General features: G+C 43.4%; 56 protein-coding genes and 2 riboswitches (1 of these 58 cut by a window edge). Of the genes, 37 read left to right on the top strand and 19 right to left on the bottom strand.

Going from position 1 to position 57671, the window contains the following annotated elements; genetic code table 11:
* The 12 genes from BLS49_RS01060 to BLS49_RS01010 form a co-directional block, all read left to right on the top strand.
* Positions 1–8: the 3' end of a Rossmann-fold NAD(P)-binding domain-containing protein gene (locus tag BLS49_RS01060; protein WP_342707155.1), read on the top strand. The gene continues 874 nt to the left of window position 1, outside the view; only the last 8 of its 882 coding nucleotides appear in the window; its start codon lies beyond the left edge, outside the window; the stop codon is at positions 6–8.
* 17 nt (positions 9–25) lie between these two features.
* A complete protein-coding gene (locus tag BLS49_RS01055) occupies positions 26–781 on the top strand; it encodes an SDR family NAD(P)-dependent oxidoreductase (protein WP_091225970.1) in 756 nt (251 codons plus the stop codon).
* Positions 781–1005 carry a hypothetical protein gene (locus BLS49_RS24675; protein ID WP_175471262.1) on the top strand — a complete coding sequence of 75 codons (225 nt, stop codon included), beginning with the start codon at positions 781–783 and terminating at the stop codon, positions 1003–1005. The genes BLS49_RS01055 and BLS49_RS24675 overlap by 1 nt, the downstream gene beginning before the upstream one ends.
* A gap of 16 nt (positions 1006–1021) precedes the next feature.
* Entirely contained in the window at positions 1022–1810 is a 789-nt protein-coding gene (locus tag BLS49_RS01050) for a DUF4261 domain-containing protein (protein ID WP_175471261.1), read from the top strand.
* A 176-nt stretch (positions 1811–1986) separates the two neighbouring features.
* Complete coding sequence (locus BLS49_RS01045; RefSeq protein WP_091226434.1) at positions 1987–2298, top strand: ArsR/SmtB family transcription factor; 312 nt, start codon at positions 1987–1989, stop codon at positions 2296–2298.
* 19 nt (positions 2299–2317) lie between these two features.
* A complete protein-coding gene (locus BLS49_RS01040; protein ID WP_091225967.1) occupies positions 2318–3610 on the top strand; it encodes an arsenic transporter in 1293 nt (430 codons plus the stop codon).
* Positions 3611–3628: 18 nt separating this feature from the next.
* The gene (gene arsC, locus BLS49_RS01035; RefSeq protein WP_091225966.1) at positions 3629–4051 is read left to right on the top strand and encodes an arsenate reductase (thioredoxin); all 423 of its coding nucleotides are present in this window, start codon (positions 3629–3631) and stop codon (positions 4049–4051) included.
* Positions 4052–4525: 474 nt separating this feature from the next.
* A riboswitch (TPP riboswitch) is annotated at positions 4526–4626 on the top strand.
* A gap of 109 nt (positions 4627–4735) precedes the next feature.
* Positions 4736–5341 carry a thiamine phosphate synthase gene (locus BLS49_RS01030; protein ID WP_091225964.1) on the top strand — a complete coding sequence of 202 codons (606 nt, stop codon included), beginning with the start codon at positions 4736–4738 and terminating at the stop codon, positions 5339–5341.
* Between the two features lie 4 nt (positions 5342–5345).
* A complete protein-coding gene (thiO, locus tag BLS49_RS01025) occupies positions 5346–6503 on the top strand; it encodes a glycine oxidase ThiO (RefSeq protein WP_091225962.1) in 1158 nt (385 codons plus the stop codon).
* Entirely contained in the window at positions 6500–6703 is a 204-nt protein-coding gene (gene thiS, locus BLS49_RS01020; protein WP_091225961.1) for a sulfur carrier protein ThiS, read from the top strand. Before thiO ends, thiS begins: the two co-directional genes overlap by 4 nt.
* Positions 6704–6719: 16 nt before the next feature.
* Positions 6720–7487 carry a thiazole synthase gene (locus BLS49_RS01015; RefSeq protein ID WP_091226432.1) on the top strand — a complete coding sequence of 256 codons (768 nt, stop codon included), beginning with the start codon at positions 6720–6722 and terminating at the stop codon, positions 7485–7487.
* Positions 7484–8554 (top strand): ThiF family adenylyltransferase, encoded by a 1071-nt coding sequence (locus tag BLS49_RS01010; protein WP_091225959.1) that lies wholly within the window; start codon positions 7484–7486, stop codon positions 8552–8554. The genes BLS49_RS01015 and BLS49_RS01010 overlap by 4 nt, the downstream gene beginning before the upstream one ends.
* On the opposite strand, the gene BLS49_RS01005 is transcribed toward BLS49_RS01010, so the two are convergent.
* Entirely contained in the window at positions 8542–9447 is a 906-nt protein-coding gene (locus BLS49_RS01005) for a helix-turn-helix transcriptional regulator (protein WP_091225958.1), read from the bottom strand. The two genes, BLS49_RS01010 and BLS49_RS01005, sit on opposite strands and share 13 nt — an antisense overlap.
* A 192-nt stretch (positions 9448–9639) precedes the next feature.
* Between BLS49_RS01005 and BLS49_RS01000 the strand changes: the two genes are divergently transcribed.
* The 4 genes from BLS49_RS01000 (at position 9640) to BLS49_RS00985 (ending at position 13632) form a co-directional block, all read left to right on the top strand.
* Positions 9640–11418, top strand: a complete 1779-nt coding sequence (locus BLS49_RS01000; RefSeq protein ID WP_091225956.1) for an ABC transporter ATP-binding protein — start codon at positions 9640–9642, stop codon at positions 11416–11418.
* 477 nt (positions 11419–11895) lie between these two features.
* Positions 11896–12075, top strand: a complete 180-nt coding sequence (locus BLS49_RS00995; protein ID WP_091225954.1) for a CopG family transcriptional regulator — start codon at positions 11896–11898, stop codon at positions 12073–12075.
* A 259-nt stretch (positions 12076–12334) separates the two neighbouring features.
* Entirely contained in the window at positions 12335–12487 is a 153-nt protein-coding gene (locus tag BLS49_RS25110) for a DUF6809 family protein (protein ID WP_245742223.1), read from the top strand.
* Positions 12488–12696: 209 nt separating this feature from the next.
* On the top strand, positions 12697–13632 hold the full coding sequence (locus BLS49_RS00985) for a Gfo/Idh/MocA family protein (RefSeq protein WP_091225952.1): 936 nt from the start codon (positions 12697–12699) through the stop codon (positions 13630–13632).
* On the opposite strand, the gene BLS49_RS00980 is transcribed toward BLS49_RS00985, so the two are convergent.
* From BLS49_RS00980 to BLS49_RS00950, 7 genes are all read right to left on the bottom strand, one after another.
* Positions 13612–14343 (bottom strand): MerR family transcriptional regulator, encoded by a 732-nt coding sequence (locus BLS49_RS00980; RefSeq protein WP_091225951.1) that lies wholly within the window; start codon positions 14341–14343, stop codon positions 13612–13614. The two genes, BLS49_RS00985 and BLS49_RS00980, sit on opposite strands and share 21 nt — an antisense overlap.
* 12 nt (positions 14344–14355) lie before the next feature.
* A complete protein-coding gene (locus tag BLS49_RS00975; protein WP_091225949.1) occupies positions 14356–15093 on the bottom strand; it encodes an ABC transporter permease in 738 nt (245 codons plus the stop codon).
* Complete coding sequence (locus BLS49_RS00970) at positions 15090–15806, bottom strand: ABC transporter ATP-binding protein (RefSeq protein ID WP_091225947.1); 717 nt, start codon at positions 15804–15806, stop codon at positions 15090–15092. Before BLS49_RS00970 ends, BLS49_RS00975 begins: the two co-directional genes overlap by 4 nt.
* A 152-nt stretch (positions 15807–15958) precedes the next feature.
* Positions 15959–17152, bottom strand: coding sequence for an outer membrane protein assembly factor BamB family protein (locus BLS49_RS00965; protein ID WP_175471260.1), 1194 nt, complete (start codon positions 17150–17152; stop codon positions 15959–15961).
* 88 nt (positions 17153–17240) lie between these two features.
* Positions 17241–18920 (bottom strand): RNA polymerase sigma factor, encoded by a 1680-nt coding sequence (locus BLS49_RS00960; protein ID WP_091225944.1) that lies wholly within the window; start codon positions 18918–18920, stop codon positions 17241–17243.
* Positions 18907–19146: a hypothetical protein gene (locus tag BLS49_RS00955; protein ID WP_091225943.1), complete on the bottom strand. Its 240-nt coding sequence runs from the start codon at positions 19144–19146 to the stop codon at positions 18907–18909. The genes BLS49_RS00960 and BLS49_RS00955 overlap by 14 nt, the downstream gene beginning before the upstream one ends.
* 24 nt (positions 19147–19170) lie before the next feature.
* Positions 19171–20394, bottom strand: a complete 1224-nt coding sequence (locus BLS49_RS00950; protein ID WP_091225941.1) for a multidrug effflux MFS transporter — start codon at positions 20392–20394, stop codon at positions 19171–19173.
* 118 nt (positions 20395–20512) lie between these two features.
* Here BLS49_RS00950 and BLS49_RS00945 point away from each other — a divergent pair, with 118 nt between their 5' ends.
* The 7 genes from BLS49_RS00945 (at position 20513) to BLS49_RS00915 (ending at position 28091) form a co-directional block, all read left to right on the top strand.
* Positions 20513–22216 (top strand): glycoside hydrolase family 13 protein, encoded by a 1704-nt coding sequence (locus BLS49_RS00945; RefSeq protein WP_091225940.1) that lies wholly within the window; start codon positions 20513–20515, stop codon positions 22214–22216.
* A 620-nt stretch (positions 22217–22836) separates the two neighbouring features.
* Positions 22837–23889 carry an ABC transporter substrate-binding protein gene (locus BLS49_RS00940; RefSeq protein ID WP_091225938.1) on the top strand — a complete coding sequence of 351 codons (1053 nt, stop codon included), beginning with the start codon at positions 22837–22839 and terminating at the stop codon, positions 23887–23889.
* Between the two features lie 30 nt (positions 23890–23919).
* Entirely contained in the window at positions 23920–24834 is a 915-nt protein-coding gene (locus BLS49_RS00935; protein ID WP_091225936.1) for an ABC transporter permease, read from the top strand.
* The gene (locus BLS49_RS00930; protein ID WP_091225935.1) at positions 24834–25628 is read left to right on the top strand and encodes an ABC transporter ATP-binding protein; all 795 of its coding nucleotides are present in this window, start codon (positions 24834–24836) and stop codon (positions 25626–25628) included. The genes BLS49_RS00935 and BLS49_RS00930 overlap by 1 nt, the downstream gene beginning before the upstream one ends.
* Positions 25629–25774: 146 nt before the next feature.
* Complete coding sequence (locus BLS49_RS00925; RefSeq protein WP_091225933.1) at positions 25775–26080, top strand: antibiotic biosynthesis monooxygenase family protein; 306 nt, start codon at positions 25775–25777, stop codon at positions 26078–26080.
* A gap of 17 nt (positions 26081–26097) precedes the next feature.
* Positions 26098–26628 carry a GNAT family N-acetyltransferase gene (locus BLS49_RS00920; protein ID WP_091225931.1) on the top strand — a complete coding sequence of 177 codons (531 nt, stop codon included), beginning with the start codon at positions 26098–26100 and terminating at the stop codon, positions 26626–26628.
* A gap of 227 nt (positions 26629–26855) precedes the next feature.
* Complete coding sequence (locus BLS49_RS00915) at positions 26856–28091, top strand: MFS transporter (RefSeq protein ID WP_091225930.1); 1236 nt, start codon at positions 26856–26858, stop codon at positions 28089–28091.
* A gap of 187 nt (positions 28092–28278) precedes the next feature.
* Here the strand turns inward: BLS49_RS00915 and BLS49_RS00910 are convergent, their stop codons facing one another.
* Complete coding sequence (locus tag BLS49_RS00910; RefSeq protein ID WP_091225928.1) at positions 28279–28977, bottom strand: metal-dependent hydrolase; 699 nt, start codon at positions 28975–28977, stop codon at positions 28279–28281.
* Between the two features lie 131 nt (positions 28978–29108).
* Between BLS49_RS00910 and BLS49_RS00905 the strand changes: the two genes are divergently transcribed.
* Positions 29109–29765 (top strand): bifunctional 4-hydroxy-2-oxoglutarate aldolase/2-dehydro-3-deoxy-phosphogluconate aldolase, encoded by a 657-nt coding sequence (locus tag BLS49_RS00905; protein WP_091225927.1) that lies wholly within the window; start codon positions 29109–29111, stop codon positions 29763–29765.
* On the opposite strand, the gene BLS49_RS00900 is transcribed toward BLS49_RS00905, so the two are convergent.
* Both BLS49_RS00900 and BLS49_RS00895 read right to left on the bottom strand, forming a co-directional pair.
* Positions 29754–32042, bottom strand: a complete 2289-nt coding sequence (locus tag BLS49_RS00900) for an Ig-like domain-containing protein (protein WP_175471259.1) — start codon at positions 32040–32042, stop codon at positions 29754–29756. The genes BLS49_RS00905 and BLS49_RS00900 overlap by 12 nt on opposite strands.
* 101 nt (positions 32043–32143) lie before the next feature.
* Positions 32144–33073: a hypothetical protein gene (locus BLS49_RS00895; RefSeq protein WP_091225925.1), complete on the bottom strand. Its 930-nt coding sequence runs from the start codon at positions 33071–33073 to the stop codon at positions 32144–32146.
* A 442-nt stretch (positions 33074–33515) separates the two neighbouring features.
* Between BLS49_RS00895 and rpoD the strand changes: the two genes are divergently transcribed.
* Positions 33516–34418 carry an RNA polymerase sigma factor RpoD gene (gene rpoD / locus BLS49_RS00890; RefSeq protein WP_091225924.1) on the top strand — a complete coding sequence of 301 codons (903 nt, stop codon included), beginning with the start codon at positions 33516–33518 and terminating at the stop codon, positions 34416–34418.
* Positions 34419–34495: 77 nt separating this feature from the next.
* Here the strand turns inward: rpoD and BLS49_RS00885 are convergent, their stop codons facing one another.
* Positions 34496–35644: a chymotrypsin family serine protease gene (locus tag BLS49_RS00885; protein ID WP_091225922.1), complete on the bottom strand. Its 1149-nt coding sequence runs from the start codon at positions 35642–35644 to the stop codon at positions 34496–34498.
* Between the two features lie 128 nt (positions 35645–35772).
* A riboswitch (Fluoride riboswitch) is annotated at positions 35773–35833 on the top strand.
* A 54-nt stretch (positions 35834–35887) separates the two neighbouring features.
* Here BLS49_RS00885 and BLS49_RS00880 point away from each other — a divergent pair.
* From BLS49_RS00880 to BLS49_RS00870, 3 genes are all read left to right on the top strand, one after another.
* On the top strand, positions 35888–37231 hold the full coding sequence (locus BLS49_RS00880; RefSeq protein ID WP_091225921.1) for a voltage-gated chloride channel family protein: 1344 nt from the start codon (positions 35888–35890) through the stop codon (positions 37229–37231).
* A gap of 143 nt (positions 37232–37374) precedes the next feature.
* Positions 37375–37866 carry a PCYCGC motif-containing (lipo)protein gene (locus BLS49_RS00875; RefSeq protein WP_091225919.1) on the top strand — a complete coding sequence of 164 codons (492 nt, stop codon included), beginning with the start codon at positions 37375–37377 and terminating at the stop codon, positions 37864–37866.
* Between the two features lie 100 nt (positions 37867–37966).
* Complete coding sequence (locus BLS49_RS00870) at positions 37967–38851, top strand: radical SAM/SPASM domain-containing protein (protein WP_091225918.1); 885 nt, start codon at positions 37967–37969, stop codon at positions 38849–38851.
* Positions 38852–39106: 255 nt separating this feature from the next.
* Here the strand turns inward: BLS49_RS00870 and BLS49_RS00865 are convergent, their stop codons facing one another.
* From BLS49_RS00865 to namA, 3 genes are read right to left on the bottom strand one after another with little or no spacing between them, the layout of a single operon-like run.
* On the bottom strand, positions 39107–39937 hold the full coding sequence (locus tag BLS49_RS00865) for a 1,4-dihydroxy-6-naphtoate synthase (RefSeq protein ID WP_091225916.1): 831 nt from the start codon (positions 39935–39937) through the stop codon (positions 39107–39109).
* Positions 39934–40623, bottom strand: a complete 690-nt coding sequence (locus tag BLS49_RS00860) for a futalosine hydrolase (RefSeq protein ID WP_091225914.1) — start codon at positions 40621–40623, stop codon at positions 39934–39936. Before BLS49_RS00860 ends, BLS49_RS00865 begins: the two co-directional genes overlap by 4 nt.
* Before the next feature lie 60 nt (positions 40624–40683).
* A complete protein-coding gene (gene namA / locus BLS49_RS00855) occupies positions 40684–41694 on the bottom strand; it encodes an NADPH dehydrogenase NamA (RefSeq protein ID WP_091225912.1) in 1011 nt (336 codons plus the stop codon).
* A gap of 371 nt (positions 41695–42065) precedes the next feature.
* Here namA and BLS49_RS00850 point away from each other — a divergent pair, with 371 nt between their 5' ends.
* Positions 42066–42662 carry a nitroreductase family protein gene (locus BLS49_RS00850; RefSeq protein WP_091225911.1) on the top strand — a complete coding sequence of 199 codons (597 nt, stop codon included), beginning with the start codon at positions 42066–42068 and terminating at the stop codon, positions 42660–42662.
* Between the two features lie 414 nt (positions 42663–43076).
* Here the strand turns inward: BLS49_RS00850 and BLS49_RS00845 are convergent, their stop codons facing one another.
* Positions 43077–44891, bottom strand: a complete 1815-nt coding sequence (locus BLS49_RS00845; RefSeq protein ID WP_091225909.1) for an ABC transporter substrate-binding protein — start codon at positions 44889–44891, stop codon at positions 43077–43079.
* A gap of 316 nt (positions 44892–45207) precedes the next feature.
* Here BLS49_RS00845 and BLS49_RS00840 point away from each other — a divergent pair, with 316 nt between their 5' ends.
* The 6 genes from BLS49_RS00840 (at position 45208) to BLS49_RS25100 (ending at position 49861) form a co-directional block, all read left to right on the top strand.
* On the top strand, positions 45208–46722 hold the full coding sequence (locus BLS49_RS00840) for a spore germination protein (protein WP_091225908.1): 1515 nt from the start codon (positions 45208–45210) through the stop codon (positions 46720–46722).
* A complete protein-coding gene (locus BLS49_RS00835) occupies positions 46719–47930 on the top strand; it encodes a Ger(x)C family spore germination protein (protein WP_091225906.1) in 1212 nt (403 codons plus the stop codon). The genes BLS49_RS00840 and BLS49_RS00835 overlap by 4 nt, the downstream gene beginning before the upstream one ends.
* A gap of 12 nt (positions 47931–47942) precedes the next feature.
* Complete coding sequence (locus BLS49_RS00830; protein ID WP_091225905.1) at positions 47943–48173, top strand: hypothetical protein; 231 nt, start codon at positions 47943–47945, stop codon at positions 48171–48173.
* Between the two features lie 41 nt (positions 48174–48214).
* Positions 48215–49321, top strand: coding sequence for a GerAB/ArcD/ProY family transporter (locus BLS49_RS00825; RefSeq protein WP_091225903.1), 1107 nt, complete (start codon positions 48215–48217; stop codon positions 49319–49321).
* Between the two features lie 73 nt (positions 49322–49394).
* Positions 49395–49667, top strand: a complete 273-nt coding sequence (locus tag BLS49_RS25105) for a hypothetical protein (protein ID WP_245742222.1) — start codon at positions 49395–49397, stop codon at positions 49665–49667.
* Between the two features lie 5 nt (positions 49668–49672).
* A complete protein-coding gene (locus BLS49_RS25100) occupies positions 49673–49861 on the top strand; it encodes a hypothetical protein (RefSeq protein ID WP_245742221.1) in 189 nt (62 codons plus the stop codon).
* Between the two features lie 80 nt (positions 49862–49941).
* Here the strand turns inward: BLS49_RS25100 and BLS49_RS00815 are convergent, their stop codons facing one another.
* Positions 49942–50121 carry a hypothetical protein gene (locus tag BLS49_RS00815; protein WP_091225901.1) on the bottom strand — a complete coding sequence of 60 codons (180 nt, stop codon included), beginning with the start codon at positions 50119–50121 and terminating at the stop codon, positions 49942–49944.
* Between the two features lie 76 nt (positions 50122–50197).
* Positions 50198–53557, bottom strand: coding sequence for a DEAD/DEAH box helicase (locus BLS49_RS00810; RefSeq protein WP_091225900.1), 3360 nt, complete (start codon positions 53555–53557; stop codon positions 50198–50200).
* Between the two features lie 145 nt (positions 53558–53702).
* Here BLS49_RS00810 and BLS49_RS00805 point away from each other — a divergent pair, with 145 nt between their 5' ends.
* Positions 53703–54467 (top strand): MerR family transcriptional regulator, encoded by a 765-nt coding sequence (locus BLS49_RS00805; RefSeq protein WP_091225898.1) that lies wholly within the window; start codon positions 53703–53705, stop codon positions 54465–54467.
* A gap of 96 nt (positions 54468–54563) precedes the next feature.
* The gene (gene hemG / locus BLS49_RS00800; protein WP_091225897.1) at positions 54564–55967 is read left to right on the top strand and encodes a protoporphyrinogen oxidase; all 1404 of its coding nucleotides are present in this window, start codon (positions 54564–54566) and stop codon (positions 55965–55967) included.
* A gap of 140 nt (positions 55968–56107) precedes the next feature.
* Here hemG and BLS49_RS00795 read toward each other — a convergent pair whose 3' ends face one another.
* Positions 56108–57343, bottom strand: a complete 1236-nt coding sequence (locus BLS49_RS00795) for an aminopeptidase (RefSeq protein ID WP_091225895.1) — start codon at positions 57341–57343, stop codon at positions 56108–56110.
* Between the last annotated feature and the right edge of the window lie 328 nt (positions 57344–57671).

Raw genomic sequence — 57671 nt, 5'->3', positions numbered from 1 at the left:
AAGGATAAGTTAAGGAGGAGACAGAATGAGCTTAGCTTTTGAGGGATTGACTGTAATTGTTACTGGTGCGGGTCAAGGAATTGGCAAAGGTGTAGCAACGGCTTATGCAAGAGAAGGTGCTGCGGTAGTTGTGGCTGATATCTCTGAGGAGGCTGGACAGTTGACCGTTCAAGAGATTGTTCAAACTGGAGGTCAAGCGATTAACGTACCGTGTGATGTTCGTAAGGAAGAGGATATCAAGAAGCTGATAGCTCAGGCTGAACGTGAATTCGGCAAAATTGATATTTTGATTAATAATGCTGGGGTATCTCGATTTAAGTCGCTTTTTGAATTAACTGTAGATGATTGGGATGATGTGCTGAATACGAATGTACGGGGCTGCTTCTTAGCTTCTAAAGAGGCTGCTAAATTCATGAGACTAAATGACCATGGCGGAGCCGTTGTGAATATAGCATCTACTCGTTCCATGATGTCTGAGCCTAATACAGAGGCGTATTCAGCATCAAAAGGGGCTATTGTCGCTCTCAGTCATGCTCTGGCTATTACCTTAGGTGAGGAAGGGATTCGCGTGAACTGCATTAGTCCGGGTTGGATTGAGACGGGGGATTACGGTGCTTTACGTGACATCGATCATCAGCAGCATCCAGCTGGGCGGGTTGGAACACCAGAGGATATTGCTCGTGCATGTCTGTACTTGACTCATCCGAATAATGACTTCGTGACGGGAACTCACCTGGTTGTTGACGGCGGGATGACGCGGAAAATGATCTATGAGGAATAATGCAAAAGTGGTGGGAACAGGTGATTAAGCTGGCGTTTTGGAAAAAGAAAGCTACTGGCTTCAGTAAAAATAGCAACGTTAGGGATATCAAGAGCCAAAAATGCTCACGCTGCGGTAAATTTAAGCTTATTGCCTTTTATGCAGATGAGTATGGAGGGGTTAAGGGGCTTTGCAAAGAATGCAGGAAAGAGATCGAGAAGATGCGAGAGCTCTTTCCTATATAAGAAAAGGAGAATGTTTGTGGGCTTGTTTGATAAATTGAGAAGAAAAAAAGAAGCTGAAGCTCCAGTTGCCGCGGAGGAGCGTACTGAGCCGGTGTTAGGATTTGTCCTTCTGAATCGGCCGCAGTATGATTGGAAATTGTTTATTGCAACGATGGCAAGCGATTGGGGCTTGGAAATTACGGAAGGGTCTGAAGAAGAAAATCTAGTGTTTCAGGTTGACGGAATGATGGTGGCATGTGCATATATGCCTATGCCAATTCCGGAGCGTGAAGTAGAGGATTGCTGCAAATACAACCTGATTTGGCCTGAAGCTGAGCAGGTGGTGTCTGAACAGCAGGCCCATGTTATCGTAACCGTTATGAATGCTGCAGATCCGCTAGCAGCACATGTGCTGTTTACTCAAGTGACGGCAAGCTTATTAAAATGGGATCATGCCATTGCTTATTATTCCGCTCCTCTAGTCGTTAGCGCGAGCAACTATATTAGAGGTTCAGAGGCGCTTAAGGAACAGGATTTTCCTGTACAGCAATGGGTGTTTATCGGGCTGTATACGCAGGAGCAGAAGGCTTGCGCTTATACAGTAGGCTTGAATAAATTTGGCAAAGACGAGATAGAAATCCTGAATTCTGAAAATGATCTTAGCGAAGTATTTGGATTTATGATTTCGATTATTAGTTATGTCATTGGTTACAATGTCATTTTGCAGGATGGGCAGACTATTGGTTTTACAGCGGAACAAAAGCTGCCAATGACACGTTCCAAAGGAGTATCTGTGCAGGGGGACAGTATTAAAATTGAGTTTTAATATTTTACATAAGATTAAGAATCATTCATAAATCGCGTGCATTCGGAAGGAGGTATTCCGAGTGGCGCGATTTTCTTTATATAATCCATTGATTATATAATCTATCACTTATATAATGATCTATGATCCTATCTGCTAGTTACTGAGAGAGAAAGGAGGCATCTTTATTGGATGAAATGATTACTATACTGAAGCTTCTTGCTGATCGGACACGACTTACTATTTTGACACTATTAAAAGATGGAGAACGTTGTGTTTGCGATCTGGTAGATATTTTGCAAACGACTCAACCAAACATCAGTCAACATCTGCGCAAGTTAAAGGACGCCGGGCTTGTTCAGGAATCAAGAAGGGGGCAATGGGCTTATTATTCACTAAGCGTGGATAACCAGTCATATGTTCAGGCTGTAATGAGTGAAGTTACGCTACCTGACAATATTTTAGAAAATATGAAGAAAAAATGCACATCGAACGATTGCTGCAATTAAGGAAGAGGCGAATGAAGTTTTGGTTTATGCTGCGATAGCTATTTTTTTACTTACTTTATTTTTTGTGATTTGGCAGCCAAAGGGACTTGGGATTGGATGGTCAGCAATGGGCGGTGCTGCTCTCGCTCTATTAACCGGAGTAGTTAGTTTTACGGATGTGGCTGATGTGACCAAAATCGTATGGAACGCCACATTTGCTTTTGTTGCCATTATCATTATTTCTTTATTGCTGGACGAGATCGGCTTTTTTGAATGGGCTGCGCTGCATATGGCTTCTCTGGCCCGGGGTAACGGCAGGCTGATGTTTGTGTATGTTATTTTGCTGGGAGCTCTGGTATCTGCGTTGTTTGCTAATGATGGGGGAGCGCTCATATTAACTCCGATCGTATTAGCTATGGTTCGCGCCTTGAAATTTGATGAACGTATGGTGCTTCCATTCATTATGGCGAGTGGATTTATAGCGGATACTACGTCTTTACCGCTCGTTGTTAGCAATTTGGTGAACATCGTGTCAGCGGACTTTTTTGGGATTACTTTTCTGGACTATGCTGTGAAAATGATCGTTCCGAACTTTGTCTCTCTGGGAGCGAGCTTGCTCGTGTTGTATTTGTTTTATCGCAAGCAAATTCCGCAAAGCTATCAAATGGAACAGCTAAAAAAACCGGAGGATGCCATCAAGGACCCTCGTTTATTCCGGCTTTCATGGATCATTCTTGGGCTTCTCCTCATCGCCTATCTATCCGCTGAATTTATTAAGGTTCCTGTATCGATTGCTGCTGGTGTAGTGGCCTTAATATTTATCGTATTCACTCGAAGTAATCCGGCGATAGAAACTCGAAGAGTGATTAAGGAAGCTCCTTGGTCGATCGTTGTTTTTTCAATAGGTATGTACGTGGTAGTGTATGGTCTTCGAAATGTCGGCTTGACGGATTCACTTGGTGCGATCATTCAGTGGTTCTCTGATCATGGTGTGTATGCGGCTACGATAGGAATGGGATTTCTTGCGGCTATTCTGTCGTCCGTTATGAACAATTTGCCTACAGTGATGATCGATGCGCTGGCGATTCATAGTACACAAACCGAGGGATTGGTGCGTGAAGCTCTGATCTATGCTAACGTCATTGGCTCGGACTTGGGTCCGAAAATAACGCCAATCGGTTCGCTAGCAACGCTGCTGTGGCTTCATGTTTTATCAAGAAAAGGCATCAAAATTACATGGGGGCGCTATTTTAAAACAGGGATTCTGCTGACCGTGCCAACGCTGTTTATTACCTTAACTGGACTATATTTATGGCTGCTGATTGTATCGTAAAAAGAGGGGGATTTATCCATGAAAAGGAAGACGGTTTATTTTCTGTGTACAGGTAATTCATGTCGGAGTCAAATGGCGGACGGGCTCTTGACTACAATTGGTGGAGAACGATTTGAGGTGCTGAGTGCGGGCTTGGAAGCACATGGTCTTAATCCAAGAGCCGTTCAGGTGATGCAGGAAATCGGGATCGATATTAGTAAAAATCACTCGGAGATTATTGATTCCGATATTTTGAAGCGCGCCGACTACATTATTACCTTATGTGGGCATGCGGACGAGCATTGTCCGGTCGTGAACAATCCATCAGCAACTCGATGGCACTGGGGTTTTGATGATCCAGCTCAAGCTAAAGGTACTGATGAAGAGATTATGGATGAGTTTCGTCAGGTGCGTGATGCGATTAGAGACCGGATTGAGCGTTTTGTGGATACAGGGGAGTAGTTCAATAAAAGTGTGCAATAGTGCGGAACGGTAGAGTAATGGTGAGTAATGTGCCTTGCTTCAAAGCTGAGATCAAGTGGATGATAGAGGACTTCCGTTAATACTTTGTGATGCATGCGCAAGTGGTTATCGCTAATCCTGCTATGATGCATCCAGCAAAGACTAATGTGAGTGCGTCAACGAAATTGCTGCAAAAATACATCTTTTGGAGGCGAAATTTCACTTCCATATAGAATTGATGCAAAAGTGCAGTTTTTTCAAGGCTGGTCGTGCAATATGGGAATGAATTGAGTGAAAAGCCTGCATTTTTGCAGGGATTTCACTCAGAACGGCGCTGTCACCATGAAATGCATGCACTTTTGCAAGAATTTTATACGAATTTCGTTTAGAGTTAAGCAGTAAATCTCATGAAGATCTTCTTTAAGACTATAATATTGGAAATCTTTATGCTATATTGTATTTAATTTAATACAAAATCTGCACTAGGGGAGCCTTGAATGGCTGAGACGGTGAATTCCGGACCCTTCGAACCTGATCTGGATCATACCAGCGTAGGGAAGTGTTGCGAATGCCTTCATTTTTTGCTGTACATAAGCTATTGAAGTGAAGTGTAATAAGCCACTTTCCTGCGGGAAGGTGGTTTTTTTGTGTTAAATAGGTTGTTCCATTGGAAGGAGGTTGTGGATGTACGAGCTGCATGTCATCTCTGACGGGATTATGCCGTTAACCCAATTTGCGGAAATCGCCGCGAGGATTCATCCCTTTGTGACTGCGATCCATATTCGCGAGAGACAAAGGACAGCTATAGAGATTTGGAATGGGGTTCAGCAGCTGCTATCGAATGGGATACCGCCTGAAAAAATCACTGTAAATGATCGCCTGGATATCGCATGGGCATGCGGAATCGGTAGTGTTCATCTGGCAACTCACAGCATTCCGTTACAACCGCTTGTACGTTTGTCACACGGACTACGCATCGGGAGGTCAGTACATACGGTGGAGGAAGCCAGGGAATGTGCCACTGCAGGTGTTGATTATTTGTTTTTTGGTCATGTATATGACAGTGAATCGAAGCGAGGATTAAAGCCACGAGGTTTGCGACAATTGCATGAGGTTATAGCAGCAGTTCCTATTCCTGTCATAGCCATAGGCGGCATCGGACTAGATCAAATTGATGAGGTGCTCGATTATGGTGCACAAGGAATCGCGGTAATCAGCAGTATACTTCATGCTGTAAATCCGGTAAAAGCAGCTCAACAAATGGCTGAAAAACTAAACGAAAGAAGGTAATACAATGCCAGAGAAAAAAAGGGCTGATGTCATTGTTATTGGTGGCGGGGTCATCGGCTCCTCCATTGCGTACGAATTATCGTTAAGAGGCATATCGACGCTAGTGTTGGAGAAGAACAGTATCGCATCTGAGGCATCTAGCGCAGCTGCAGGGATGTTAGCGGCACAAGGGGAGTTTATTGAGGAGGCTCCTCTATTTGACTTGGCTCGAAAAAGCAGGGCGATGTTCCCTCAAGTAGTTCAAAGCATAAAAGAAAGAACTGGATTGGATGTCGGATTTGTTGATCGCGGTCTGCTTCGGATAGCTAAGAACAATCAGGATATACAGCGGTATCGGGAGCAGGCCGAGCGGCAACATCGTCTTGGATTATCCGCAGAATGGCTATCAACGGAGCAGGCATTAGAACTAGAGCCATTCCTATCGTCATCGATTAAAGGAGCACTTTTCATTGAGAGTGATAGCCAAGTCGTTGCTCCACAGCTGACAAAAGCTTATGCAAGGGGAGCGATATCGTTAGGGGCTCAATTCTTTGAATTTACAGAAGTTGAGGAGCTCCTCTATGAACATGGGCAAATTATTGGCGTGCGTGTGCAGGATGAGGTTATTTTATGCAACAAGGTAGTTGTCGCTTCAAGTATTTGGTCCCCTCGTTTGCTAAGGTTAGCGGGTTATGACTTGCCTCTTAGTCCGGTAAAAGGTGAGTGTATCTCAGTCAAGCTCACAAAATCGTCCATTCAAAGGACGATCTATACCGATGGTTGCTATTTAGTTCCCAAAGCAAATGGTGAACTCATTATTGGAGCTACTGTGAAGCCACGTATCACCGACAAAGGCGTGACGCTCGGGGGGATTTCCTCGCTCATTCATGCAGCTGAACAGCTAGTCCCCTCGATTCGTGAGTCAGAGTGGATCTCTGCGTGGAGCGGAATACGCCCAATTACACCAACAGGACTTCCTTATATGGGCGAGCATCCAGAGATCGACGGACTGTTTATCGCCACAGGACATTATCGTAACGGGATTTTGCTTAGTCCTGCGACAGGAGTAATCATCGCAGATTTAATAGAGGGAAAGAGCATAGAGGATGATTTGTCTCCTTTTGCAGTCCCGGTTGTTCGCTATGATTCTCATAACAAAATCGAGGGGGTGAGTATACCTTGAAATTGCTCGTCAATGGACAATCGATAGAAATAGCTCAGCCTCAAGTGACCGTACAGAATATGCTTGAGCATTTTAGCTTGTCGAACAAAATCGTTGTGGTTGAGGTGGATGAGCAGATCGTAGATAAAACGCAATATTCACAGTTCAGGCTACAGGATGGCGCAAAAATTGAGCTGGTTCATTTTGTAGGAGGGGGTTAATGTAATGGAAAATCAAATGTTAAGCATTGGACCGCATACTTTTAAATCAAGGCTTCTGTTGGGAACAGGGAAATTTCCGAATTTTGAAGTGCAAAAAGAAGCGGTGGAAGTTTCGGAAACAGAGGTATTAACGTTTGCTGTGCGTCGAATGAATATTTTTGAACCTCATCAGCCTAATTTTCTTGAAATGCTGGATTTAGAAAAATATACACTACTGCCCAATACAGCCGGTGCAGCGACAGCGGAGGAAGCAGTTAGAATAGCACGCCTTGCGAAGGCATCTGGCTTATGTGACATGATTAAAGTGGAGGTCATCGGTGATGCGAAAACCCTGCTGCCTGATCCTCTTGAAACGGTAAAAGCTTGTGAAATCCTGCTGGAGGAAGATTTTATTGTATTGCCTTATATCTCTGATGATGTCTTGCTGGCGAAGCGTCTGCAGCAGCTTGGCGTACATGCTGTAATGCCCGGCGCTTCACCAATCGGATCGGGTCAAGGAATTATTAATCCGCTAAATCTAAGCTTTATTATTGAGCAGGCTTCTGTACCTGTTATTGTGGATGCAGGGATCGGAAGTCCATCCGATGCGGCTTATGCGATGGAGCTTGGCGCCGACGGTGTCCTATTGAATACAGCCGTTTCGGGAGCTAAACTTCCTATACAAATGGCACAGGCTATGAAACTGGCTATCGAAGCAGGCCGATTAGGGTTCGAAGCGGGACGAATTCCGGCAAAAAAATATGCGACATCGAGTAGTCCAATGGACGGAATGATCACAATATGAGTAACCACCAGCTTGAACCGTGTACTGATCGTTATTCCAGGCAGGAACGTTTTGCTCCTATTGGTAGTCATGGTCAGAAATTACTACGTAAGAGTCATGTACTCGTGATCGGAGCAGGTGCACTTGGCTCAGCAAGTGCGGAATCGCTTGTTCGGGCAGGGATTGGGCGATTGACGATTGTGGATCGGGATTATGTTGAATGGAGCAATCTGCAAAGACAGCAGCTTTATACGGAAAAGGATGTTCGGGAGAGATTGCCCAAAGCTATAGCAGCAAAACAACATCTTGAAGCAATTAACTCGGAGGTTTGTATAGAGGCGAAGGTTTGGGACGTGAGAAGCGAGGAGTTAACAAACTTGATCGATGGTGTCGATATCATTGTGGACGCATGTGATAACTTCAAAACACGGTTCATCATTAACGACGTCGTGCAACAAAACAGAATTCCGTGGGTCTACGGGGCCTGTGTAGGCAGCTATGGGATTTCTTACACGATTTTGCCTGGGGAAACGCCATGCCTGTCCTGTATGATGGATTTGGTTCCCGGAGATGGAGAGAGCTGCGATATTGATGGCATTATTGGTCCCGCTGTACAAATGGTTGCAGCTAATCAGACTGCCGAGGCTTTGAAAATCCTTACCGGAAACATAGAAGCCTTGCACCGAAAGCTCATATCGTTTGATCTCTGGAGTAATCAATTTTCGCGCATCAATATCCAGTCGATGAAAAATGAGCAATGTACATCATGTGGCACAGAGGCTACTTATCCTTTTTTACAAAGTTCACCGATCATTGGCAACGAAAAAGCTGCAGCGCTGTGTGGCCGTGATACCGTGCACATTAGGCCTTCTCGAACGATAACTCTTTCTATTGAAGAGCTTGTCCTGTATTTTGAAAATCAAGAAGAAATTACAATTGAAACATCGAATTCCTTCTTGTTAAGTGCTAATATAAATACCTTGCGTGTAGTTTTATTCAATGATGGCAGGGCATTGGTGCATGGAACGGCTGATGTTGAGCAGGCGAGGCAGTTATATAATAAATTGCTTGGTAACTACCCCACATGAATCGGCGTAAGATGATGGCATTGGTCTACGTTGTTTTTTCGGAAAAAGCTTGGTGTGCAACCGGCCCAGGCCGTGAATTGGCGGCTGAAGCTTTGCACGTTCTCGTATCCGATGCGATAGGCGATTTGTTCGATAGACTCGTTGCTGGTTGCGAGCATGTACATGGCTTCCTGCTGCTTAAGTATCATCAAATATTCACGCGGCGGAATGCCAAAGGCTTGACTGAAAATGCGATGACAATGTCTGCGGCTTACGCCGAGCCGATGGGAAATATCCTCCAGCCAATCGCCTGTAGATTCATCATTTTCACGCGACTCCTCTACATCTTTACGTAATACCATCTTTTGAATTTCTCTTGCGATCAATGTAGGCAACTCAATTTGCATGGATGCTTCTTCAGATTTTAACTCTGAGGAGAAATAATCCTCCATATGTCCCAGTATCGTGTAGAGCTCTCGGAGTACCGACATTTTGGGGGTATTCGTATGCAAGAGCATGTCCATCAACTTTCGCATGGAAGGTGCAAGTCTAACGTTTAGCGGATGATCTTTTGTATAAAAGCCTTTATTGTGAGCTCCGACCCAATACAAAAATTCGGAATCCTCAAGATAAATATGCATTGTAAAAAAGCTGGAGCTTCCTGCGTGACGGACTTGAAAATCATGCACCTGCATAGGAGAGATAATGATGAGATCGCCTGCATGCTGCTCATATTCCGTAGATCCGAGAATCGTGGTCTGGTGGCCATCCAGAACAAGCAGCATTTCCAGCATGGTGTGGTGTACATGCCGACCGCAAACCCAACCCTGCTTAACATGACGAGTGTGGGGAGAGTATAAACAGGCCTCGGATCGATAATGGGGAAAAAATTTGTCAGGGTAAAGTATACTCATTTTGTAAAACAGCTCCTTGATGTCCGATTATGTTAAATGTGATAAAAAAACGAGTCCGATCATGTTATAGAGAAACTGTTGCAGTCGTTCTATACTAAACTCTGGCGTTCATTACATAGTCAATATTGTTCTAATCGTGTAGGTGAGCCCAATACATATTTACTATCATAAGCGATAAAGCAGGTGAATCCTATGGCAAAAGTTGAATCCACTTTGGATTATTCTGAAGCATTTGAAACTGAGCAAGGAACGAAGATCAAACCGTTTAAATTATTGACCCGTCTGTACCGGGACCATGTCGGCAAGGTAGCTATGTCGGCGCTCTATTACACGATCAAAGCGTCGCCCATTTGGGTGCTCTCGATCGTAACAGCAAACATTATCAACATTGTAAGCTATCCTGACCGTCATTCCATGCGGGAGTTTTGGATCAATCTGGCGGTTATTGTCGTTGTTATCATTCAAAACATTCCTACACATACGCTGCATATCAGCTATATCAGTAAAGCCGTTCGCCATGTAGAAGCCGGACTGCGGAGTACGCTGGTACGCAAAATGCAGCAGCTGTCACTAAGCTATCACGGGGATATGAACGCAGGGCGGTTACAGTCCAAAATATTGCGTGACGTCGAAGCCATTGATTTTCTCTCCAGACAGATGTTGATGACGATCATACCTGCGGCGATCAATTTAATTATCGTAATCGGACTTACGTTGTATAACAGCTGGATCGTGGCACTGTTTTTCGTATTAATGGCTCCGATGTCCATCTTTTTAGTGCGTTTTTTCCGATCCAAAATGTCTCAGCGCAACCGTGATGTTCGTCGCAACATTGAAGAAATGTCCGGTAAAGTGTCTGAAACCGTAGAAATGATCCCGGTCACTCGTGCCCATGGCTTGGAGGAAGTAGAAATCCGCAAGGTCGATTCGGCCCTGCAAAACATCCGTGAAAAAGGACATCGTCTGGATGTGCTTGAAGCCTACTTTGGCTCCTCAAGCTGGGTTGTTTTTCAACTGTTCCAGGTTGGATGTTTGTTCTTTACCGCGTATCTGGCTCATCTCGGATATATGGAAATCGGCGATATCGTGATGTATCAGAGCTTTTTCAATATGATTATCGGCTCTGTCAGCTCTATCTTGAATGTGTATCCGAATCTGGTCAAGGGCTTTGAATCGCTGCACTCGGTGACAGAAGTGTTGCTCTCAAAAGAGACGGAAGAATATAAGGGACGTAAAAATCCTGAGAGAATTCAAGGTGCTTATCGCTTTGAAGGTGTGGGCTTTCAATATAAGGGATCAGATCGTCACGTTCTGGATGAATTCACACTGGAGGTTAAGCCGGGTGAAACAGTGGCCTTCGTGGGTGAATCGGGTTCTGGTAAATCGACCATTCTGAATTTGATTATCGGCTTTTTCAAACCGCAATTCGGCAATATCTATATTGACGGTATCCCAATGAGTGAGCTCAGCATGCGGAAATATCGGCAGTCTCTAGCCATTGTGTTGCAGAACAATATTTTGTTCTCCGGAACGATTCGTGAAAATATCACCTATGGTCTTCCTCATATTTCAGAGGAAAAGCTGCAGCAGGCGATTTGGATGGCTAATCTGCAGGATGTCATCGACAGTCTCCCGGATGGATTGGACACCTCTGTAGGTGAGCATGGTGGTCGTTTGTCTGGTGGCCAGCGTCAACGGATTGCAATCGCTCGCGCACTGGTACGTGATCCGCAAATTATCATTCTTGATGAAGCGACCTCCGCACTGGACAATATGTCGGAACGCCATGTGCAGCAAGCTATGGAGCAACTAATGAAGGGAAGAACCACCTTTATCGTGGCTCACCGTTTATCGACTGTTAAGAACGCCGACCGTATCGTGGTGATGAAGAAGGGGAAAGTGATCGAGTCTGGATCGTATGATGAGCTGTTAGGGATGAAAGGTGAGTTTTATAAATTGAAAAATCTGTAAGATGGTATCTTTTGATGAACAGAGAAGAGTAGATTAAACGATCTGCTCTTCTTTGTTGTTTAAATATGTGGTTATAATTTGTTATTAAATAAACACAACAAAATAATAACATATAGTACTATGCAATTTTACGATTTATATAATAATATTGGATATATATTACTTATAAAAATATTGTGTAATTAAGCAATGTTATTTGATGGCGTTTTCATCTGGGGGGAGAGTAGCTACTTTTCTTTTCAATACTTTTATCACTATCATCAGAAGCCAACTGCTGCGAGAAGTGGGTATAAGGGGCAAAGCCCCTAACAAGCGAATATGGCCAGCCATATTCAGTGCTTGCAACAGCACAAAACTGCTGTCTTGTGCTGCAATATGTTTAACCTGCCGAGAAAAAATAGTCGGCAGGTTATTTAAATTGACTTTTTGTTGCTACAACAATATACTTATTATGGACACAAAAAGTGGGGTGAAGTAATGTCGTCCAAAAAGATGGGGCGTCCACTATCTGACAATCCCAAAAGCGAATTAATTCGAGTTCGTGTCGATCAAGAGATTTTGAGCAAACTCGATGCTTGCACCGAAAAACTCCAAACGACCCGTTCTGATGTTATTCGCAAAGGGATTGAAAAGGTGTATGACGAGCTCCAAAAATAAAGAAGGAAGCGGCGCGTCCGACGAAGAACAATGCCACTTCCTATCCCGCAACCGCTTTAATAAGCAGACTGCATAAATATCCTACCATGTGCAGGAATCTCATTCAAGCGATGCGATGATAATTAATGGGAGGATGAACATGAAAACAATTCTGGAAGCCCTCTACCGCGGGGAGCTTCATCCTGGTGAGACGATTGTGCCGTCTGTCTCATCCTGAATATCGTCCCTTAAGCCGACAAGTGGCGGCACAGACAGAGCAATGCGAGACCGATTAGGTGAGGAAGCGTTTTGTGAGCTGGAGGAATATTTTGACCTGTGCGACAGCGTAGATAGTATGCATGTTGAAGCTGCTTTTTTACATGGATTCAGGCTTGGAGCAAATTTAATGATCGAGGTCATGAGCAAACGTTAGGAGTTAGTTCCGAATGTAGCTTCGTGAATGAGGTGTTGTAATAAATGGAATGGTTGGTGGTTTTTTTGTATCGGGCTGTTTTTATTTAGCTTGACATTGCTTTTTTCATAATATTATTGCTAATTTCGTCTATGGACCTTTATAGTGACTATCCTCTAAATAAAGAGTAAAATCCTCATTATACTAACATAAATTCGGAGGACTCCCACATGCGCATAGCCATCATAGGTCTCGGCGATATCGCTCAAAAAGCCTACCTGCCAGTCATTACGGCGATAGAAGAAATTGAGCTGGTGTTTTGTACACGAAATACAGACACGTTGGAGCATTTATCAGCAAAATACAGGGTTCCTAATACAGCAACGGACATTCAGCAGGTCATCGACCTGGGAGTAGATGCGGCCTTCATCCATACAGCTACAGAATCACACGTAAAGATCGCAGAACAGCTCATTCGCAGCGGGATTCATGTGTATGTGGATAAGCCGATTTCATATGATTATGAGGAGTCGTTGAGGCTTGCTGCGCTAGCTGAAGAGAAGGGCGTAATCCTTATGGTTGGTTTTAACCGCCGTTATGCACCGATGGTTGCAGTGATGAAGGAACAAAATGATCGACGGTTTATAATGCTGCAAAAAAACCGCAAGTTCTCGCCGGATTACGCTCGTCGATTCATTTATGATGATTTTATTCATGTCGTGGATACGATCCGTTTTTTGGCGGGCGGTGAAATCACAGATGTACGCTTCTCTCCTTATGTACAGGAAGGCAAGCTTTATCAGGCAGTTCTTCATTTCGAGGGGAACGGTTTTGTCTGCACAGGAATAATGAATCGCGATTCCGGGGCTAATGAAGAAGTTCTGGAGGTCATATGTCCGGGGAACAAATGGGTTGTCGATGGTCTAAACTCTACGGTTCATTATGCTGGTGGTGAAGAGAGGCATCTCAAATTTAATGATTGGGACCCGGTATTGTATCGCCGCGGCTTCGTAAGTATCATTCAGCATTTTATAGATTGTGTACGCGAAGGATTGGAGCCAGAAATTTCTGTATCAGATGCACTCAAAAGCCATGAAATTTGCGAAATGATCGTGAAGCAGGCCGAAGCGAATGGAGGCGATCCCTTACCTGACGGCTTGATTTAACAATCGAATGACTTCACGAGCAGACCAGATCGCATCTTCCAAGGAATGAATTAATCGATCCGTAACTGTAACAATGTCTTCGTATTCGGCTGGAGTATCCAGCACTTGCTTTACGTTTAGTTCTGTTGACTTTTCAGTTGTATTTAACAACCGCAGGATTGCGCTCATGGAATAGTGTGCGTGCCGTAAAGAACGAATAATTTTCATTCGATTCATTTCTTTTTCAGTATATCTGCGATATCCATTGGGAAGCCGAGGGACGGTCAATAGACCGTTTCTTTCCCAATTTCGTATAATCTCGTTTGATACTTCTAATAGCTGAGCTACTTCGTTTCTCGTGTAGGTTTCAGCCGATATAAGTGAATCTTTGCCATCCAGCCATTTTTCAACGAGTTCAATGGCCTCCAGCGCTCTAATATGTTCTTTCTCTAAATGGGTCAGGTAGTCCTCGGCAAGCTTGATAGCTGTTCTAAAATCCTCTCGTCCACTGGCTTGAACGATAGCACGTGCTTTTTCCCGAATTTGCCCCTGAACGATTTCGCATCGAAACGCCGTCCTTGCAACCAGCAGCTGAAAAAGATGGAGGTCCGAATAGATCCGATATCCATTGTCCGCACGAGGAACAGGGGAAATATATCCCCATTCCTCATATATGCGAACCGTATTAGGATGAATACCTGCCTTACTTGCGATTTCAGTTGTTTGATACACCGCAGCATACCTCTATTTCCATTTAAAATATTTTTTTGCACCAAATAATCCTACTACAATGCATACCCCCATCACAATGATCGCGAGTACAACATCTTGAAATGGTTCTCCGATGGATACTTGCTTCATGAGGTGAATACCTTGTGCGAGCGGAAGCAGGTTCATTATTTTTTGGATGAAAATAGGCATGATTTCGTACGGAATCGTTGCACCAGAGAACAGGAGCATGGAAAAGTAGACGATAGAGCTCCAGAGATTGGCTGATTTCTGATCGGGTACGACACTTCCGATGAATATACCGATGCTGTACATCGCAGCAAGCACAAGTGAATAAGCCAGGAGGAATAACCCCCATGAGCCGCGCATTTCATAACCGAACAGAATGGAGTAAACGAGGGTTACCCCAAAGAATGATACCAGTGCTGACGAGAGCTGAATCACGACCTGTGCCAGTATGATTTGCAAAGGAGATATTGGGGTCACTTGAAATCTTTTTAAAATGCCACGATGACGGTAGTCTGCAATTGTTAATGGCACACCCATCACGCCCGTTGCTAGAATCCCTATAGTTGTGACGGCGGGAAATGAATACTCAAACATCGATGCGCCATTGCTGGAAGCATCCTTGCTCATCACATATCCAAACAGTGCTGCTAGAATGATTGGCATGAGTATGCCGAATATGAGAATATCTAGCCCCTTCCATACTAGCTTTCCTTCAATCTTTAGCAAAGTACCGAATTTGTTCATATGAGTTCCTCCTCACCGGAAAAATGTAAATAGGCGGCTTCCAAATGCGGCTGACCGCTTGCTTTGACGACTTCATCAATGGTTCCATATATCATGGTTTCTCCATTTTTCAAAATAAGCAGATGGTCGCACAGCGCTTCAACCTCATCCATATAATGCGACGTTAATACGATGGACAGCCCTTTTTCCTTCATAATCAATAACTGTTTCCATAGCATTTTGCGAGCCATTGTATCGAGCCCTGTCGTTAATTCATCCAGAAAAACGAGCTGCGGGTTTGGCAGTAAAGCTAACAATACAGCCAGGCGCTGTTTCTCGCCGCCGGATAGTGACTTTATTAGCTGCTTCTGCTTATCCAGCAAACCAAACGTAGATAATAATGGCTCTATACTTTGAGGCTTTACGTACAAAGCGTGCCACTGATTGCAAGCCTCTTCAACGGTCATCTTATCGGGAAAATTCGTTTCCTGAAATTGCACACCAACCTGCTCAAACACTTTCTTCCGATCTATGATCGGAGATTGACCCAGCACCAGCAGCTCATCAGATGTGCTTTTTTCAATTCCTAAAATAGCCCCTATACTGGATGATTTTCCTGCTCCATTGGCCCCAAGCAATCCAAACACCTCGCCTTTTTGGACAGAGAAGGTTAAATTTCTTACAGCATGCTTACCGTTGTATGTAACGGAAAGATTTTTGACGGATAAAAGCATTTACTCACCTCTTTTGAAATTGTTAGATTCTCAATATAGCAAAAGAATAGAAGGGTGGTGGTTAAATGGAGGGTTTGAAATTAGAGGTTAGGCGATGCGCTCATGCAAAAAAAAAGCCGGAGCATCATGCCCCGGCGTGTATCTCTTCATCCTTATTTCAAAGCATACACATGCCCATCCTGTGTGGTAAAAAACACAACGCCATCCGCCACAACCGGGGTTGAGAGGATAGGAGAATGAGCCTCTGCAAAACGCCATTTTTCCTTTCCTGTCTTCAGGTCTACAGCATAGAATGCATCAATACCAGCTTTATTTACAGTTTTGTCCGTGAATGCTGTTCCGAAATACATGATATCATCTACAATGACAGGCGACCCGAACACACGGCTTCCGGCATTAAAGTCGAATTTGGACTTTCCGGTTGCAGGATCAAACACATGTACAAACTTGGAGTCTGAGGAGCCAATGGCGATATACTCGTCATTAACAGCCGCAGAGGAAGAGACCCATGAGCCGCCTGAGGTTAGATAGGACCATTTGATTTCACCAGTCTGTGCATCAACTGCATATGCATTTTGATCCCTGGAACCGAAGTACAGAATACCATCTTTATAAGCTATACTAGATTGCACAGCGCCGTAATCCTGCGACCATATCGGTTCACCTGTCTTTTGATCCAGAGCGGCAACCACACCAGTCATATCTGAGATAAATACTTTACCATCAGCAATTGCAGCTTTACTATGAACGAATAACATCGGGGTTTCATGCTCCCATATTATCGAGCCGTCAAGACGTGACAGTGCATAAAAGAACGGTCCCTCGCCGCCGACGTAAATGACATCCTGATCTATAGTCGGTGAGCTGATATAGTAGTCCCACGGGTCAGTAAATGCACCACTGCTGAGACTGTCATCAAGCTGCTTTTTCCATTTTACCTCTCCATTTGTCTTGTCGATCGCATACAACGTTGAAGTGGTGTCTGTAAAATAAAGCTCATTTTCATAGACAGCAGCTGTAGCTCTGATTTTACCTGCAAAAGCTTGCTGCCAAATTATTTTGCCGTTGTTGGCACTAATTGCATAGAATTGGCCCACTTCATCTCCAAAATACAATATCCCGTCAGCAAGGATGGGAGAGCTGTGTATCTTGTTTTCCAGCTGAAGGCTCCATTTCTCTCCTTTTAAATTGGGCAGCCCCGCAGTATGAATGATTCCCGTATTTGCTAAATCACTTCGGAATGAATAGGTTCCTTGAAACTTTTCCGTACCCTCGTTGCCCCCTTGAGTACATCCTGTAACTGCAACAGCTAAAGCCAAGCAAGTGATGATAAACCATTTTCTCAAAATAAACCCCTCCGTTGATCGGTAATTTGCTTTCTAAATCTGCATTCAATGTATAGATGCCAACGGTGGGAGATTTCTTACACAATTTTTATAAATTATTTAAAACTTTTTTGAGTATATCTAATCCTTGTTGTTCATAGCTTTTTACTTGTTCAAGTAATAGAATCCCTTTTGCTCTGGTAGATGGACAAGAGTGGTGTCCGCCTGCAGGAAAGGGGTATAGCTTCCGAAGATGGTACAAGGTCTCTGCTGCATGTTTATAGTAAACAGCGGCTTGGGATGCCAATTTGCAAATGATGTCACCGTAGTCCGCTGTACGTTCTGCGATAGATTCAAGAAATTGAAACGCAAAAAGTCGTGTATTGGAGGTCCAGCAAATTTGGTAGGCATGAGCAAGAGGATCGATATCCTCACGAGATAGCAAGGTAATCCAGACGTCATAAGCTGCTATACCCTGAACGTAATCAGGGTGAATGCTGCCTTCAAACCCTTCATTATGCATGATAATCATGCTTAATGCACCACGTAACGAATCCATTGCTGTTACTGGATAAGGCGTACCGAGTGATAGTATGAAAAGATCAGCACCCCAATCCAGACCGAGTTCCCTGTAATCCATTGTTTGTTGCTCAAATAGCCCTGTAATATGAAACAATTTCTTAGTATCGTCATAACCGTGAATCAAAGCAAAATAAGGGTGTACATAGCCCCAAACAATAACCGGCTGCCCTTGATCAAGAGTGTTATGTATAAAATTAAAAGCTTCGATAAGCAAGTCGGAGGTCTGAGGGATATGCTGCCCATCACCGATCGAACGTGCTGCATAGCCTAGGTTTAGCAATCCCTTAGTGAAGGTGCGTCGCCAGTTAAAAGCCGAGGCTTCGAAAAGATCCAAATGTCGTTGATTAATCTGCAGTCTGAAGGCTTGCCCTGTAAAACCCATAATTTCGGCCATTGTAGAGCTTGAAGGGAGATTAAATGGGCTTTGACTGTACTGTAGAGCATGCAGGACACAGAGTGAAAAGGTGTCCCAGATTTCTCCGAAGTATAAACTTTTTGATGCCAGAATAACCTTGGAATTTTTGACTGGATCAGATGCTCTCGACTGTAAATAGGTTGTTAAATTCGAATGAAATTGCTGCTGTTGAATTTTACGTCTTGATCGGGATAATATCGTGTAAACGTTAGATGAACTGGTTGAGGTCATGGTTGAAATTTCCTGGGGTGTGTATAGCTTGAAAAAATAGGCATCAAATATTTCCCGTTCCTTAGCGTTAAGGCACTGCAGCATGCTGTGAATCAAGTTCGATGTCTCTTGTCTGAGCCAGATTTTTGCCGGGTCATTTAATGTATCATTCATTTCGGAACGCTGACGAGCAAATTTGCTCAATAAAAGCTCGATGGGCGATCCATATTCATCATTGTGTTCACTATGCTGCTGTATTAGGGAAGAGAAGGGGCGTTCCTTTCCATGTGGACCGCCGCGCCTCAAATGCATAAGTGCCTGGTTTGTAATAATTTTTCTGAACCAAGGGATGAATTTCTCAATATGCTCCAGATTGCCAAGATACAAGAAAGCATTAATTAATGCCTCTTGAACAATATCCTCTGCAAGATAAGGGTCGTCCGTATATTGGTAAGCCCATTGAAATGCTTGTTTTCTATGCCGAAGCATAAGTTCATTAAACGCAGAGTGAAGCCCTGTTCTAGCCATAGCAATCAATTCTGAATTAGATAAATGTTGAAGCTCTACATTAGAATCTGCCATTGTGGACCTCAGGGAGTTTACTCAATATTTCTTCAAGATAACGACGATTCATTTCTTGACGGTCAAGTATGATGGCGATAGCGATAAATAAAATACCAGGAATAAGGCCCAGAAAAGCAAAATTTAAAATAATTGCAATTTGCTGATCTCTGATTCCAAAAAATAAACCGTAAATGAATCCTAATACGATAAAGAATGCTCCAATACCACGAAGTAGCTTAGACATGAGAGCGGCCTCCTTTGGGTTGGTTTATGAAGTACTTTTATTTGTATGCACAATGAAAATATAACACATAACAGCGATCATGTTGGCTGAAGCTATAACAAGTCCCATAGGGAGGGCGTTATTCTCACCGCCAAGTCCGACCAGTGGCGCAACTGCTGCGCCGAGAATGTATGGAAGCAGTCCTAGTAGAGCAGAAGCACTGCCCGCTGATTGCGCCTGTCTTTGCATTGCGAGCGGAAAGGACGAAGTACCGACAATCCCGACGCAGGCAACAACAAAGAATAGTGGAATCAGAATGGACATTAGGCTGCCTTTCGTGACAATGGCAATCAGTAAAGCAATCGAAGCACATGCAGCCAGACCAAGTCCAAAACGCAGTAGAGCTGTCTCTCTGATTCGTCCAGCCAACCGTCCAGTTGTTTGGCTGGAGATGATGATCCCTATGCCATTTATTGCAAAAATCATGCTATAGGCTTGTTCCGAGACATGGTAAATATTTTGCAGCACGAAGGAAGAACCGGAAATATAGCCGAACATGGCGGCGGTAACAAAGGCTTGAGATAAGCAATAGCCAATAAATTGGCGATCACGCAGCAGACGAGAGAACGTGCTTAGTGTGGTTTTAAGTCCACCGGACTGACGATGTTCTACAGGCAATGTCTCAGGCAGCCAAAAAAGTACTGAAACAAGCATTAGAACACCGATAATGCTAAGAACGACAAAAACGCCGCGCCAAGAGACAAACTGAAGCAGCTGTCCGCCAAAGAGAGGTGCCAATATCGGTGCAGCTCCGTTTACCAGCATAAGCATAGAGAAAAATTTGGTCATCTCCGTACCAGAATACATGTCTCTTACAATGGCACGTGAGAGCACAATTCCAGCTGACCCAGACAAGCCTTGAATGAATCTAAGGGTATTCAATATAGCTGCAGATGGTGCGAACACACAGAGCAGTGAGCTAACAGCATAAATGATAAGTGCAATGACAAGTGGTGAGCGACGACCGCGTGTATCGCTAAGTGGTCCCACGATAATCTGACCGATTGCAAGACCTAACAGACATGCGGTTAAGCTTAACTGGGCCATCGATGGACTTGTATTCAGATCATTTGCCAGCTTGGGGAGGGCCGGAAGGTACATATCCAGACATAATGGTCCGAACGCGGACAGACTTCCAAGAATGAATATCAACAGCAGACGACGAGATGATGCAGGTTTAGTTGATGAATTTGATTCCGCTAAGCTCATGGATGCAACTTCCTTTCAATAATAAAGATGACACGGATTTTCTAATTATACTATATCGGTGAATGATGAGGAGAGTTTGCGGGTATTTTTAACATTAGTGATACAAGGAGGCTGACCGATGAACCCGAAATGGTGGAAGGAATGTGTCGTTTATCAGATCTACCCGATTAGCTTTAAAGATTCCAACGGGGACGGGATCGGAGATCTGCAAGGAATCATCTCAAAGCTGGATTATTTGCAGGACCTTGGGGTCAATATGATCTGGGTAAGTCCGATATATAAATCTCCGTATCATGATAATGGTTATGATATTAGTGATTACCTAGATATTATGAAGGAATTCGGAACGATGGACGATTTTGATACCCTTCTGCGTGAAATTCATGCCAGAGATATGAAGCTGATGATGGATTTGGTGCTGAATCATACCTCCCATGAACATCCGTGGTTTTTGGAATCGAGAAGCTCCAGGGATAATCCGTATCGTGACTTTTACATATGGAGAAAAGGTAAAAACAGTGGACCGCCGAACAACTGGGAATCTTATTTTAGCGGTTCGGTCTGGGAATATGATAGCTTAACGGACGAATATTATTTGCATTTGTATTCAAAATATCAGCCTGATTTAAATTGGGAAAATCCCGTTGTCGTTGACAAGCTGCACGAAATGATCGAATGGTGGCTTAAAAAGGGAGTAGATGGATTCAGATTTGATGCGATCTCTCATATCGTCAAGGCCGCTGGACTTCCGGATGCCGATAATCCTAATCAAACGGCTACAGTAAGAGCTTATGACTTATTCTCTCATCTGGACGATGTACACACACTGCTCCAGAATTTATTTGATAATGTGTTATATTTGTACGACATTATGACCGTTGGAGAGACGTCAGGTCTCGGCCCTGAGCAGGCACTGAATTATGTTGGTGACGGGCGAAGAGAACTGCATATGACTTTTCAATTTGAGCATATGTATTTGGATGCAGCATCCGCAGGCAGCGGAAAATGGGATGTTGTGCCGTGGAGTCTGGTGAAACTGAAAGAAATTATTACAAACTGGCAGAAGGTACTTCACCGCCGCGGCTGGAACGCTAACTATCTATGTAACCATGATCAGCCAAGATCGGTATCAAGGTTTGGAAACGATGGGCAGTATCGTGTGAAGTCCGCACAAATGCTGGCTACTTTTATTCACATGCTGGAAGGTACGCCATATATTTTTCAAGGGGAAGAGATTGGAATGACCAATATTGCGTTTGATACGATTGACCAATACCGTGATGTTGAGACCTTGAACTATTTTAAAGAAAAGCGTGCTGAAGGTGTTCCGGAGAACGAGATTATGAATGCCATATACAAAAAAAGCCGTGACAACGCTCGGACGCCAATGCAGTGGGATCATAATGAACATGCGGGATTTACAACGGGTGTTCCGTGGATTCGGGTTAATCCGAATTATCCTGAGATCAATGTTGAAGAAGACTTAAAAAATCCCGAGTCGATATTTAAGTACTATAAGAAACTAATTGCTCTACGCAAAAAACATAAAGTTATCGTGTATGGAGAGTACAAGCTTCTTTATCCAACGCATGAAGAGATTTACGCGTATACCCGTAGGTTAGATAATGATTTGCTGGTCGTCATATTGAATTTCAGTGATCGTGAACCGATTTTTCAAATGCCGGACGAAATTAATCTCAAAGGCATTAACATGCTGATTTCTAATTACTTACCTGGTGAAAAAGATGACCTGTACCACTTAAAATTGCGGCCTTATGAAGCGAGAGTGTATTTGGGCAAGAGTCATCTGCATAAACATTAACCTTAAGGGGCTGTCCCAAAAGTAGTGTCAAAACTAGAAATAGCGGTGCAAGGAAGACGATCCCTGCACCGCTTGATCCCGCCAATGCTATGACCTTATCTCATGTGTAATAATGTCATGATGCGGTATTCCTGAAATTCCTGCAAATGTGCAGGCTTTGTTTATGTAAAGTCTCTAAATGCCCTAAATTGCTGCAAATGTGCAGGCTTTCTCTAAGGATTCCCTTCAAACTAGTCTATTCTGAACAATATTCCTGCATTTTGGCAGGCTTTTGTTCATATTTTTATGGCTACTTTGGAAAAAACTGCATTTTTGCAGCTTTTCCTGATATTTTGCCTTTCCACTGCAAGAAGCGTCCCTCAAAGTTATCTTAGATAGCTTTTGGGATAGCTTCTTTTTAATTTGTACAAAAAATAGCCATATCTATTTACCACACTATGTTATTGTTCGTTTTTTACAATTGACGGATAATTGACCACCACTTAATATATGAATAATACTTTATTGTTTTGTGGGATAAGCCTGGGCATATATTCGCACTTTAATGCTTTCATTAATGAAAGCGGTAATGGATTCGCGCTTTATTGCCTAAAACAAGATTCCAAAGAGGGGGAATTCAGATGAAGAAGAAATTGGGATTATTTTTAGCTTCAACTGCAATGTTAATTAGCGTAATTGGATGTGGTAACAACTCCGGTTCAAGCAGCTCCGGAGCTTCAGAAAGCGGTGCAGCAGGCAACGGACAGAGCGAAGAGAAGGCTTCCTACAAAATTGCGATTTCACAAATCGTAGAGCATCCATCACTTGATGCAACACGTGAAGGATTTTTGGCGGCGTTGAAGGATGGTGGACTTGTAGAGGGAGATAATTTGAAGGTTGATTATAACAACGCACAAGGCGACCAAACAAACAACCTGACAATTGCTCAGAAAATCGCTGGTGAAAAGTACGACCTTGTCCTTGCAATCGCTACACCACCTGCACAAGCCGTAGTTCAACAGGTTAAAAACTCACCGATTTTGTTTGCGGCGGTTACGGACCCGCTTGATGCTAAATTGGTAGACAATTTGGATCAGCCTGGCGGTAATGTGTCTGGAGCAGCGGATACAAATCCGGAAGCGATCACTAAATTGATGGATTTTATTGCAGCCAACATTAAAGATGTGAAGAATGTCGGTATTGTTCTTAACCAAGGTGAGCCAAACGCAGTAGTCATGTCAAAACATGCTGAAGAAGCGTTGGAGAAACATGGAATTAAGCTGATTAAGGCTTCCGTTACGAATACATCTGAAGTAAAACAAGCGGCAGAGTCTTTGGTAGGCCGTGTAGATGCTATCTATATCACGCTGGATAACACTGTTGTTGAAGCGGTAAGCACAATTATTCAAGTAGCAAATGAGCATGATATTCCGTTCTTCTCCGCTGACCGTGATTCCGTTGAGAAGGGGGCCTTTGCTACAGTAGGGTTCAAATATTATGATCACGGTTACCAAGCAGGCCAGATGGCCTTGGAAGTGCTTAAAAACGGCAAAAAGATTGGAGATTTGAAGGTTACCTTCCCGGATAAGCTGGATCTGATTATGAACCTGAAAGCTGCAGCAGAACAAGGTATCGAAGTAACTGACGCTATGAAGGATCAAGTGAATGACAAGGAGAACAATCTGTTAGAATAGGTTGTGCCCCATATCTAGGAGGTAACCATCATGATGAACTCATTACTAGGCGCTGTTGAATCGGGATTAATATACGCTTTGATGGCGCTCGGTGTTTATATTACTTTTCGTATTCTTGATTTCCCGGACTTGACGGTAGACGGAAGCTTCACAACCGGGGGAGCCATCGCGGCGGTCATGATAACTGAAGGTGCTTCTCCCTGGATCGCTACGATTTGTGCTTTCTTTGGCGGCCTGGCTGCCGGTGCTTTGACTGGTTTGCTGCATACTAAGGGGAAAATAAACGGTCTATTGTCTGGTATTTTGATGATGATCGCATTATACTCCATTAACATGCGGATCATGGGCAAACCGAATGTGGGACTGCTCGGCGAAACAACGATGTTTAGCTCGTTGTCCCCACTTCTGTTAATGCCGTTCGTAGTTGTGGCAGTGAAGCTGCTGTTGGATCTTTTCCTGCATACAGAGCTTGGACTCGCACTTCGTGCAACTGGCGATAACCAGCGCATGATTCGTAGCTTTGGCGCTCACACAGATAATACGATTATTATGGGGCTTAGCTTATCTAATGGATTAGTAGCCTTGTCAGGTGCTCTTATTGCGCAACAATCAGGATTTGCCGACATTTCTGCGGGGATCGGAATGATCGTGATTGGTTTGGCCTCTGTAATTATCGGGGAAGCTATTTTTGGAGCAAGAACTGTGTTCTTCGCTACTTTAGCAGCCGTTCTAGGTTCTATTGTGTATCGTATCGTAGTTGCTCTGGCCCTTCGTATTGAGTGGCTGGAACAAACTGATCTAAAGCTTATTACCGCAGTTATCGTTATATTTGCTCTGGTTATTCCATCGGTTCATCGATCATGGAAGCAGAAAGGGCTTGCTCGCAAGCGATCAGCGGAGATTGTTGCATTGCATGAGAAACAAGGCTTGGGGGGTGAACGGTAATGTTGAGGATCTCACACGTATCCAAGCTGTTCCATGCCGGGTCTCCTGACGAGAAAATTGCGTTGACAGATATCAATCTTCATCTGAATTCAGGTGATTTTATTACGGTAATTGGAAGTAATGGCGCAGGGAAATCTACACTGATGAATATGATTTCAGGTGTTTTAAAGCCTGATATCGGAAATATACTGATCGATGGAAATGATATTACCAATTTGCCCGAGCATAAAAGAAGCCGTTGGATCGGTCGGGTCTTTCAGGACCCGATGGCAGGTACGGCTCCGCATATGACGATTGAAGAGAATTTAGCCATGGCTTATTCCCGTGGTCAGAATCGCGGCTTGCATATTGGCGTTTCATCGAAGCGCAGAACGTTGTTCAAGGAGCAGTTAAGCAGGCTGGGCATCGGTTTAGAGGATCGCCTGCGGGCGAAGGTAGGGACGTTATCCGGTGGTGAACGTCAGGCTCTAAGCCTTCTGATGGCAACCTTTACTAAACCGCAAATCCTGCTTCTGGACGAGCATACAGCCGCTCTTGACCCTGCTCGTGCAGAGCTGGTAACCCGGCTTACACAGAATATTGTAAGCGAGCTTAACCTGACAACGCTAATGGTTACGCACAATATGGAACAGGCCATCCGTCTCGGCAATCGTCTTATTATGATGGACGGAGGCAAAATCATCCTTGACGTTAACGAGTCAGTAAAAGCTGATCTGACTATGGAACATCTGCTTGGAGAGTTTGAGCGGATCAGCGGTCACAAATTGGCTGATGATCGAGTCGTTCTTGGATAAGATGCCTATTTGTTAGAGAAAGAGTCGATCTTCGGATGCATCCCCGTGGAGAGACTCTTTCTTTTTCTTGAAGAGTATAAATTTGGTAATGGATTGATTAGCACAGATGTCCGTGCTATATTCAGGTAACGGAGGGGATGAACAAGATGATTCTGGAGTCTGCGCAATTACAGGTTAAGCCTGGAATGATGAATGATTTCGAGAGCAATTTCCGTAAAGCTTCGGCGATTATCTCACAGATGCCCGGCTACATAGAGCATGAGCTGCATAAATGCGTGGAGCATGAAAATAAATATTTGCTGCTCGTGAAGTGGCAATCTATTACACATCATGAGGTAGGGTTCAGACAATCGCCGCAATATCAGGAGTGGAAGGCATTACTGCATCATTTTTATGATCCTTTTCCAGAAGTAGAGCACTATATACAGATTAGACTTACCACAGACAAGTGAGAGTGAGAGACAACACGATGTTAAAACAATATACGATCGAAGATGCAGTCATCGAGGATTTGGAATGTATCGTTGCAATATACAATGAGACGATTGATAGCCGTATGGTAACAGCAGATTTGGAGCCAGTATCTGTAGAGAGCAGAAGATCATGGTTTTACGAGCATTCACCTCATTTTCGCCCCTTGTGGGTTGTGAAATCAGAGGGAAGGATCATTGCCTGGTTAAGCTTCCAATCGTTCTACGGCAGACCCGCCTATTTGGCCACAGCGGAAATCAGTATTTATATTTCAAGCAACAATCGTGCACAAGGAATCGGAAGTATTCTCATTGAAAAAGCCATCCAGGCTTGTCCAAGCCTCTCGATAAACACGCTCCTTGGATTTATTTTTGCGCACAATGTACCCAGCTTATCCTTGCTTAAGAAATTCGGATTTGTCCAGTGGGCTTATTTGCCCAAGGTTGCGATTCTGGATGAAGTGGAACGGGACCTGGTTATTGTAGGCAAAAGAGTGGTGGAGAATGCATCGGATGGAATGGGGAAGTGATTTCTTGAACAAATGGATAGAGCAGGGTACTCAGCGGCTCATTGATTTTACGCGATTGGAGGGTATGTCGATATTGATGATCACAATTCCGTTTGCGTAAAAAGCCTGTAAAAAGATATCCTTTTTATGGGCTTTTTTTTGTGAAAAAAATGTATTTTTTTGTTATGATAAATTTAATAAACAAACAAAATATAGAGATAGGACATTAAAGAGTGGGGGCAAGAAACATGGGAGCTACACAAGATGGACAAGCTTTTGCTAAACCAAAACAAAGAAAATTACTGTTCAGCGCAGGGCTTAGCTGGATGTTTGATGCAATGGATGTCGGCATAATCTCTTTTATTGCAGCGGCCCTTGCGGCAGAATGGAGTCTTACACCACAGCAGACTGGACTTTTCACCAGTATTAACTCTGTAGGAATGGCGTTTGGAGCTGCAATTGCTGGAATTATGGCAGATAAGTTTGGACGCCGGGCAGTATTGCTTTGGACATTGCTCATATTTTCGATTGCAAGTGGTTTATCAGCGGCGGCTACCAGCTTAACGGTGTTATTAATATTGCGATTTATTGCCGGATTTGGACTTGGCGGAGAGCTTCCTGTAGCTTCCACCTTGGTATCAGAATCTGTTCCTGCCAAAGACAGGGGACGAGCTGTCGTTTTGCTGGAAAGCTTTTGGGCGGCAGGTTGGATTGCTGCAGCTTTAATTGCATATTTCATCATTCCTAAGTATGGTTGGCAGGCCGCGTTTCTTATCGGTGCTGTACCTGCACTATATGCTTTGTATTTACGCAAATCGATACAGGACCCCCCGCGTTATCTGGAACAAGCAGCACAAAGAAAAGGACAAAAGATATCGTTTCGAGAGCGTCTAGCGTCCGTTTGGATGAGCGAGCATCGACGGTCAACGATTATGCTGTGGATTTTATGGTTCACGGTTGTGTTCTCCTATTATGGGATGTTTTTATGGCTTCCTTCTGTAATGGTTATTAAGGGATTCAGTCTTGTAAAAAGCTTTGAATATGTGCTGATTATGACTCTTGCACAATTGCCAGGTTATTTTACAGCAGCTTATTTTATTGAGAAATTTGGGCGTAAGTTTGTTCTTGTCATTTACTTGTTGGCTACAGCTGCAAGCGCAGCATGGTTCGGCAGTGCCACTTCAGAAGGAATGCTGATCACCGCGGGGATATGTCTCTCCTTCTTTAACCTGGGAGCGTGGGGTGGCATGTATGCTTACACTCCAGAGCTGTATCCGACCAAGGTTCGTTCAACAGGTGTTGGATTAGCTGCTTCCTTCGGCAGAGTAGGTGGGATTATTGCCCCTTTTTTAGTCGGTGTGCTTGTTGCGAGGAATGTTGAGATCGGGTCGATATTCTGGCTTTTCTTCTTCACGATTGTTATTGGAGCGCTGGCGGTAATGTGGCTGGGGACAGAAACAAAGGGTAAAGAGTTATTGGATTGAGTCTTGTTTATGTCGGTTGAATGAGCTTGTACCAAAAGTTCCCCTATTTTTTGAAAGTCAGTATGTGACTTTATAAAAATAGGGGATTTTTTATCCTTGTATAATTCATGTAGCCGAAGTTTATCCCTTTTAATAGTTTTCGATAGAATGAAAGGAAATTACTATGTCGTGTTACCGTTTTAATATATTATATAGTTAACTCATCGGAATTCAGGCTATCTCCGGGTTTTAATGCAGTACCCGCGATTCCAAGCTTGTGAAGGTCGTTTACAAACTTGTCGCCATCCTGGGAAATGACATCAAAGGTATTGTAGTGAACAGGAACGACGTGTTTTGCTTGAATCCATTCTGCTGCGGTTAGTGCGTCTTCAGGTCCCATCGTGAAGACATCACCAATTGGCAGGAAGGCAAGGTCAATATTAGAACGTGATCCGATCAGTTTCATATCGCTGAACAGCGCTGTATCTCCAGAGTGATAGATGATGAAGTCGTTGATGTTCAGAATAAAGCCTGCTGCTACTCCGAGATAGACATTATTTCCATCAATCGTTACAGAAGAGGTATGAAGGGCAGGAGTAAATTTAATACTGCCAAACGGGTATGCAGCTTGTCCACCAAGATTCATGCCGATAGCTGGAAGCCCTTTAGCTTCAAAAAAGCTCGCAAGCTCAACGATAGCAATAATAGTCGCGCCAGTCCGGCGGGCGATATTCTCTGCATCACCAATATGATCAAGATGTCCATGGGTAAGCAATACATAATCCGCTTCGATTTGATCCTCTTGAGAGGCCGCGACCGGGTTACCGGTTAAGAACGGATCAATAATAATCTGAAGTTGGCCAGTATGAATGTGAACGCAGGAGTGCCCAAGATACGTAATCTTCATAATTTTCCTCCTATGGAAAAGATATCATCCTGATTATTATAACTGAATTTTAATGGCGAAGCCAAATTATTGCTCAAATGAATCAATCAATATGACATAAGATGGAATTATATTAAAGGGGAAGATGTATAATGCAGAGTCAAGATCATTTATTAGAACAATTAAAAGAACACAGAATTATCTCGATATTGCGGGGGATTCCAAAGGATCGGGCGCAGAACGTAGCGGATGCACTTCAACGGGGAGGCATCGTGTTCGCCGAAGTAACCATGAATACAGTAGGAGCTCTGGATATTATTTCGCAGTGGAGAGAAAGCCATGGTTCGAATATGTTAATTGGAGCGGGAACCGTTTTGGATGTTGAGATGGCAAAAGAAGCTGTAGCAGCAGGCGCACAGTATTTGGTATCTCCAAATGTAGATGAAGCAGTCATTCGGTATGCTCGTGATCGAGGGATCGGTGTGTTTCCAGGGGCGATGACTCCTACGGAAATTGTTGCTGCCTGGAAGGCGGGAGCAACAGCGGTGAAATTGTTCCCGATGGCCAGTCTGGGGATTGGTTATTTAAAAGAAATCCGGGCGCCGCTGGATCAAATTCCACTTGTTGTTACTGGCGGCGTCCGGATCGACAACATTCAGGAGTTTTTGGCAGCAGGATCTGCTGGTGTTGGTTTGGGAGGTTCAATAGCAAATGGAGAGCTGATTAGGGAAGGCAGATATGATCAAATCGAGCTGAATGCTGCGACAATGGTTCAGGCTGTAAAATCTTACAATGCATCAAGGCCATGAAATAGTAACCGTATGAGGCTGGTCATATGCTGAAGCCCAATAATATCCTGGAGCGGCAATACGCTGCGGCCAGAATCCGACTAGACCGGATGCAGCCGGAAGAGCTTCAGACTGAGCGGATGACTTGCCGACGTTATTAGTAATGAGATCAACATATCTTCCTCCGTTAAAGGTGAATCTTCCGTGGACCTCAGCGGCTGGAATACCTTGACCTGTATTCAGATCGTAAACCTGCATCGTGACTGTTGCACGGGTTCCGTTAAATGTGATGCTCATATTTCCAATGATCATGGGTGTCAGGGTTGTGCTGGTTGTAGTCGCTGATGTTTCCTCAGATACTGGGCCAATATTGCCGCTGATATCTACGGCAGCGACTCTGTAATAGTAGGTGGTGTCTGGAAGCAATCCGACATCTCGATAGGATAAATTACGGGATGAACCGCCGATATTCGATTCGTCTGGAATAAAGTCTTCTTCCGTACTGCGATAAATGATATATTCCTCGATATCGGAATCATCAGTTGCTCTTCCATAGCTAAGCTGGATTGTGCTGTAATCTACTGCAGAAGCTTCCGGATCTTCACTAAGATAAGATGGAGGTGAGAAGTCCGGCGGACTTACGGTCCATTTATACCCGTTAGGTCCCCAAGCAGAAGGCAGCCAGCGTATGGAGTCGTAATGGTGCATCGCAATTCCACCGAAGGCAGGGTCATCATTAAACGCAGTGTACACTTTATCGAGTTCCGCTTCCATATACGTTCTGCCTTCTTCACGGAACGTGATCGTTTCAGGATCACCGCTGTTTGCAATATCCAGCGTCTCTACACCGAGCACGACTGAATTCGGTTTGCCGATGGTGTTCGCGTAAGCCATCTCACCTAACACTTGTGCGATGATGCCCGCACTGCCGTCAGCAGTGTCTCTATAATCCATTATAGAGATATAGTCACTAATGTCCTGAACATGTTCAGATAACCATTTGGTCTGGCCATGCCATGTTATATCCGAAGCATTCGTACTGGTGTCAAGCCATCTTGGAATGGCTGGCCCAAATGGAAGATTAATTCCAGCAACATCTCTACGCTGAATCATTTTCTCCAGAACGTCCAGATATTGAATTTGAACGTTTGGCTTCTCTGATGCAAATTCGGGTAGAATGTACGGCTCAATGTCTACATTTACCCCATCAAACTGCTCGTTAGAGGCAGAGGATAGGTTGTAGTTGATTACTTTCTCCATTTCACGAATAGCGTATTTATGATATGGTTCAAGCGCTCCGTAATATGGAGGAACCGTTCCGCCTGCGATACAGGCGTGTACTTTATAGCCATTCTCATGAGCCCATGCTACAAAGTCTCTGACTAGCTCTGGCTGATCTTCTAAAATATCGACACCTTCATAAGGGAATACGCCAATGTAAAATGTGGTGATTGGATCTGAACCAAAGGTATCAGTATCATCGGCAAGAGTTTTAAGCGCGGTCCGAGAGCCTGGATTCAAAAACAAATTATAAGCAGCTTTCTCCCAAATCCACATGGCTCGGTCCTGTCGCTCAACCGTAATATTTTCTTGTGTCCAATTCCCGGTGTGAACATATACGGTCGTGCTTCGCCCGACATTACCCAGGCAATCCGTTGCGCGAGCTTCAATACTGGATGTTCGATCACCTTCATGCTTGGCATTCCATTTGTATTGATAGTGATTGCCAGTGCGTTTCGCCTCTTCCCAAGGTCCGCCATTGATACGTACCTCGAGAGATTTGATCGGATTTTTACCAGTAGCTTTAACCTTCACTGGGACCTTGCCATGAACTACAGCGTCATCGGTTGGACTAATGATTTGCACGACTGGGAGATTGGCGTCCGCATTATCAATTGTTACAGAGTTAGTTGGGGTGGTTACGCCATAACGAGTAACGACATGTGTCCCTTTAGCGACAAGAGTAATTGCACCGTCATAGATGCTAGTGTCAATCTCGACACTCCAAGTACCTGTTCCTGCACCACTAGGATTATCCATCTGCACTGGAATTTGATTGATACCATCAACAATTAGTTTTACATCGTAGGTATCTGTGTACTGACCTGTAACCTGGAGCAGTCCTGGCGAGAGTTGATCTCCATTAGCTGGAGAATCAATGGTGAGCGTGGATGCGGCTAATGCTGTGCTCATTGGCAGAATGGGAAGAGGAGAGAGGCTAACTAACAGAAGAGCGACTAACCATCTGGACAGCAATACGACGACACGACACTTGGCCTTTGAATGGTGTGCTGACATCCTATTACCCTCTCTTTCTCGCGGAGAGAAGAGTGATTAGGCAGCGATGCTCCGCTGTATATTATTGTAAACGTTTACAATGATATATTATCGCTAGATTGTTATTGGGGCAACGTCCTTAAATTGTCCGTATTATTTGCCAATTCCATCCAACCGATGAGGTCATGTACAGCAATACCTGCAAAGGAAGAGTAAAGTGATGCTTTAGAACGGACACTTAACAGCTCCGTGTTCAGATATGAGGCGCCCTCCTCATAAAATGTCACATGATTTCCTTCGTTTGACCGCTTAGTTTCGACGCTGATATATACTTTTTTATTCAAAAGCTCGGCTTCAGCGAGTTCAGCTTTTGCAAGATCAAAAATGGTAGCAGCCTTGTCTCTATAAGTCATTAGCGATACCGAATCTAAATTAGAGATCATCCAGTAGCTGAGTGTTATATTTTGCCCAGGCGCCTTATATTTGTCGAGCCAGAATGGAAGAGCAGCGTTGAGAGGTAAACTAATTTTCTTGGCTTCACTGGCCAAATAGGTGACATTGTTCTGCCATTGTGTGACAAGAGACGTCCAATTCGTACTCCAATCTGGCAATAAATACGGCTCTATATCGACCTGAATGCCAGCAAATTTCTCATCAGCGTTGACTGAATTTTGGTAGTTGTTAATCCATGTCATGAAGGAATTCAACTTTGGAAGATTGGATTCCAGAGCCCAATTGGGAGCGCCGTTTAAGGCATACACACTAATTTGATGCTCGTTTGCGCTGCGGATGAATTCAGTGTAGGAGGTTTTGGATACGCTGCTGCTGATTTGCAGAAAAATCGTGTCGATTCCTTGATCGGCCATAAAAGAAATTAACTCATCAGATGATGTTTCGATTAGCTTGGTATTCCACAGCCAGGTTGCATTGGTGATGGAGTAGGAATTTGCTGCGGAGGCGCGAGGATTGCCAGGCATTAACATAGAGGTACTCAGAAAAAGCATACAGGTGGCAAGGACGACGAGGCGGTAAAACAACACAGGTGTCTTCATAATAATGTCACTCCTTTGATGTTAGAAAAACAGGTTATGATATCTATCGACATAATGGTCGAAAGAGTACATAGGACCTTGGTTTGAGTATTGTTATTATATTAATTTTTAATTAGTTTGTTACAGAAATGGTTACAGGTGTATGAAGGAGTGTTGGAATAAAAATTTGGAAAGAATGTAGTTATGGGGAGGCATGTCAGGTATTTTGGGAAAAATAAAACGCCGATCCTCATAGGGTCAGCGCCTGCGTTTAAAATTAAGTCTTGTATTAGATACATTGTTATGATACAATGACCGTTAGTCAAATAATAAGTATATATCGTAAATATTGAATTAATAATAGCATAATCGCACTAATTTGTCAAATAGAGTATGCCGACGTTAGAGAAAAATGGGTGCTGTTATTTGTGTTTTCCATTTATGTAGGGTGGGGGTCTGATTCATGACTGAGGATTTAACAAAGCACAGTGAGACTGAAACTGATTACAGTGGCGATTTATCGCTGCCGCCAGGTGTGAAAATTGATGATCCTGTACGTATGTACTTGAAGGAAATTGGCCGTGTTCCGCTGTTGTCGGCTGATGAAGAAATCGAGCTGGCGCAACGCATTGAGAAGGGCGATGAGGAAGCAAAGCGCAGATTAGCTGAAGCAAATTTACGTCTCGTCGTTAGTATTGCTCGTCGATATGTAGGACGAGGCATGGTTTTCCTCGATTTGATTCAGGAAGGCAATATGGGGCTGATCAAAGCCGTGGAGAAGTTCGACTATTCCAAGGGCTTTAAATTCAGTACTTATGCTACTTGGTGGATTCGCCAAGCGATTACAAGAGCTATTGCCGATCAGGCGAGAACGATCCGTATTCCTGTGCATATGGTTGAAACCATTAATAAACTGATCCGTGTATCCAGACAATTGCTTCAGGAGATTGGTAGAGAGCCTACGCCCGAAGAAATTGCTAAGGAAATGGATTTAACCCCAGATAAAGTTCGTGAGATTATGAAGATTGCTCAAGAGCCAGTATCGCTCGAAACACCTATAGGTGAAGAGAACGATTCTAACTTGGGTGATTTTATCGAGGATCACGATGCACCGGCTCCGGCTGAAGCTGCAGCTTATGAGCTTCTTAAAGAGCAGCTCGAAGAGGTGCTTGATACTCTCACTGAACGTGAAGAGAATGTGCTGCGGCTTCGTTTCGGTATGGATGATGGTCGTACACGTACGCTTGAGGAGGTCGGCAAGGAGTTCGGTGTAACAAGAGAACGGATTCGTCAAATCGAAGCCAAAGCGTTACGGAAGCTGAGACACCCTAGTCGAAGCAAGCGTCTCAAAGACTTTATGGAATAAGAAAATAAATCAAGGACAGACATATTGGAGAGCTTTCGAGGTAGCGGATTATCGCCCCGGGAAGCTCTCTTTATCAGTTATTTGCTTTTGCAGGGTTTTCTTCCAGGGCGGCAAGCACAAAGCTGATTATGCTTTAGAACCTTGGGAGATAATGGACGAATGTACATAAAGCAATTTGTTTTCCCCCGATTGGGGCGGCAAATACGTTTTTTGCTCGGGCGAGCAACCCGACTCTCGAACACTTTCATGAACCAATCAACGGGGTAAGATATAGAAAGTAGTCCCCCATCAGCCCCGGCAAAATTAACTGCAGCAGCAAGATTGCCTCTACGTGTAAGCCACACGGAGCCTGAGTCTCCTCCAAGCGAGACAGGGCGTTTGCCACGAATCACGCTTTGATTTTTAAAATTAATCGTTCCAAGGTCACCATAATCTCCGTAATCTACTTTAATGTCAGTATGAATCGATTCCACTGTGCCCGTAACAACTCCTGTAGTTCGCCCCACCTTCTTAAACTGATCCCCAACCTTATAGGTCCTCACAAATCCAGGGACAACCCCAAATACTGCATAACGGGGGTTCAGCAAAGAGCGCCGCAGCGGCTTTGAGGTTGCTGCATCGATAAAGTTATTCCGTTTTTTACTCAGCTTAACGAAACGGTTCAGGAAACCGACACGATCCCGCTTCGTTATGCCTTCATCAGCTCCACCAGGCTGAATTGTCTCGGAGACACGTACTGAATTGTTATCCACGAGCACATGATTGTTGCTGAGAATATAGCGGCTCCGAGGGTTGGATTTATCGCTGACAATGAGTCCTGCTGTGCCAGAGCCATCTCCTGTGCCAACGCTGTAACCAGCGATTACCGGTCGAATACGCCGTCTGAATTTAAAATTATCAGTGGATTGATTATTGTTTGTACGGAACTTGGATGCACGTACGATTCGGATAGGAATGTTTGTTTTTGAGCCGGAGTTAGCTTTGTTGTATGCATGAATAGAACGAGTAGATATAAGATGCCCTCGATTTTGTTTGGCATACCTCATTTTTATCCTTTTTGTAGAAGCTGTTGCAGATGCCTTGTCGGCATACACGATGACGGCTGCACCTTTAATGGGTTTGGCAGGATCTTTATATCCAACACCTACACCATGTATTCCTGAACGTCTTAACAGGGACTTGGCGATCCTCTGCTTGTGACGATATGCTTGCTTGAAACTAGCCAATGAATGATCACCTTTTCTGCTTTTTAATATTGTATGCAAGGCAGTGAAAAGGTGCGTTAAAACCGTGGAGTTTTATTGACGGACCTGGGCTGTTGGTATACAATGACTCTAGATAATGACAGTTTTCACAATATGATGGCGATGGAGTTCGCCATAATTGCCGATGAGGCTGATGACTCCTACCAGAGTGGCTTGCTGTGCGCTGGTAGGAGTCTATTTTGTTTGTAAGAGGGGATCATGTTCATGAAGAAGAGGTCACGATCACTGCAAGAGCGATGGTTAGTCGTTCTAGATAAGGTTCCGCAAGCCATGTATCCGGCAGCTTTTTTGAAATGGGTGCTGATAGGCAGTGTTATTGGAATTTTGTCGGGTTCAGCATCAGCTATTTTTTTAAAAAGCCTTGACTTCGTAACTGGAGAACGCATTTCGCATCCTTGGTTGTTATTTTTTCTTCCGTTTGGCGGAGCGTTAGTCAGTTTTTTATATATGAAATATGGTGGAAATGCTGGGAAAGGCAACAATTTAATATTGGAGAGTATCCAAAACGGCAAAGAGAGTATTCCGCTTCGAATGGCGCCGTTAGTGCTGTTTGGGTCACTGGTTACGCACTTGTTTGGCGGGTCTGCAGGACGTGAAGGGACAGCTGTTCAAATGGGCGGGAGTCTGGCTGAATGGTTTGGCAAAATTATTAAAATAAACGCAGAGGATCGGCGTATACTGCTTATGTGCGGCATTAGCGGGGGATTTGGCTCTATTTTTGGCACACCCCTAGCTGGAACAGTGTTTGGATTAGAAGTTGTTGCATTTGGAATGATGAGCTATCAGGCGTTAATCCCTTGTTTTGTGGCGAGCATTGTTGGGGATCTTGTTGCTTCTCAGTTATGGAACGTACATCACGTTCATTATTCAGCTGGTATTATCCCGGAATTATCGTTTATTGTTCTGATCAAAGTGGTGGTTGCTGCGATTTTGTTCGGTCTTACTGCCCGTTTGTTCAGTGAACTGACTCATTTTTTGAAAAAATGGTTTACTAACATGTTTGCAAATCCGGTTGTGAAAAGTGTAGTGGGTGGAGTAATTGTAATTGCGCTGGTTTACATAGTAGGAACAAGGGATTATTTGGGTCTTGGTATACCGCTGGCTGCAGATTCTTTTCAGGGAGATGTGTCACCTTTTGCTTTTCTGTGGAAATTGCTGTTTACCGCACTGACATTAGGGACAGGTTTTCAAGGCGGTGAAGTAACCCCACTTTTTGTAATAGGTGCAACTTTGGGTCATACTTTAGGGAATCTGCTGGCCGTATCTGTTCCTTTCTTAGCTGCCCTGGGGTTCGTTGCAGTATTCAGTGGAGCAGCTAATACCCCGATTGCCTGTTTCATAATGGGTATTGAATTATTCGGCTCAGAGGGAGCTATATACATGTTTGTTGCTTGTATTGTCAGCTACATGTTCTCAGGTCATAGCGGAATATACACCTCACAGCAAATTGGTACTGGAAAGAGCAAGCTGTATAACATTCCTCAGGGAACTACGCTAGCTGAGTGGAGTCAACTTAGAAAGACTTCTGGAAGTCAGAAAAGGAAATAACAACGTGGCAGACTTCGTATTTTTGAAAATTTGAAATTTGAAGGATTTTGTTGGGTCAAGCGTCATTTTACGTTAGAATAGATTGATAGGTATAGAAGTGATGAAGCTTGATATTAGCGATGCTTAGTGACAGGAGGATTTTTTTGAAAAAGAGTCTTGCCAGTACCGTATTATCTGTCGTTCTTGTAGCAGTACTAAGTGGTTGTGGTGGAGGTGCAAATGAGGCGGCTACGGAGCTTCATTATCCTCATTTAACCGAAAGTGGCGATATTCAGGAGATGACGGCAGGAGCCGCAGTTATGCCGGAATTTCTGAAATCACAAAATGAGAATGTAGCCCTTATTTATAAAGCAGTGGCCCAATACAGCGATCTTCTTGAAGATATTCCATGTTACTGTGGTTGTGGAGAATCGGCAGGACATCGAAGCAGTAAAGATTGCTTTATTAAGGAAGTTCAAGAAGATGGGGCAATTGTATGGGATGATCATGGTACGAAGTGTAATGTGTGTATGGAGATCGCGGTTGAATCCATCACTTTGTCACGAGATGGGAAGTCGTCAAAGGATATTCGTACTATGATTGATGCTAAGTATCAAGAAGGTTATGCAGAGCCTACAAACACTCCAACAATCTAATGTTACGGGGTTATATGCGATGTATTTAATGGCATTAATTAAAAGTATGCGAATTAGTTAATGATATGAATTAATTATAAGAGAAGTAGGCAGGCACAAGATGAAAAAGTTCAAGAAATTTTATATTGAAACAACGAGTATATGCAATTTGGCTTGCAGCTTTTGTCCGCCAACACACCGGAAATCGCAGTTTATCAAGGTTGAGGACTTTATCAAAATATTGGACGATATTAAGCCGCATACGGACTACATTTATTTTCATGTAAAAGGTGAGCCGTTGCTTCATCCGAAAATCGATCAACTGCTGGACATCAGTCATGAAAAAGGCTTTAAAGTAAATATTACGACAAATGGAACGCTCATTCGTAAGGCGGGTCCCAAGCTTTTGGGGAAGCCAGCGCTGCGACAAATGAATTTCTCTTTGCATAGCTTTGATGGTCATGAAGGATCTACCGATCGGGAGGGCTACATTGGTTCGATACTTTCTTTTGTGAGAGAGGCGGTAGCATCATCAAACCTGATTGTATCATTTCGATTATGGAACCTGACGAAGGATAATGAGACGAATCTTGAGCGAAGCCGCAATCGCGCTACACTTGAAATGATTGAACAAGAATTTGGACTTGATTTTCGCATTGAGGAAAAGGTTGTTCCCGGTAGCGGCTTTAAGCTGGCAGAGCGGATTTATTTGAATCAGGATCATGAATTTGAGTGGCCAAGTCTAAGTGCACCAGAAGATGATGGACGCGGATTTTGCCATGCGCTTCGTAATCAGGCAGGTATTCTTGTAGACGGAACTGTTATCCCATGCTGCCTGGATGGAGAGGGTGTAATCAATCTCGGAAATGTCTACGATACGCCGTTCTCTGAAATTGTTGAAGGTGAGAGAGCCAATCAGTTGTACGATGGATTTTCCCGCAGAATAGCCGTGGAGGAGATGTGCCGGAAATGCGGATACCGAAAACGGTTTGGTGGCGTTGAATAAATTATTTTTGTATAGATCGTGGGACACCCAAAGCAAGTTCAGCAGTGATAGGGGAAAATAGTTCCCTTATCTGGTAAAAATAAGATTCATTTAGGAAAATAGAGGAAATTTATTCCCCTATTGCTTCCTAAACTATTCAAAATGTCCTGAAAACTCCAGTTGGCTCTTTTATAGCAGAAGAAACTTCCCTTATTTTTATAAAACAAGCTCATTATCAGGGGATAAAGGAAGTTTTTTCCTCAATAATCCACATTCCTATTTAAGTAGTGCTGGATCAATCTGAGGCACAAGTCCTTCCGCGGCAGCTCGATTTAGAAGTGCGGAAATGGCGCCGTATCCGTCAGCACCCAGATTTTCTGTATACTCATTCACGTACAAGTTAATGTGCGCCTGGGTCACATCGGGTGACATTTCTTGAGCATGGCTCATGACATATTCTGTTGATTCCTCTGGATGCGCCCAGGCGTATTTTAAGGACCCCCGAATCCAGCCTGTGATTGCTTCAAGATCAAGTGATCGACGGGCAACGATGGCGCCAAGCGGGATTGGAAGTCCGGTATCCTGTTCCCACCAGCTGCCGAGATCAGCTACTAAGTGCAAGCCGTACGATGAATATGTAAATCGGGCTTCATGGATAACCAATCCGGCATCGATAGCGCCGTTCTCCACCGCTGGCATGATCTCGTCAAATGGCATGACGATCGTTTCACCGATACCGCCCGGTACGTTTTGGCTTGCCCATAATCTAAAGAGAAGGTATGCGGTAGAACGTTCACTTGGAACAGCAATACGTTTTCCAGTAAGCGAAGCTGCATCGTACTGCTCACCAGCAGATAATACGAGCGGTCCGCAGCCATGACCAAGGGCTCCGCCGCATGGAAGCAAGGCGTATTCCTCAAGCACCCACGGAAGAGCAGCGTAGGAAATTTTAAGTACATCAGGGCCATTGCCGGAGGCTGCAAGATGATTTGTAATGTCAATATCTGCGTAAGTGACATCAAGAGACGGTGCTCCTGGTATTAATCCATGTACTAGGGCATGAAAAACAAACGTATCATTAGGACAAGGCGAAAATGCGATATTCATGATGATGTAACCTCCAGGAACAGTTCAGGTAATTTGGAACAGGCGAGCTCCAGCGATTTCAGGGCATCGCCAATCTTCCATAACTCTCGCTGGCGCGGGCCAACGTAATTTGATATTGCACGAATTTCCACTACAGGTATGTCAAGCTGATGGGCAGCGAGTGCAACGCCATAACCTTCCATAGCTTCAGCTGCAACACCCGGAAAACGCCGGGCCAGCTTGCTAGCGGTTTCGGCAGTTCCGGTCACTGTGGAGAGCGTTATAACCGGACCGTAGCATACCAAAGCTTCCATACCAGATATCCGTTCCACTAAGCATGATGATAGTTTATGCTGAACGGGCACGATGGATGAACCAAAGCCGAGCTCGTCCACGCTGGAGAAGCTTTCAGGATGATCAGGCGCTTCAGCACCAAGATCAGCAGCAATAATGCTGCTTGCGATGACGATGGACCCTATTTTTGCACGTTCCTGAAATCCACCTCCAATCCCTGCGCTAATGACTAGGTCATATCGAGTTTTAGCTAACAAGGAAGCAGTGGAGGCTGCTGCTGACACAGGCCCGACACCTGCGAGACAAACGTCAAAGGAAACAGCCCCCTGAAGCCCACGGAGAACAGCTTCTCGTTCAGCCTCTACTGCAGTCATAATTAAAATTCGTGATTTTGCTGACAGGTCAGCATTCATAAGCAATTAACTCCTTTACTACATTACATTCGTAACAAGTCGATAGAGCAGCAGTACAGGTTACGATCTAAAGTATTGTCTAGGACGCTCAATCTCTGTGCGGAGCTCTTTGGCTGCGCTAAATGCCCAGTAAGGGTTGCGCAAAAGCTCACGTCCAAGAAAAATGAGATCAGCCCGTTCATTACCCAGAATTTCCTCAGCTTGAACGGCAGAAGTAATGAGGCCAACGGCCCCTGTAGCAATACCAGCCTGTTTTCGAATTTGGTCTGCAAGGTTTACTTGATATCCGGGGAATATTTCAATATTTGCTGGAACAACACCGCCGGAGCTGCAGTCGATCAAATCAACTCCTTGTTCTTTCATTTTGCGGGAATAATCGATAAATTGCTCCAGAGAATTTCCATTGTCTCCATATTCATTTGCAGAAACACGAACGAAGAGGGGGCCATCCCATACGGTTTTTACAGCTTCAATAATTTCTTCAAGGAGACGGTAACGTTTTTCCGCAGTACCACCATATTCATCCTCTCGGTGATTTACGAGTGGTGAGAGAAATTCGCTGATGAGATAACCATGAGCACCGTGAATCTCAATAACGTCAAATCCTGCTTCTTTGGCACGACGAGCACCTTCGCGGAAAGAAGCAATCACGTTGTTTATATCTTCCTTAGTCGCTTCAACTGGCATTTTCATTTCAGGAAAAGGAATAGCCGATGGGGAGAGCGCTGGCTCATCCAATACTGCTTTACGTCCTGCATGACCGAGCTGGATAGCGGCTTTGGCGTCATTAGCATGGATCTGGCGAACGAGCTCGCTTAAGCCTTCAACATGCTCTTCGCTCCAAATTCCCAAATCTTCATAGGATATTCTGCCTTCGGGCGCCACGGCAGTTGCCTCCAGCATAATAAGGCCGACCCCTCCAACAGCTCTCGTAGCGTAGTGAGTGATATGCCAATCGGTAACCTTGCCGTCTTTATGAAGTGAAGAATACATGCACATCGGAGACATGACAATCCGGTTTTTTAGCGTAATATTCTTGATTGTATAAGGGGAAAACAGCTTGCTGCTCATGGTAACACTCCTCCAAATGTATATTTTTTTATATGTTAACAAAAATAGCTTCTGCTGATTATCTTAGTCTATACGATAAAAGGATACAACCTTACATAAAGAATCTATTCCGATGGGTAAGGCATATGCCAACTGAACTGGAATCGGAGCGGTGGGAAGTGCGTGAAGCTGTTCGGTTAAATGCTTTGTCAAAATATAAGCTTACAAAAATAAAGTTTGTGTAATTTTAATATTTACACTTGATTTTATATTTGAGCTAAGTTACTATAATTATGTAAGTTGATGATCAATTGTAAGAGTTGATTGGAATAAGTTTTTTGACAGTACCTCATAATATACTGCAAACAAAAAAAGGATAGGGGATAAGAGTAATGAGTGAATTTTTGAATGTGCTTAAAAAAAGACGCAGTGTTTACGGAATTAGCAAAGAATCCGTTATTTCGGATGATAAAATTGAAGAAATCGTAAAAGAAGCAGTTCTTCATACTCCATCATCATTTAACTCTCAAAGCGCACGTGTCGTTGTATTGTTCAATGAACAACATGATAAACTGTGGGATATTACTAAAGAAATTCTTCGCGGCCAAATCCCTGCTGAAAACTTTGGTTCAACAGAACAAAAAATGGATAGTTTCAAAAGCGGTCACGGAACTGTATTGTTCTTTGAGGATCAATCCGTAGTTGAAGGACTTCAAAAACAGTTCGCCTTGTATGCCGACAATTTCCCAGTTTGGTCGAATCAATCCAACGGTATGCTGCAATTGGTAGTTTGGACTGCACTGTCTGAAGCCGGACTAGGCGCTACTCTTCAACACTATAACCCATTAATCGATGAAAAAGTAACTGCTGAATGGAGCATCCCTGCATCTTGGAAGCTGATTGCTCAAATGCCGTTTGGTAAGCCAGTAGCTGCTCCAGGCGAAAAAGAATACGCTCCAATCGACAGCCGTTTGAAAGTGTTTAAATAACCCTTGAATATAAGAGGCTGTCCCCAAAGTTATCTAAGATAACTTTGAGGGACGCTTCTTGTTTAGCAGTGTAAAGGCAAGATATCAGGAAAAGGATGCAAAAATACAGTTTTTTTATAGTAGCCATGAAAGGATGAACAAAAGCCTGCAAAAATGCAGGAATATGGTTCAGAATAGACTAGTTTGAAGAGAATCCTTAGAGAAAGCCTGCACATTTGCAGCAATTCAGGGCATTTAGAGGCTTTACATAAACAAAGCCTGCACATTTGCAGGAATTTCAGGAATTCCGCATGATGACACTATTACATATGAGATACGGTCATAGAATGTGTGGCAGGATCAAGCGGTGCAAGGATCATCTTCCTTGCACCGCTATTTCTATTTTGACACTAACCCTACTTTTGGAACAGCCTCTTATGCTTTTTTTGCAGTCAAGCTTGAAATCAGCCAAATATCTTTGAAATCCATCCAACCTAAATTGTTGATGACCAGCCCGCGAATAGAAGGATGCACGTAGGTGTTCATTTTGCGATGCAGTAAAAATAAGAGCTGGGCTTCATCATGCAGACGATATTCGATTTGCTGCAGTAATACACGTCGCTTTTCTTCTGACTTAGTAGCGTATATTTCTTTGACTATGCTATTTATCCAATTGTGAAGGCCGGGCTCCAGATGCTGGTGAATGATGCTATTTTCCTGTAGGAAGCTCTCCAGCTCACAAATCTCGTCATCAGCAAATAGAAGACATATAAGAACAGCATCGGATTCCTGTCCAGCTCCGATTTTGGTCAGAGCATTCTTTCCGGTGTATGTAAGTTCAACCGGAATTCCGATCAAGGCACATTGCTTCTGAATCCATTGTGCATCAATACAATCGGCTTCGGTAGTAAGAAGACTGATGGGAGAACCGTCATAGCCGGATTCTTGAAGTAGTTTTTTGGCGGCTTCAACATCATGTCTATGTATACCATAGGATGTATCCTCTTTTGGAAGAAAGCTTCTGGCAGGATAGCCCTGCTGACCAGAATAATCTATCATCCCGGAACGATCGATAATCAGGTTGACGGCCTGACGGAAAGCAAGAGATTGCTGTGGTCCTGTCTTGTTGCGATTCCAAGAGATAAGTAGGCAGCTTTTACTTAAAGTCTCAATCAATTCCCAATCTCCTCCGGCTTGAGAAGGAACACGGGCATCATTATTTATCAAATTTTCCCATTTGACCTTAGATCTATTAGGGATATTATCGGGAAGAAAAACAATCTTAACACCGTCAAGATAAGCTCTTCCAAGAAAATAACTATCATTCACAGCCAGTTCTATGCTATTATCGCTCCATTTAGCTACACGAAAAGGTCCTGTCCCGCTAGGCTGACTCCAAAATGAGGGTTCATCCTGCGTTAGCAGATCCTTCGGTAAGATAGAAACACACGACGAGCATAACAGACAGGGGAGCAGCCAATTGGGCTGATGTAAAATTATTTTCACCGTTCGATCATCTAGCGCCTCTACAAGCTCTATCGTTTCAAGTATCCACTGATTCGTCTGAGAACACCGCAAACGATTTAACGTAAATACTACATCCTCGGAGGTTAGTACTTTGCCATGGTGAAAAGTAATTCCTTTTCGCAAATGGAACTTCCATTCAGTTCCATCCTCGTTGCCCTCCCAATAATGTGCAAGCATCGGAACGATTTGTCCTTTCTCCGAATCAAAGTGCACTAGTCGATCAAATATCTGTCTTACGAGATGAGAGTCGAACCCGAAGTACAAATTACCGGGGTCTAGTGTATGTACAGTACGGTACACTGGAAGATGGACTACATCCTTGTCTTTATGATTGGCCGATAACTGCTTAACTCCGAATTGTTCATTGAGCCATTTGATGAATTGATCAACTATATGTTTATCTTCTTCAAAGCTATGAAGAAATTCAAAGGCGTATCGATAATCCCCTTTTTCAGCTAATTGTTGTGCGAATCTTAAAAGAAAGGACTCTCGTTTCACCATAAATTGAATCCGTGATCGATTGCCGCGCCCGCGCCCAGGCAGCCATTTAATAAGCTCTTCCTCCTGCAGCTTCTTTACAATCATCTTTACATTACGTTCCGTGCAGTGAAATAAACCCGTTAACTCTTCAAGTGTAGCTTCGTATTCCTGCTCCTCCGATTCACTAGCTCCAGGCCCCACATAATGATTCTGTAAAGTAATATAGCGTTCTGCTGTCAGCATTTACGTCCCTCCAAACTTAAGAGCATTCCACAAGGATATTGATTCCGAAAATAAAAGGGGAAGTGGATATGTGATAGTGTACACTTTTTCTTCCTGATTTGAAAGCAGATAATGGAAACAAAAATGACAGAAACAGGGGGATATATTGTGGGATCAGAAGAATTATACAGATTAGAAAAGGAGATAATCGACTATCACTCAAGCATTCATCGGCGTATTTTAAATGGGAGAAGTTGGATAAATTTATTATTTTCACTCTCACACATTCTTTCCTGAGTTGGTGGAAATAGTAAGGTGGGAAGGGGGTGAACACATTATGGATCGCCAACAACCTCAGCATCACATACAAATCCAGTCTGAGCGTGAACAAAGTGATCAGCTCAAAAATGTCGGTGAATTTCGATCAGCATTGAAGGACAATGTGAATACGATCAGCAAAATTCTGGGGAGCAGCTCAGACTTGATTGTAAGAGAGTTGAGTATTTCTGATCATAGTAAAGTGGCACTCTTGTATTTAGACGGCATGATTGATCTTAAAACGGCTCAAGATTCGGTGATCGGACCGCTTCTGAATCAGTCTCAGGAGGAAGAAATTACACTTGATTATCTAGCAAACCGAGTGATTGAAACAGGAGAAGTATCAACTGCCAATTCTTTTAGTGAAGCAATAGAGCAAATTGTATTTGGAAGCTTGATTTTGCTGATGGAAGGTGAACAGGGAGCCCTGATCATTTCTATTGCAGAGTGGGAAGACCGCACAGTTATGGAATCCAAAGCACAGCCTGCCGTAAGAGGGCCCCAAAATTCTTTTACTGAAAAGCTGCGTACAAATACAACGTTGGTTCGGAGAAAAGTAAAGGATACCAGAGTGCGTCTTGATTCTCTATTTGTTGGGAATTTCACAAAAACAGAAATCGCATTAATGTATATGGATGGTGTCGTTGATAACAAGATAGTCAAGGAATTGCACCAAAGCTTGAAGAGTATTAATAAAGATCAAATTCTTGAAGGGGAGTATATCGAAGAAATTATTTTATCTAATAAGCAGTTTACGATTTTTCCACGGTTCTATAATACCGACAGACCAGACACAGTTGCAGCCGGTATTTTAGAAGGAAGAATCGCTATTTTTATTGAGGGAACACCTTTTGCTCTACTCGCACCTTCGCTGTTTGTAGATTTTTTGCAGTCAGCAGAGGATTATTATCAATCATATCTGTACAGCAGTCTCATTCGAGTTTTGCGTTATTTTTCTTTATGTATATGTTTATTTGCGCCTTCAATATATATTGCTCTGACCACTTTTCATCAGGATATGATTCCGACGCACTTGCTGATCAGTATTGCTGGTCAGCGGGAAGGGACACCTTTTCCTGCCTTTATTGAGGCATTAATCATGGAGGTTACTTTTGAGATTCTGCGAGAAGCAGGCATTCGAATGCCGCGTACGATTGGACAAGCGGTATCTATAGTGGGGACGATCGTAATCGGGCAAGCAGCTGTTGAAGCGGGAATTGTATCTGCTGCTATGGTTATCGTTGTAGCGATTACAGCAATCTCGAGCTTTGTCATTCCAGCATATAACCTTGCGATACCTATTCGTATTGTCAGATTTATTTTTATGCTATTGGCCACAACCTTCGGTTCATATGGGATTACTATCGGTTGGGTGCTTCTTCTGATCCATTTGTGTCATTTGAACTCATTTGGAGTACCGTATATGGGGCCGATTGCACCTTATCGCAAGAGAGCAGCAAGAGATGCTATTCTCAGGTTTCCATTTCGCAGCAGAGATGTAAAACAAATGTCAGGAACGGAGAACCAGGAATGAATAAGTATTGCAAAATATTCTCTTGTGGTTGCCTTCTTATAATTACTGCATTGATGCTGTCGGGCTGCTGGAATCGGAATGAGCTTATCGATTTATCTATCGTACTGGCACTAGGCGTTGATAAAGTAGGCAACGAATATGAGGTTAGCGTACAGGCCATTGACCCTTCCTCCATGTCGCGAAACCGTTCAACGAATCGCGCACCAACTACTGTATTTTCTGAACGAGAACCTACAGTGTTCGAAGCTTTGCGTAAGATGACGACAAAATCCCCACGCAGAATGTATGTGTCTCATTTAAGATTTATCGTGTTTGATGAAGCTACGGCGAGGGAAGGTATTCATAATCCTCTTGATTTTTTGTTCCGTGAGCAGGAAATTCGTCCTGATTTCAATATGGCGGTAGCCAAGGATTGCAAAGCGAAAGATATTATCGGATTTGTTAGTCCAACAGAAGTTTTGCCTGGGATGGATATGTATAAATCGTTAAAAATTTCACAAAGGGTATGGTCTCCTACTTCAGCAGTGAATGTTAGGGAGATCATGTCGAAGTTAGTGATGGAGGGAGTTGAGCCGGTACTGACAGGTTTAGCATTGCATGGTGATATTAAACAAGGGGGAACATCTGAAAATGTGAAAAAACCTGTACCACTGGCTAACTATGTTTACGAGGGGATTGGAGTATTTAAAGATGACAAGCTGATCGGTTGGATGAACGAGGACGAGAGTCGTGGGTATAGTTATATTACAAATAACGCTAAAAGCTCAGTTGCAAGGGCAAAATGTCCGGATGGAGGCAAGGGTTGGTTTAATGTTGAGTTGATTCGATCCAAAGCAAAAATAGAGCCATCGATCAAGAATGACCGTCCTCATATCAAAGTTAGAGTACAATCACAAGGTAACATCGGTGAAGTTCAGTGTGCTGTCGATTTGATGGATCCAGAAATGCACCGAAAATTTCAGGAAACCATAAGCAATAAACTGAATGTAGCATTGGATGGCAGTGTTAAAAGAGCAAAAGAGTACGGTGTGGATGTATTTGGCTTCGGAGAAGCCTTTCATCGCAAGTATCCGAAGCATTGGCGAGAATGGAAGGGTAGATGGGGAGAAATGTTCAAAAATGAGCTTGTCGTGGATATTCAAGTGGAGTTTCAGATTTTATTGCATGGAAAAATCAACAACCCGTTCACTGTAGAGCAAAGCAAATAGGAGGTCAAGGGCATGTTCTTGTTAATTATTGCAGCTGCATTGATAGCAGTCATACCTGATTTTATGGGTTTGAAAAAAAAACATAAATATCGTGAAATCATTGTAAGTGCAAGTATTTTGTTTGTTGGCTTGACCTTCGCGGTTCTTCGAATGTGTAATGTGAAGCTTCCAAGTATTTTTATACTAAGCACAAAAGGTTTATTAATGCCGTTAAATAATTTAGTTATGAAATGGTTCTCTTAAGCATGAACTGAGTTAAGGCTAAGTAAAGGTGGTGATGGTGCATGAATCAGACAGATAAATTGAGTGTAAAACAAGCAATAATGTGGTTCTCCATGTATCAAATTGGGAGCACTTTTTTAGTTTTGCCTCGAATTTTAACGCAGTCCGCCCAGCAGGACGGGTGGATTAGCGGATTCATTGCTATCGTTATGCAGCTTCTTCTTACTCCACTATACATGGTCCTTATTAGACAATTTAAAGGAAAAACGTTCAGTGAATATTTGGAGATGACACTCGGAAAATGGGGTGGGAAAATCGTACTGTTCATATTTACGATCATGTATCCTTTTTTTATTTTTATGGTTGTTCTTAGAAATATGACGGATTATATAACGACGTCGGTTATGGTAGAGACACCAGCCGAGGCATTAGCAATAATGATGTTAATTGCTGTGATCAGCATTGTACGATCAGGGGTTTCAGTTATTGGGCGTTGTGCTGAAATTATTTTCTTCGTGATGATCCTGATTAATTTAGTCAACATTTTTTCGTTTATGGCTGATGCACATTTTGAATTTTTACTACCGATGGTTGAAAACGGAATAGGACCAATATTTAAAGGAGCTTATTCGATGTTTTCCAATCCTTTTTTGGAGAACATTCTGTTTCTATTTTTACTCGGTAATATGACAAATCCAAAGCAGTGGAGCAAAGTTGTGATTTCCTCGTCACTGATTAGTGGGTTAATTTTCACATCAGTAACCTTTTTTTCAATTAGTTTATTAGGAGCAGGCGTGGTTGCCAGATTAACTTACCCAACTTATTTCATCGTTCGTACCATTTCTGTAGCTGATTTTTTCGAAAGATATGAAATTGTTGTGTCTATGTTATTTTATTTAACCATTTTCTTCAGAATGTCTTTACTTCTTTACATAACTGCTAAAAATTTCACCTCCATATTTGGATTAAAAGACTATCGATCCTTGCTTGTTCCGTTAGCGTTAATTTCAATTACATTACAAAAGGATATTTGGCCCAACACTGTAGAATCCTCGCAAATACTGGGAACAGCACCAATTATACACGGGAATTTGTTTGGACTGATTTTGCCTTGTATTTTGTGCGTAATAGGAGCATTTAGGGGAAAGAAGAAGCAGTCGAAACATTAACATAAACTAGTTGCTTGATATATGAATTGGATATTTTGGACTGTCTACCAGCCTTGCGATGTCAATCGGACCTATGATAATAAACAAGGGGAATAATGGTACAAAATTACTATTTCCTGCGCTGCTGAACGTTGTGTTGTCAAATACGTACAGTGGCTTGCTTAGTTTTATTGCTCTGTTTGGTGATTTCGTAAATTTGGAGCAGGTCGGTTTGTTCTTCTTGTTCAACGCGATTACCGTTGTCATTATTCGTCCGATTTCCGGACGATTATTTGACCGTAGAGGTTACGCTGCAGTCTTGATACCAGTCTGTTCTACAATGCGAAAGACCTTGGTGTTGCAGTAGGAGCCGTGATACTGGGCGCTATTTCCTCCGTAACTGACTATGCTGTTATGTATCGCTATTCCGCAGGTTTTATGGTGCTATTTGTCGTATTATATGTTATTGTCCAGTTTGTAATTAGTCCGCGTCTTAGTCATCGTGATCGAGCAGCAGCAAATTATGCTTCTTCATCGAACGTAGCAGCTGATCAAGATTGATATAAAAGAAAAACGAATTTAAATAGAAAAAACCTGCATTTTTTTGCAGGTTTTAATTCGTCCCGAAATCAGGCGATTATTTATTTAGAATCATCTGTGTCAGTAAACGCTGCCGGCTTAGCCACCCATTCATCTGCTTCCGGCTCAATATCTACACCGCTTTCGATTTTTTTCTTCTCGGCTAGTGAATCTCCTGCGGGGTCCAATTTATTACGAAGCGCACCTTCGTCTTGTGTTCGATCATTATGCTGCTGTGTCATTCTGATTCCTCCTATGTGACTGATGTGTATTCATTCCTTATCTAGAGTGTCCTATTACAATGAATTACAAACATCGTCAAATCATCAGGATGTCGCGAATTTCTTCCTCAGACAGACTTGAGACCGATTTTTGGCCTGGTTGTAAAACCTCGTCGATCAAATCTCTTTTTTTCTGTTGAAGCTCGTACATTTTGTCCTCGACTGTTCCTTCACTAACTAATCGAATAACATGAACGCTATTTTTCTGCCCGATGCGGTGAGCCCGGTCGGCTGCTTGTTGTTCAACAGCAGGGTTCCACCAGAGATCATATAAAATAACGGTATCTGCCCCAGTAAGATTGAGACCGGTTCCTCCGGCCTTTAATGAGATGAGGAACAGCTCGCGTTCACCCTCGTTAAACCTGTTGCATAGCTCTACGCGTTCTGCGGAAGGAGTACTTCCATCTAGATAAAAATACGAAAAATCACGATAAGCCAGCTCACGTCCGATAATATCAAGCATCCCGGTAAACTGAGAGAAAATCAGCATTCTTTTACCCGAACTGCGACATTCCTCAACAAGTTCCAGCAGCTGCTCAAACTTGGCCGAGCTTCCTTTATAGTTCTCTACGAACAGGGCTGGATGGCAGCAGAGCTGACGGAGACGAGTCAAGCCAGCCAATATCCGGATGCGATGCTTTTGGAATCCATCCTCGCTCAAATGCTTCAAAGTTTCCTCTTGCAGCTGAGCCAAATAGGCTGCGTACAGCTTCTTTTGCTCTGGGAACAGCTCTGAGCTTTGCAGGGATTCAATTTTCTCTGGCAGCTCCCTTAGTACATCGGTTTTCACACGACGAAGCAGAAAAGGAGAGATACGTTTGGCGATTTGTTCCCGGGTGAGCTCGTTGAAGCTTTTTTGATCCCCGAACAGGGCAGGGAATACAACATCAAATATCGACCACAGCTCATCCAGAGAGTTTTCAATCGGCGTGCCTGTTAAAGCAAATGAATATTTAGCCTCAATCGCTTTTACGGCATGGGCGGTTTGAGTGGTGTGATTTTTGAACATCTGAGCTTCATCCAAAAAAAGTGTATGGAAGCTATAATTAGTGTATTGTTCAATATCCCTGCGAAGCAGTGGGTACGATGTAATAATAACGTCGACTCCACTTTGATCCTTAATAGTACGAACTCGATCCGCCTTACTGCCGTCTGCGATAATAGCTATAATGTCGGGTGCGAACTTCTTCAGCTCATTGCGCCAGTTGTACACCAGCGAGGCAGGAGCTACGATAATGGCAGGCATTTGCTGTTCGCGAATTTCCGGCAATACGGAGACAAGAAAAGAGATGCTTTGCAGTGTTTTGCCAAGACCCATATCATCCGCTAAAATTCCACCAAAACGGTAGTGGGCGAGTGTCTTCATCCACTGGAAGCCGTAGACCTGATAATCCCGCATAATTTCTAATAATGACTCAGGAACAGGGAAATCAAGGTTATCCGGATTTTTCATATTTTGCAGCAATTTACGAAGCGATTTACTAAGCTGAATGGTATTACCCTGACGATGGTCATCCAGCAGATGCAGACTACTTGTTAACGGAATACGAAATCCAGTTCCCGTATCGTCCATTCTATATTGACCGACCTCATTCATGAAGGTAACGATTTGCTGAAACTCTGAGCTGTCAAGTGGAAGCAGGGCTCCGTTAGGGAGTCGATGGTATTTACGTTTAACTGTGAGCGATTGAATAAGACCCCGTATTTCATTTTGTGAGATTCCGTCGAGGTCAAATTTGATTTCGAGCCAATTTGTTCGTTCATTAACATCGACTGTTATTTTAGGCGGTACTGATAGTTTGGCGATTCTAATTTTTACTGCAGATGTCGCATAGATGTCCAGAAGCTCTTCTAACCCAGGCACTATATGATATAGAAATTCGTACTCCGTATCCTCATCATCCAGAAAATAACCACTCTCTGTCTGAACAAAACCTCCCTCATCCATAAGTCCGAGAATTAGCCCTTCCTGTTCAACATCGCGAAGCAGGATTAGCTCACTTCCTCTAGTTGAGGCACTTTGTTCGAGCGGATTGATCACGATATTTCCATATTGAAATTCAAGACCTGCCACCAGGCGATCTTTTACGCGATCCAGATACAATCTTGCTTTCAGCTTGGTTTGAACCATACGTTTGGCGATATCATCAGAAATATTCACGTTGCCTAGCTTTTTGAGACCTGGCAAAACCTTCTCCATAAAAGGCTCGATCTGTTCAGCAGCCACTTGAATATGACGACGTTGGGATGAATCCAGCATTTTTTGCAGCTCGTACAATTGATGGCACTGCGACTCAGACAAAAGGATCAATTTATGCTCAGCAATGATGATCCCGTAAGAATCCATAATGGTGATTTCTTCCAAGCCTTGAACATGAAATTGTATAACCCCGTCATCTGATTCTTCAAAAGAAAACTGAATCGGCAGTGGCTGATGTGACAAATGGAAATCATAAAGAATTTTATGGTTTGGACCAATATCCACACGTACAGCAGGGTCTTGTGAAAGCAAGGGCTGCATCCTGTTCCATGCATAGGGAGGAATGTGCAGATAGCGTTCATCGTTTGCCTTTCTGGAATGAAGAAAATTAGTCTTATTAAAAGACTCTTGGTACATTTGTTCATTCAGGGAGATATCAATGAGCTGTTGAATGATGTCATCACTTGGACCTGAGAAGCAATGCAGCTCAGGATCATATGAGAATTGATTCGTAAATGCATAGGATTGCCTGCGCTCGACACATTCCAGAAATTGACGTATGTTTTTGACGATATAGACTCTTTTAGTGCCGACTTTCATTTCAACGGCGAACAAATACTTTTTATACCCGTACGGAACTGTACTTAAAATAAATTCAACCTCAAGAGGAGTTCTTGAGTCAAAATGGCTGCCAATTTTGCTTGGCTGCTTATAACGCGGATCTCCGAACAGGCTCATCATATCTCTAGTCAACCATAAGTCCCGTGAAGAAACTTCATTTTGTCTGGATGATGCAATTTCAAGCAATGATTGTTTACGTTGGCTTATGTGAATCTCACTGCTGTCGCTCGCAGGGTTGTTCTCGGGATATAATAATGAAACAGATAGACCGGAAGGGGCAGCATTGCCATTTTGCCTATCAATAATTCCTAAAAGCACCGCAGCAATATGTTTACAGCTTTTGTTGTAGGAAGTAAAGGCAGGGCAATCACACACAGCGTCAACATCGTTTGTGGCATCGAATTGAACGTGAACATGGTAATGGTCGCTGCCTGTAACGGTCGCTTCATATTCCCTGGAATCATGGTTCAGCCGAGTGAAATGCACTTTACCTGAACGGTAATAAGCTTCGCCGCGATCATAAGAGATACGTCCACATAACATTTTCACGTAACTCTTTGTTAATTGTGTACTCATGTATCTACCATCCTTTAGTGTTATGCCGAAAATATGTTCTCATTATTTTATCATATCAAAAAACAGAATCAAATACTCGAAAAAAGCTGTTGACCTTCACGCTGCGTCAAGGTGTACAGTCAAGTTGTCAGGAGGTGCTGAGCATATGGAATATAGTATTCAAAAGCTGGCGCGGCTAGCCGGAGTTAGCTCTAGAACGCTGAGGTATTACGATGAAATTGATCTTCTTAAGCCGGCAAGAATATCATCATCGGGATATCGGATTTATAGTCAGGTCGAGGTTGACCGTTTGCAGCAGATTTTGTTCTACAGAGAGCTAAGCTTAGGTCTGGAGCAAATCAGAGACATTATGAATGATTCTTCATTTAATGATCTCCTCGCGTTAGCAGAGCATCGGAACCAGCTCCTTGACAGACGGAAGCAGATTGATGCATTGATTGCGACCGTCGAACGAACCATTGCGATGAAGGAAGGGAGAATAGCGATGAGTGATACAGAGAAATTTGAAGGCTTCAAGCAAAAAATGATTCAAGAAAATGAGGAGAAATATGGTCAAGAGATACGGGAAAAGTATGGTGATCATGCGGTGGAACAATCCAATGCTAAACTTAGCCAAATGACACCACAGCAGTATGAAGAGGTGACCCGGCTTGCCGAGGAAGTGTTGACTACACTTCGTAGTGCTTTTGAGTCAGGTGATCCGGCAGGAGAGCTTGCTCAGAAAACGGCTGAACTCCATAAACAGTGGTTGTCATTTTACTGGGGTCAATATAGCAAAGAGGCTCATGCAGGTGTGGCGGAAATGTACGTGGCTGATGATCGGTTCAAGGCATACTACGAGAAAGATACGCCGGGTGCGGCTCAGTTTTTGCGGGATGCGATCCTGATCTATACCGGGATGAAGGAGTAACTTTACTCGTTCTGACATTGTTTCTGACCTTGCAATTGGGTATCATGAATATATGTAATATATGTGAAAGATATCGCTAATTGAGGTGGAAACTCGTTGAGAACAATTGCAATTGTAGGCGGAGGAATTACGGGTTTATCAGCAGCTTACTATTTACAGCAACAAATTATAGATCGGAAACTGAGCGCTCAGATTGTTTTGATCGAGGCCAACGACCATTTAGGAGGCAAAATCAACACGGTGTATCGAAACGGCTTTGCGATGGAGACGGGGGCAGATTCACTTGTCGCCAGAAAAAGCAATGTGGCTCCATTAATCGATGAGCTTGGTCTGCGCGAACAAGTGGTATACAACGCAACAGGGAAGTCCTATATTTTCACAGATGGACAATTGAAGCTCATTCCGGAGGATGCTGTATTTGGAATCCCTCTCAGTATTGAATCCCTGGCTACAAGTGATCTCATTTCTGCCGAAGGCAAGGTTGAGGCTCTTAAGGATTTTTATACGACGAACGAGTCTTTTACGATTAATGATTCAGTAGGATTGTTCTTGGAAGCATTTCTTGGCAAAGAGATTGTAGAAAAGCAGATTGCACCGGTGCTGTCAGGGGTGTACTCGGGCAAGCTTAGTGATTTAACGATTGCTTCGACTTTGCCGTATTTGTTGGAATATAAAAATAAGTACGGCAGTATCATTAATGGACTCGCCGCCAATAAAGCAACTTTTAAGAGCACAGGGGATAAGAAGTTCCTTTCCTTCAAGGAGGGAGCTTCTTCCCTGATTAACGCTTTAGAGCAGCATTTGTTGAGCGGAGATACTGTCGAGATCATTAAAGGTGTTGCCGCTGACAAAATAGAGCAGGTACAAGGAAGCGGGGCGCGTTATACAGTTGATTTGTCTAATGGAAGAACGATTCCTGCTGATTTTGTTGTTCTCAGTACGCCACAATCTGCCGCACAATCACTGTTGAAGGACAGCGCGCTGGATGAGGATTTTAGCCAATTCCTTGATAGCTCGATGATTAGTGTGTATCTTGGTTTTGACATTCGGGATGAAGAGCTGCCTGTGGATGGAACGGGATTTATTGTGGCTGACAGTGATGATCTGCTATGTAATGCCAGCACTTGGACGAGCCGAAAATGGACGCATACCTCTGAGCAGGGACATTTTCTTGTAAGGATGTTCTATAAGAGCACAGTTCCAAACTTCGATAAGCTGCTAGAACTCTCGGAGGAAGAGATCATGCGCATCGCATTGCAGGATATCGTCAAAAGTCTTGGCATCGAGCGCGAACCTGTGACTTATGAAGTAACCAAATGGATTGATGCCATGCCGAATTATCATATTTCGCACCACCAGCTCGTAGAATCACTTGAGCGCAAAATGAAGCAATCCTACCCAGGCATTTATCTTGCAGGCTGCTCGTATTACGGCGTTGGTATTCCGGACTGCATAGCGAACGGCAAAGAGGTTGCGGAGGGAATTGTGGAGCAGCTGTAGAGTTAAAAACTGGCAGAACGAGATAGTGGGTTTAAAACCATACATTTGACTCAGAAGACGAGAACAAAAACTCCCCAAAATATACTGTGTGATTTGATGTACTTCGCTTCGCACATATATATGGGGAGTTTTTTTACACGTTAGGCCCAATTTCCATTTCTGAATAAGGGTTCAATCGTGCCGTCCGGCAGCTCGCCGTCGATTTCCAGCTCAGCGGAGCCGATCATGAAGTCAACATGAGTGAGGCTGACATTGGCTCCTTTTTCAAGTAGCTCTTGTTTACTTAATTTCGTTCCGCCTTCGATATTTACCGGATACGCACTGCCTAATGCCAAGTGGCAAGAGGCGTTCTCGTCAACGCCAGTGTTATAGAACACACGGTTCATTCTGGAAATAGGGGAGTCAAAAGGAACAAGGGCCACTTCTCCAAGATAGGAGGCCCCTTCATCGGTAGCGAGCAGGGTAGTCAGATGTTCACGACCTGAAGTTGCATCATAGGATTCTACTTTACCGTCCTTGAAAGTCATTTGAATTCCTTCAACTAATCTTCCGTTCAGATTGAGGGGTTTTGTACTGGTAACCGTACCGTTAACTCCAGTCCGCAGCGGCATCGTAAAAATTTCCTCTGTCGGCATGTTCGCCACAAAAAATATCCCCGCCCCATTCTCGTCACCACCGCCAAGCCATTGATATCCGTCAGGCAGTTCGATATGCAGGTCTGTTCCTGCAGCCCGATAATGCAGAAATCTATATCGTTTATCGTTCATAAATTGCTGACGTTTTTTAAGCTCCTGTATATGATCACGCCATGCTGCAACGGGATCAGTATCACCATCCTGTACCTGAGTCATCTGGAATACGGCTTCCCACATCGCATCAATTCTTTGATCCTCAGGCAAATCGGCGAAAACCTTGTTTGCCCATGCAACAGTAGGAGCTTTAACCAAAGACCAGCTAATGATATTGTTGCGTGTATAGTGGGAAAATTTCTCCCTTGCTATAGCCGCTGCTTTGACTGCGGTAGATACTTTTTCGGCATCAACGCCACGCAGCAGCTCTGGATCAGGAACTTTAATATGTAACAACGCGCCGCCCGCTTCAGCGAGCTGTTCCATCTTGTCTGCTTCCCATTTCGGGTAATAAGAAAAAGTGTCCTCGGCTGCTTTGTCATATCGTATACGTGAGATTTGTTCATCCATCCATTCCACATGTACATATTTAGCCCCGGCCTCATATGCTTTGGCAACAATTAATCGTGTTAATTGTACAGTTTCTAAGGGGGATTGAACCATAAGGATCTGCCCAGATTGAATGTTGACGCCAACTTTGACGACCAGATCCGCATATTTTTCTAGCAGGATATCGAAGTTTTTCATGAATGATTCCCTCCTGATTTAAGGTTTTGTAAAGCTCGATCATTTTATAGCTGTACTAATTATTGTATCACACCTAGCAAATGCATTTGGATGGTGAGCCTTTGGAAGGTATCTAACGTCTATTTAAGTGACATAAAAATTATTATGTAAACTATTTTGGAATATCCCTTGATGTTCTCCTAAATGTAGAGCAAATAAGGGATATTATTCCTCATTTGCTCCCAATCAGCTAACCTTTACAACATAAGGGGGCTTTTTCCCTCCATGCTGGTGTTAGTGCAATAATAAAAGAATTAACAGAAGTATGAGCGTCAATAGTGACGTAGTA

Origin of the sequence: Fontibacillus panacisegetis (assembly GCF_900102215.1) — a bacterium.
In the GTDB taxonomy this organism is placed as follows: Bacteria; Bacillota; Bacilli; order Paenibacillales; family Paenibacillaceae; genus Fontibacillus; species Fontibacillus panacisegetis.
Note: the sequence above shows the minus strand (reverse complement) of the source record. Positions and strands in the feature narration are given on the sequence as shown.

Excerpts from the sequence above, each read along its gene's own strand:
- BLS49_RS01055 (WP_091225970.1), top strand. The coding sequence starts at position 26 with ATGAGCTTAGCTTTTGAGGGATTGACTGTAATTGTTACTGGTGCGGGT.
- BLS49_RS24675 (WP_175471262.1), top strand. The coding sequence starts at position 781 with ATGCAAAAGTGGTGGGAACAGGTGATTAAGCTGGCGTTTTGGAAAAAG.
- BLS49_RS01045 (WP_091226434.1), top strand. The coding sequence starts at position 1,987 with ATGATTACTATACTGAAGCTTCTTGCTGATCGGACACGACTTACTATT.
- arsC (WP_091225966.1), top strand. The coding sequence starts at position 3,629 with ATGAAAAGGAAGACGGTTTATTTTCTGTGTACAGGTAATTCATGTCGG.
- BLS49_RS01030 (WP_091225964.1), top strand. The coding sequence starts at position 4,736 with ATGTACGAGCTGCATGTCATCTCTGACGGGATTATGCCGTTAACCCAA.
- thiO (WP_091225962.1), top strand. The coding sequence starts at position 5,346 with ATGCCAGAGAAAAAAAGGGCTGATGTCATTGTTATTGGTGGCGGGGTC.
- BLS49_RS01015 (WP_091226432.1), top strand. The coding sequence starts at position 6,720 with ATGTTAAGCATTGGACCGCATACTTTTAAATCAAGGCTTCTGTTGGGA.
- BLS49_RS01010 (WP_091225959.1), top strand. The coding sequence starts at position 7,484 with ATGAGTAACCACCAGCTTGAACCGTGTACTGATCGTTATTCCAGGCAG.
- BLS49_RS01005 (WP_091225958.1), bottom strand. The coding sequence starts at position 9,447 with ATGAGTATACTTTACCCTGACAAATTTTTTCCCCATTATCGATCCGAG.
- BLS49_RS01000 (WP_091225956.1), top strand. The coding sequence starts at position 9,640 with ATGGCAAAAGTTGAATCCACTTTGGATTATTCTGAAGCATTTGAAACT.
- BLS49_RS00995 (WP_091225954.1), top strand. The coding sequence starts at position 11,896 with ATGTCGTCCAAAAAGATGGGGCGTCCACTATCTGACAATCCCAAAAGC.
- BLS49_RS25110 (WP_245742223.1), top strand. The coding sequence starts at position 12,335 with ATGCGAGACCGATTAGGTGAGGAAGCGTTTTGTGAGCTGGAGGAATAT.
- BLS49_RS00985 (WP_091225952.1), top strand. The coding sequence starts at position 12,697 with ATGCGCATAGCCATCATAGGTCTCGGCGATATCGCTCAAAAAGCCTAC.
- BLS49_RS00975 (WP_091225949.1), bottom strand. The coding sequence starts at position 15,093 with ATGAACAAATTCGGTACTTTGCTAAAGATTGAAGGAAAGCTAGTATGG.
- BLS49_RS00970 (WP_091225947.1), bottom strand. The coding sequence starts at position 15,806 with ATGCTTTTATCCGTCAAAAATCTTTCCGTTACATACAACGGTAAGCAT.
- BLS49_RS00960 (WP_091225944.1), bottom strand. The coding sequence starts at position 18,920 with ATGGCAGATTCTAATGTAGAGCTTCAACATTTATCTAATTCAGAATTG.
- BLS49_RS00955 (WP_091225943.1), bottom strand. The coding sequence starts at position 19,146 with ATGTCTAAGCTACTTCGTGGTATTGGAGCATTCTTTATCGTATTAGGA.
- BLS49_RS00950 (WP_091225941.1), bottom strand. The coding sequence starts at position 20,394 with ATGAGCTTAGCGGAATCAAATTCATCAACTAAACCTGCATCATCTCGT.
- BLS49_RS00945 (WP_091225940.1), top strand. The coding sequence starts at position 20,513 with ATGAACCCGAAATGGTGGAAGGAATGTGTCGTTTATCAGATCTACCCG.
- BLS49_RS00940 (WP_091225938.1), top strand. The coding sequence starts at position 22,837 with ATGAAGAAGAAATTGGGATTATTTTTAGCTTCAACTGCAATGTTAATT.
- BLS49_RS00935 (WP_091225936.1), top strand. The coding sequence starts at position 23,920 with ATGATGAACTCATTACTAGGCGCTGTTGAATCGGGATTAATATACGCT.
- BLS49_RS00930 (WP_091225935.1), top strand. The coding sequence starts at position 24,834 with ATGTTGAGGATCTCACACGTATCCAAGCTGTTCCATGCCGGGTCTCCT.
- BLS49_RS00925 (WP_091225933.1), top strand. The coding sequence starts at position 25,775 with ATGATTCTGGAGTCTGCGCAATTACAGGTTAAGCCTGGAATGATGAAT.
- BLS49_RS00920 (WP_091225931.1), top strand. The coding sequence starts at position 26,098 with ATGTTAAAACAATATACGATCGAAGATGCAGTCATCGAGGATTTGGAA.
- BLS49_RS00915 (WP_091225930.1), top strand. The coding sequence starts at position 26,856 with ATGGGAGCTACACAAGATGGACAAGCTTTTGCTAAACCAAAACAAAGA.
- BLS49_RS00910 (WP_091225928.1), bottom strand. The coding sequence starts at position 28,977 with ATGAAGATTACGTATCTTGGGCACTCCTGCGTTCACATTCATACTGGC.
- BLS49_RS00905 (WP_091225927.1), top strand. The coding sequence starts at position 29,109 with ATGCAGAGTCAAGATCATTTATTAGAACAATTAAAAGAACACAGAATT.
- BLS49_RS00900 (WP_175471259.1), bottom strand. The coding sequence starts at position 32,042 with ATGTCAGCACACCATTCAAAGGCCAAGTGTCGTGTCGTCGTATTGCTG.
- BLS49_RS00895 (WP_091225925.1), bottom strand. The coding sequence starts at position 33,073 with ATGAAGACACCTGTGTTGTTTTACCGCCTCGTCGTCCTTGCCACCTGT.
- rpoD (WP_091225924.1), top strand. The coding sequence starts at position 33,516 with ATGACTGAGGATTTAACAAAGCACAGTGAGACTGAAACTGATTACAGT.
- BLS49_RS00880 (WP_091225921.1), top strand. The coding sequence starts at position 35,888 with ATGAAGAAGAGGTCACGATCACTGCAAGAGCGATGGTTAGTCGTTCTA.
- BLS49_RS00870 (WP_091225918.1), top strand. The coding sequence starts at position 37,967 with ATGAAAAAGTTCAAGAAATTTTATATTGAAACAACGAGTATATGCAAT.
- BLS49_RS00865 (WP_091225916.1), bottom strand. The coding sequence starts at position 39,937 with ATGAATATCGCATTTTCGCCTTGTCCTAATGATACGTTTGTTTTTCAT.
- BLS49_RS00860 (WP_091225914.1), bottom strand. The coding sequence starts at position 40,623 with ATGAATGCTGACCTGTCAGCAAAATCACGAATTTTAATTATGACTGCA.
- namA (WP_091225912.1), bottom strand. The coding sequence starts at position 41,694 with ATGAGCAGCAAGCTGTTTTCCCCTTATACAATCAAGAATATTACGCTA.
- BLS49_RS00850 (WP_091225911.1), top strand. The coding sequence starts at position 42,066 with ATGAGTGAATTTTTGAATGTGCTTAAAAAAAGACGCAGTGTTTACGGA.
- BLS49_RS00845 (WP_091225909.1), bottom strand. The coding sequence starts at position 44,891 with ATGCTGACAGCAGAACGCTATATTACTTTACAGAATCATTATGTGGGG.
- BLS49_RS00840 (WP_091225908.1), top strand. The coding sequence starts at position 45,208 with ATGGATCGCCAACAACCTCAGCATCACATACAAATCCAGTCTGAGCGT.
- BLS49_RS00835 (WP_091225906.1), top strand. The coding sequence starts at position 46,719 with ATGAATAAGTATTGCAAAATATTCTCTTGTGGTTGCCTTCTTATAATT.
- BLS49_RS00830 (WP_091225905.1), top strand. The coding sequence starts at position 47,943 with ATGTTCTTGTTAATTATTGCAGCTGCATTGATAGCAGTCATACCTGAT.
- BLS49_RS00825 (WP_091225903.1), top strand. The coding sequence starts at position 48,215 with ATGAATCAGACAGATAAATTGAGTGTAAAACAAGCAATAATGTGGTTC.
- BLS49_RS25105 (WP_245742222.1), top strand. The coding sequence starts at position 49,395 with ATGATAATAAACAAGGGGAATAATGGTACAAAATTACTATTTCCTGCG.
- BLS49_RS00815 (WP_091225901.1), bottom strand. The coding sequence starts at position 50,121 with ATGACACAGCAGCATAATGATCGAACACAAGACGAAGGTGCGCTTCGT.
- BLS49_RS00810 (WP_091225900.1), bottom strand. The coding sequence starts at position 53,557 with ATGAGTACACAATTAACAAAGAGTTACGTGAAAATGTTATGTGGACGT.
- BLS49_RS00805 (WP_091225898.1), top strand. The coding sequence starts at position 53,703 with ATGGAATATAGTATTCAAAAGCTGGCGCGGCTAGCCGGAGTTAGCTCT.
- BLS49_RS00795 (WP_091225895.1), bottom strand. The coding sequence starts at position 57,343 with ATGAAAAACTTCGATATCCTGCTAGAAAAATATGCGGATCTGGTCGTC.